Origin of the sequence: Agromyces luteolus, from assembly GCF_009729855.1 — a bacterium.
Lineage (GTDB): Bacteria > Actinomycetota > Actinomycetes > Actinomycetales > Microbacteriaceae > Agromyces > Agromyces luteolus.
The window spans coordinates 57,672-113,960 of record NZ_WODA01000007.1 but is presented as its reverse complement, the minus strand read 5'-3'; the positions used below and the strand labels follow the sequence as shown (position 1 = coordinate 113,960).

The window sequence follows — 56,289 nt, the reverse complement described above, 5'->3', positions numbered from 1 at the left end:
AGCGGGTCGCCGAGGCGGAGCGTCGAGAGGCGGGTCTTCAGCCGCTCGACGACCTCGTCGTGGATCGACTCCTGCACGAGCAGGCGGCTGCCCGCGCAGCACACGTGGCCCTGGTTGAAGAAGATGCCGTTGACGATGCCCTCGATCGCCTGGTCGATGGGCGCGTCGTCGAACACGATGTTCGCGGCCTTGCCGCCGAGCTCGAGCGTGACCTTCTTGTGCGTGCCCGCGACCTGCTTCGCGATCGCCCGGCCGACGGCGGTCGAGCCCGTGAAGGCGACCTTGTCGACGTCGTCGTGGCCGACGAGGGCCGCACCGGTGTCGCCCGCGCCCGTGATGATGTTCACCACGCCGGGCGGAAGGTCGGCCTGCTGCACGATCTCGGCGAACAGGAGCGCCGTGAGCGGGGTGGTCTCGGCCGGCTTCAGCACGACCGTGTTGCCCGCGGCGAGCGCGGGGGCGATCTTCCACGCGAGCATCAGCAGCGGGAAGTTCCACGGGATCACCTGCGCGGCGACGCCGAGCGCCTTCGGGTTCGCGCCGAGGCCGGCGTAGTCGAGCTTGTCGGCCCAGCCCGCGTAGTAGAAGAACCAGGCCGCGACGAGCGGCACGTCGACGTCGCGCGACTCCTTGATCGGCTTGCCGTTGTCGAGCGACTCGGCGACGGCGAGCTCGCGGGCGCGCTCCTGGATGAGGCGGGCGATGCGGAAGAGGTACTTGCCGCGGTCGCGGCCCGACATGCGCGACCAGACGCGGTCGTGGGCGCGCCGGGCGGCGGCGACGGCGTCGTCGACGTCGGCCTGGTTCGCGTTCGCGATCGTCGCGATCTTCTCCTCGCTGGCCGGCGAGATCGACTGGAACGGGGTGCCGCGGCCGTCGACGAACTCGCCGTCGATGAAGAGGCCGTAGCTGTCGCGGAGCGAGAGGATCGCCCGCGACTCGGGGGCGGGTGCGTATTCGAGAAAGCTCATGATGTGCGGTGCTCTCGTCCTAGTCGATCGTCACGTAGTCGGGGCCGGAGTAGTGGCCGGTCGCCATCTTCTGGCGCTGCAGCAGCACGTCGTTCAGCAGGCTGGAGGCGCCGAACCGGAACAGGTGCGGCTGGAGCCACTCCTCGCCGACGGTCTCGGCGACCGTCACGAGGTACTTGATGGCGTCCTTCGAGGCGCGGATGCCGCCCGCGGGCTTCACGCCGATGCGCTGACCGGTCATCAGGTGCCAGTCCCGCACGACCTCGAGCATGAGGAGCGTGACGGGCAGCGTCGCCGCGGGCTGGACCTTGCCGGTCGAGGTCTTGATGAAGTCGCCGCCGGCGAGGATCGAGAGCCAGGACGCCCGGCGGACGTTGTCGTAGGTGACGAGTTCGCCGGTCTCGAGGATCACCTTGAGGCTCGCGCTCGTGCCGTCGGGGCGACGGCACGCCTCCTTCACGGCGGCGATCTGGTCGAAGACCAGGCCGTAGCGGCCCGCGAGGAAGGCGCCGCGGTCGATGACCATGTCGATCTCGTCGGCGCCGTTCGCGACGGCCTCGGCGGTGTCGGCGAGCTTGATCTCGAGCGAGGAGCGACCGGAGGGGAACGCGGTCGCCACCGCGGCGACCGAGATGAGGCCGTCGTCGGGGTCGCCGTGCACCGGGCCCAGGGCGTCGACCGCGTACGGGACCATGTCGCCGTAGACGCAGACGGCCGCGACGCGGGGGGTCGTGGCATCCGCCGGGTCGGGGTTCATCGCCTTGGCGACGAGCGAGCGCACCTTGCCCGGAGTGTCGGCGCCCTCGAGGGTCGTGAGGTCGATGAGCGAGATGATGCGGTCGAGCGCCCACTTCTTGGAGGACGTCTTGATGGAGCGCGTGCCGAGGCCGGCTGCGCGCTGCTCGAGCCCGACGGCGTCGACGCCCGCGATGCCGTGGAGGTACCTGCGGAGCGTGGCGTCGTCGGGCTCGCCGCCGAGCACGGCGAGCGCGCGCTCGCGCGCGGTGACGAGGGAGGTGCCGGACATGGTGGGTGACCTGTCTTTCGTGGTTCGGCCGGATCAGCCGTCGAGGAGGTGGAGCGCCGTGGCCTCGTCGGTGACGAGGACGGAGCAGAGGCCGGATCGCACGACCGCGTCGGCGACGGCGTGCTTGCTGCGCCCCGCGATCACGGCGATCCGGAGACGTCCGTCGCGGACGTCGTCGAGCGTCAGGCCGACGGTCCGCGCATCGAGCGCGGGGTCGACGATGTTGCCCTCGGAGTCGATGTAGCGGCCGACGACATCGCCCACGGCGCCCTTCTGGACGAGCAGGTCGACGTCGGCCTCGGTGAGGTAGCCGCTCTCGATGTGGACCGAGGTGTGGTCGGCGGGACCCGCGCTGAACAGGTACGCGTCGGCGGACCTGGCCAGTTCGATCACGCCCGCGACGACGCGGTCGGACTCGATCGCCTCCTTCGTCGCGAGGTGCTCGAGGATCGCGGGACTGGGGAGCAGGGTGGCGCTGCCGCCGCCCTTCTGGGCGATGGCGACCGCGGTCGCCGCGGCGGTGCCGGCGCGGCGGTTGAGGCTCACGCCCCCGTTGATCTGGACGACGTTGACGCCGGTCGCCCAGCCGTTGCGGAGGTGCTGGGAGATCTCGAAGAGCGTGCGGCCCCAGCTCACGCCGAGCGTGCGGGGCACGGGCCGGAGCGCCGTGAGGTAGTCGGCCGCGGCCTGGGCGGTGCGAGCCTGCAGTTCGTCGGGCGAGGAGACGCCGGCCGACGAGACGACGATCGCGTCCTCGAGCCCGCGTTCCTCGCGCAGCCGCCGCTCGATGGGCAGTCGCCTGGCGCGCGGGTGCAGGATCTCGATGCGGATGAAGCCCTGCTGCTTGGCCTGCGCGAGCAGCCGCCCCACCTTCCATCGGGTGAGTCGCAGCGCCTGGCCGATCTCGTCCTGCGTCTTGTTCTCCTCGTAGTAGAGCTCGGCCGCGCGGATCGAGAGGAGTTCGTCGGTCTCGTCCATTCGTCTCCTTCCGCCTTCTCCAGCGTAGGCAGGCGATCGCGCATCGGCAACACTCGCGTGCAAGTCTGCTCATATGAGCAGGCGGCGGGCGGTTCCTGCGCCCGCACGCACGGTTCGGCCGACCCGTTCAGCGCGCGGGTTCGTCTTCGAGGAAGCCGGCGCGGGCGACGACCAGCCCGGCCACGAGCGCGGGAACCGACGTCGCGAGGAGCAGCACCATCGGCGGGGTCCACGACCCCGTCGCCTCGTGCAGGAGGCCGACGGCGATGGGCCCGAGCGCGACCACCACGTAGCCGACGGACTGCACGAAGCCGCTGAGCGCGACCGAGCCGGCATGCGTGCGCGTCCGCAGGTTGACCAGCACGAGCGAGAGCGGGAAGAGCAGCGGCCCGATGCCCGCCAGCGCGACCCAGAGCCACGTGGGGCCCCCGGGGGCGACGAGCAGGCCCGCCCAGCCGGCCGCGATCGTCGCACCCGCGACCGCGACCATCGCCCGCACCCTCCCGGGCCGCGTGGCGAGCGCCGGAACGACGAGCGAGACCGGCAGGCCCATCGCGGCGTAGAGCGCGAGCAGGACGCCGGCGGCGGCCGCACCGGTCCCCGCGGTGTCCGCGAGCATCGACGGCAGCCAGGCGAAGACGGCGTAGGCGTTGAAGCCCGCGACCGAGAAGACCGTGGCGAGCGCCCACGCCAGCGGCGACCGGAACGCGCGGCGGAGCAGCCCGGGCTCGGCCTCCTCGGGCAGGTCCTGCGGAACTGCGCGGCGCGGGTGGACGAGCAGCGCGACCCACGGGACGAGCGCTGCGAGCGCCACGGCCGCCCAGAGCTCGAGCGAGGCGCGCCACCCCGCCGCCTCGGACACCGGGACCGCGACGAGCGGCGGGACGAACGTGCTCACCGACAGCGCGGTGACGTAGAGCGCGGTCACGAGCCCGATGCGATCCGGGAAGTACCGCTTGACGAGCGGCGGCAGCAGGACGTTGCCGACCCCGACCGCGGCGAACGTCAGTGCGCTCGCGGCGAAGAGCCACCACGCCGAGCCCACGAGCCCGCGTGCGGCGCTGCCGACGACGAGCGCGACGAGCGCGCCGACCAGCACGGGCTCGAGGCCCGCACGACGCGTGAGCACGGGCGTCGCGATCCCGAACACCGCGTAGCAGAGCGGCGGGAGCATGCCCAGGATGCCGACGAGCGCCGTCGAGACCGGGATGTCGCGCCCGACGAGGTCGAGGATCGGCGAGAGCGATGCGACCGCGGTGCGCAGGTTGAACGCGACGAGGAGGATCCCGAGGAGCGCGAGGGTGCGACCGTGCCAGAGCGGCCTGGTCGACTCGGGACTCACCAGCCGAGTCTAGGCTGGTCGCGTGGCCGACCTCTCGCGCTATCTGCCGCTCAGCCGGCGCCCCGACGTCGACGAGTCCGGCGTGACCGCCGACCGGCGCGCCGAGACCGCCGAGGTGCTGCGAGCGCTCGCCACCTTGGTCCGCGCCGGCGGCGACGGGCTCTGGAGTGCATCGACCGAGCGTCCCGGCTGGCACGTCGCCGAGGTCGCCGCCGAGCTCGCGGACGGATTCGACCGGACCCGCACCCGCCGGGCGATCGACGCGGCCGGGCGACTCGTCAGGGGCGGCGAGGCGCGCCGACTCGACGAGCTCCCGCGGCTCGACGGCCCGTCGGCCGCCGCCGACGCGTTCGACGCCCGCGCCGCGCACATCCTCGGGCGGGAGCGCGCGACGGGGGTGGTCGAGCTCGACGACGTCGTGGTCGCCGCGCTCCTCATCGGCGGCGCCGCGGGCGCGGTCGTGCCGCTCTCCGCTCGGGCGTCCGGGGCCGTCGCGCTCCGCAGGGCCGCGGCCGCCCCGACCGAGATCCGCGCCGTGATCGCGGGACACACGCTCCGGGCGACGGATGCCGGGTGGGAGTTCGGCCACGGCAGTCCGCTGGTCGACACCGCGCACGGGCTGCTCCGGTTCCTGACCGGCATCGGCACCGTCGCCCCGCACCCCCCGTCGGACGACGACGGGACACCGGCGCCGAGGTCCTGACCGTCCGCCTGCGCCCGCCCGCGGACGCCGTCGGCCTCAGCCGATGAGCTCGCGCGCCCGGTCCACGTCGCGCCCCATCTGCACGATCAGCGCGTCGATGCCGTCGAACTTCTCCATGCCGCGGATGCGATGGGCGAACTCGACGCCGACCACGTGGTCGTACAGGTCGAGGTCGCGGTCGAGCACGTACGCCTCGACCTGCTTCTTCGGCACGCCCTCGAAGGTCGGGTTGTCGCCGACCGAGATGGCGGCCGGGTAGCGGACCCCGCCGTCGATCAGCCAGCCCGCGTAGACGCCGTCGCCGGGGATGAACCCCTCGGAGTCGAGCGCGAGGTTCGCCGTCGGGTACCCGAGCTCGCGACCGCGCTTGAAGCCGTGCACGACGATGCCGCTGACCGTCGGCACGTGGCCGAGCAGCTCGGCGGCGTGCTCCACGTCGCCCGCCTCGAGGAGTTCGCGGATCCACGTCGACGACACTCGTCGGCCGCCCTCGGGCACGACGTCCTCGACGACCACGACCTCGAACCCGTGCTCCGCGCCCTGCCGGCGGAGCATCGCGACATCGCCCTCGTTGCCGGCGCCGTACCGGAAGTCGTGCCCGACGAGCAGCACCCTCGCGTCGAGCGCCTCGACGAGGAAGCGGCGCACGAACGCGTCGGCCGAGTTGGCCGCGAGCGCGCCGTCGTAGTGCAGCAGCACCGTCGCGTCGAGGCCGGTGGTCGCGAGCAGCTCGAGCTTCTGGCGCGTGCTCACGAGCTGCGGCGGGCACCGGTCGGGCGCGTGGAAGGCGGCCGGGTGGCGATCGAACGTGATCGCGACGGCCTCGAGGTGCCGCGACTCCGCGATCTCGCGCAGCTTCGCGATCACGGCGCGATGCCCCTGGTGGACGCCGTCGAACTTGCCGATCGTCACGGCGGACGGGCCGTAGTGGGCGGGGACGGACTCGATCCCCGCGAACGTCCTCACGCGCGCCCCTCGGCGTCGACGGACGTGCGCGCGGCCGCGCCGCGGGCGTCGGCCGCGGCATCCTGCACCGGATGGCGCGCGAGCCACCACATGCCGAGCGGCGGCAGCACGAGCGGGACGAACAGGTACCCGCGACCGAACCACGACCACACGGTGTCGTGCGGGAAGAGGTCGGGGCGCAGCACGCTGAGCAGGCCCACCACGATCACGCCCGTGAACTCGAAGACGATCGTCGCCCACGCGATGCGGTACCAGGCCCGCCCGGGCATCACGAGCGCGACCGTCGCGAGGACGTAGACGACCGCGGCGACCGCGGAGAGCGAGTACGCGAGCGGCGCCTCGTCGAACCTCTCGACGATCTGGACCAGCGAACGCCCCGTCGCCGCGAGCGCGAGCACGCCGTAGACGGCGACGAGCACGCGGCCGATGCCGCTGAGCCGCCCGCGGCGACGAGCGCCGGCAGGGGCGGTGGATGTCTCGTTCATGTCGTTCGATTCTCCCAGACCGAGCCTCACGCCTGCTGCACCGTCCAGATCTGGAGCATGCGGTAGACCATGACGGCCACGGCGAGCGCCGCGACGCCGCAGACGACGGTCGCCCAGCGACCGCGGTCGATGAGCGCCCAGAGCGCCGCCGCGGGCGGCAGCAGCACGGCGCTGACGAGGTAGACCCAGAACTCGAGCAGGCTCCCGGTCGGCGGATTCCCGACGGCGGGCGCGACGAGCGCGACGACGACCTGGCCGACGAGCAGCAGCTCGACGAGCGCGAGCGAGCCGAGCACGAGGTCGTTCGGCACGCGACCCGCGAGGCCGAGCACGATGCACAGGAGCCCCGCGACGACCGCGACGGCGACCTGGGCGTACGCGAACCACTCGATCATGCGCCGTCCTCGGCGGGGAACCCGGTGACGACCTTGAGCTGGGGGCCGCGGCGCTCCGCGATCGCGACGAGCACGTCGCCGGGGCCGATGACGGCGATCGGCGCGCCGCCCGCGAGCTCCCGAGCCTCGTCCGGCGCGTCGATGCGCTTGCCGTGCCGGAGGTCGCGCACGGCGTCGGCGCCGACCTCGACCGCCGGGAGCACGCGTCGGGCGGCCTCGGCCGGGGAGAGGCGCGCGGCGTCGACGTCGATGCCATCGAGCGCACCCGCCTCGGCGACGTCGAAGCGGCCGATGCGCGTGCGCCGGAGCGCGGTGAGGTGACCGCCGACGCCGAGCGCGGCACCGAGGTCGCGCGCGAGCGCGCGCACGTAGGTGCCGGACGAGCACTCGACGCGCACGTCGAGGTCGAGCCGTCCGTCGCCCTCGCGCACCTCGAGGAGCTCGAACGCCGACACGGTCACGGTGCGCGCCGCGAGCTCCACCGCTTCGCCGTCGCGAACCCGCTGGTAGGCGCGCCTGCCGTCGACCTTGACGGCGCTGACGGCGCTCGGCACCTGGTCGATCGTGCCGGTGAGCTCGGTCATCCCGGCGTCGACGGCGTCGCGCGAGATCGCCCGGACGGCGTCGGCGGATGCCGCGGGCAGGGCCTCGCCCTCGGCGTCGTCGGTCGTCGTCGCCCAGCCCAGGCGCACGGTCGCGAGGTACTCCTTGTCGAGGCCGACGAGGTGGTGGAGGAGCCTCGTCGAGGTCTCGATGCCGAGGAGGAGCAGCCCCGTGGCCATCGGGTCGAGCGTGCCCGCGTGCCCGACCTTGCGGGTGCCGGCGAGGCGCCGCACGCGGGCGACGACGTCATGGCTGGTCATCCCCTGCGGCTTGTCGACGAGGAGGATGCCGCTGTTCACGCCGTACAGGCTAACAGCGCCCACCACCCCGGCCCGCTCGCCGGCCCGCCCGCCCTACGCTGGACCGGTGAGGATCGGCATCATCGGCGCGGGCGCGCTCGGCGGCACGTTCGCCGCGCTGCTCGCGCGCGCGGGGCACGACGTGGAGGTGACGGCTCGCGGTGCGGGCCTCGAGGCGATCCGCGAGGGCGGCATCCGGCTCTCGGGCGGGTACGGCGAGGCCCACGTGCGCCCGGCGGCGGGCGAGCGCCTCACCGAGCGGCCCGAGCTCGTGCTCGTCTGCACGAAGGCGCAGGATGCCGCGGCGGCGATCACCGCGAACGGCGCGGCGATCGACGGGGTGCCGGTGGTCGTCGTGCAGAACGGCCTCGACGGCGTCGCGACGGCGGAGCGCCTCCTGCCCCGCTCGTCGTGCATGGGCATGCTCTCGATCATCGCCGCGAACTACACCGAACCCGGCGCGGTCCGGGTGACGACGACCGCGGCGAGCTACCTCGGCCGGGGCGACGGCGCCCCCGACGACGAGGTGCGGCGGGTCGCGGCGCTGCTCTCCGGGGCCGTGCCGATCGTCGCGGTGTCGAACTTCCGGGGCGCGCAGTGGACGAAGCTCGTCGTCAACATGCTGAACGCGGTCCCCGCGATCGTGGGCCGGAGCGTGCAGGAGGTCGTCGACGACCGGGCGCTCCGGCGCGTGGTCGCCGCGTCGATGCGCGAGTGCGTGCGCGTGGGCGTCGCCCGCGGCATCCGCTTCGGGTCGCTGCAGGGGCTCGGCGACCGGCGCCTGCGCGCGTTCGCCCGGCTCCCGCTCGGGCTCGCGCAGGTGCTGCCGTGGTCGATGCGCGTGCGCATGGGCTCGGTGCCGAACCTCGGTTCGACCCAGCAGAGCCTGCGCCGCGGGCAGCCGACCGAGGTGGACTTCCTGAACGGGGCGGTCGTCCGCGAGGCGCAGGCGGCCGGGATCGACGCGCCCGTGAACCGCGCGCTCACGGCGCTCGTGCACGAGGTGGAGCAGTCGGGCGCGCCGCTGCCGGCCGAGCGGGTCGTCGCGGTCCTCGACGCGGTCGGCGCGGACTGAGCGGAAGCGGCCCTCGTCGCGGCTAGGGTTCCCCTGCATCCGACCGGAACGACCGGCCGGAGCGACCGACGAAGCGAGCCGACGTGGAACCCGACGACACCGCCGCCCGCCCCCGCGAGACCGGAGCGGAGACCCCCGAGCCGGATGCCGGCGACGAGGCCGTCAGCCGGTCCCGTCCGCTCCGCTGGTGGCTGTGCCTGCTCATCGGCGCCGCGGCCGCGGCCGTGGGCCTGCTCCCCTGGCTCGTCGGGGGGATGCGGCTGCCGCTGCAGAACCTCTGGGCGACGGATGCGCCGCCCGAGGAGTACCCGCTCGTGCTCCTGCCCTTCAGCCAGTACCACCTCTCGCTCATCGCCGCGCTGCTCATCGTCGGCGCCGCGATCGCGGGCATCGCCGCGCGCGCGACGAGGCGGCTCCGCCGCCGCTCCGGCGTCGCGTGGACGCTGATCGGACTGCTGTCGGTGCAGGTCTCGGCGATCGTGCACACCGCCGTGGTCGTCAGCGAGGGCCTCGAGGACCGGTTCGAGTCCGACCTGTACCTCGCGGCGCTCGTGGCCGTCGCAGTGCTCGCGAACCTCATCGGCGTGGCCGTGATGCTCCTCGTCGCGTCGGCGCCGCGGGCGGGCGCCGTCATCGGGCTCGCCGTCGCCGCGGTGCTGTCGTCGTCGTGGCTCGGCGGGCTGCTCCTGCCCGACCCGGCGCTCGCCGGGCCGACCGCCGAACCCGTGCTGTTCGTTCTGCGGTGGCTGCCCGCGGTGCTCGTCGGCGCCGCCATCGCCTGGGGCGGGATCGGCACCGTCGGGCGCGTCATCGCTGCCGTCGTCGCGCTCGCGTTGCTCTGGATCGGACCGGCGCTCATCACCGCGGTCTCGAGCGCCGCCGGGAGCCGGGTGCTGGCGCGTCGCCCCGACGAGATGATCGACTACGCCGTGGGCGTGTTCCGGTCGGCGTCGACGCTGCCCGAGATCGTCGTTCCGCCGCTCGTCGTGGCGGTCGCGGTCGCCGCGATCGGGCTCGTCGGCCGGCTCGTCGTGCGGCGGAGCCGAGCGTCGACCGACCACCCCGATCGGTCAGCGTCCTCGGCCGGCGAGTCGCCGTCCGTGTCGGAGAGCGCCGAGGCATCCGCACCGCCCCCATCGACGGCGGACTGACCGGCGCCACCGGTCAATCGGAGTCGGCTCCTGCGCCGCCGGCGTCGGCCCACGCCTCGTCCGCCGGGCCGTCCTCGTCGCCGGCTCCGCCCGCGGCACCGCGGCGCGGATGCGCCGGGTCGGCGAGGTCGATCACGATCGAGGCCACCGCTCGCGGATCGCTCGATGCGTAGGCGATGCGGTCCGCGGCATCCGTCGGCGCCCCGTCGACCGCGAGGTCGACGTCCCACTCGTCGCGGAGGCGCTCGCGCAGCAGGAACCGCCCGTCGAGCACGAGGATCGCGTCGGCGGGGCCGGTGCGCCACTTCGGCTCGACCCACGAGTCGCGCGCGAGGTCGAAGCCGCGCGTGACGAACGCCGTCGAACCGGCCATCCGGAACGGCTCGATGAGCGTGCGCTGCAGCAGCGACTCGTCGATCCCGTAGCGCCAGTACCGCTCGGGCGTGTCCGGCCCGTACTCGGCCTGCGCCTCGCGCGAGCGGTGGAAGTCCTCGACGCTCGCCCGGAACACCGCGCGATCGCGCTCGCGCAGCACGTCGGCGAGGTCGTCCGCGAGCGCGGTCTTGCCGCTCCGGAGCGGCCCGTCGATCGCGACGATGACCCGCCCGCGACCCGTGCGGGCGAGGAACTCGTCGGCGACCTCGCGGAGGAACGCCACCCGGGGCGTGGTGACCAGGCGCATGATCCGAGCGTACGTCGCCCGGCTCCGCCGCGTCGACCGACCGGCCGCCGTACGCTGGACGGATGCCGACCCTCGCGACGCACGCGGACCCCGCGCCCTCGCGCTCGATCGCCGAGGCCGTGAACCGCTGGTTCGCCGGAGCGGCCCGCCCCCTGCCGTGGCGGGCCGCCGACGTCTCGCCCTGGGCCGTGCTCGTCAGCGAGTTCATGCTGCAGCAGACCCAGGTCGCGCGCGTGCAGCCGCGCTGGGAGGAGTGGATGCGGCGCTGGCCGACGCCCGCGGACCTCGCCGCCGCCCCGCCCTCGGAGGCGGTGCGGATGTGGGACCGGCTCGGGTATCCGCGTCGCGCGCTGTGGCTGCACCGCGCGGCCACCGAGATCGTCGAACGTCACGGCGGCGCCGTGCCCCGCGACCTCGACGCGCTCCTCGCGCTGCAGGGCGTCGGACCGTACACGGCGCGCGCGATCGCCGCCTTCGCCTTCGGCGAGCGGCACCCCGTCGTCGACACGAACACGCGGCGCGTCATCGCCCGCGCCGTGGGCGGCGTCGCCGAGGCGGGCCCGCCGGCGACGGCGCGCGACCTCGACGCGATGTCGTCGCTCCTGCCGGACGACGCGGCCGCGGCGCGGGCGTTCAACGCCGGCGCCATGGAACTCGGCGCCACGGTGTGCACCGCCCGGTCGCCTCGCTGCGACGACTGCCCGATCGCGACGCACTGCGCCTGGCGCGCCGCCGGGTACCCCGAGTACGACGGCCCGCGTCGCGCACGGCAGGCCCGGTTCGAGGGCAGCGACCGCGAGGCACGCGGGCTCGTCATGCGCGAGCTCCGCGCCGCGCACCGCCCGGTGGCCCCTCGCGAACTCGCCGACGTGGTCGCCGAGCCGGGTCGGCTCGCGCGTGCCGTCGACGGACTCGTGGCCGACGGCCTCGCGGTGCGGGTCGAGGGCGGCCTCGCGCTGCCGGAGGCGTGACCGCGCCCGCGACCGCGGCGGGCACGGACGACGCCGTGCGAGTCGACGCCGTCACCCCTCGCCGAGCCCCATGAGCTGGAACGCCTCGACCGGCGCCCGGCGGCCCTTCACCTCGAGCGCGCCGAGGGGACGCAGGACCGCAGCGCCGCCGAGCCGCCGTGCGGTCTCCGCGCCGATCGCGACCCCGCCGACCGGGGCCGACCCCTCCAGCCGGGAGGCGACGTTCACGGCGTCCCCGATCACGGTGTACGTGCGCCCGCCACCCGTGCCGAGGACGCCGACGTTGGCGACGCCCGAGTTGACGCCGACGCGGAACCGCGGCCAGTTCGGATGCTCGGACTGCACCGCGTCGGCCGCCTGCTGGAGCGCGAGGGCCGCGCCCGCGGCACGCCGGGCGTGCGAGGACCCGGTCCCGGCGTCCTCGAACACGACCATGACCGCGTCCCCGATCAGGCGGTCCACGCGCCCGCCGAACCGTTCGACGAGCGGCGGGATCACGTCGGTGAAGTACGCGTTGAGCGTCGCGCCGACCTCGGCCGGGTCGTGCGCCTCCGAGAAGCTCGTGAAGCCGGCCAGGTCGGCGAAGAGCACCGACACGTCGCGCTCGCCCGCGGCGGTGTCCCGCGTGTAGAGGCCCGCCCAGCGCTCCTCGCGCCACGAGCGCTGCGCGGCGACCACGATCACGACGAAGGCGGCGAGCATGAGCACGTGCCACTCCCACCACGACAGGTGCCAGTTGCGGCCGAAGACGACCGCGATCTCGGCCTCGGCGAGGAGGGTGAACGCGGCGGCGAACGCGAGCGGCAGCGGCGAGGCGGCGTGCCGCGGGATCCTGAGGTACCTGACGACCGCGACGGCGTAGCAGGCGAGGCCGACGACCGCGAGCACGACGAACGGGGTCGTCATCCGCTCGGGCGGCGGTGCGGCGAGCGGGCCGGCCTCGAGCAGCGACGCGAGCGCCCAGAGCAGCATCGCGGCGACGAGCGCGGCCACGAGCCACGGCGCGAGGCGAAGCACCCGCGCCCCGTGCGCCCCGTCGAGGTCGGCGCTCGACCAGGCCGCGAACGCCGCGGCGACGGTGAGGCCGACGGGCGTCGCGAGCGCGAACCCCGTGTTGCTCCCCGCGAGGAGCACGCCGGGCGTCGCGAGCGCATGCAGGGCGAGGAACCCGGCGGCGGCCAGGAACGAGAGCGAGACCAGCACGAGCCGCGCGTCGTGGCGCAGCCGCGCCGCCGCGGCGACGGCCCAGGCGAGGGCCGCGTTGATCGCACCGGCCGCGAGCACGAGCCAGAAGTGCGCCGGCTGGTGCTCCCATTCGAGGTCGAGCGCGGGCCGGGCGATGAGGAGGGCGAGTCCCGCGAGCGGGATCGCGAGGATCACGATCGTCCATGCGAGGCGCCCGGCGGTCGGCGGCGGTGCCGTCGGTCCCGTGCCGGGCGCGAGCGGGCTCACGTCCCGGACGCCTCCGCGATCGGCGCCGCCGCCGCAGGCGGTTCGACGGCGCCCGTCTCGACCTCGGCGATGCGGCGGTGGACCGACGACACGACGACCGACCCCTCGCCGACCGCCGACGCCACCCGCTTGACCGCGCCGCGGCGCGCGTCGCCCACGGCGAACACGCCCGGCACGCTCGTCTCGTGCGGGAACGGCTCGCGCTCGAGCGGCCAGTTCGCGCGCTCGCCCTCGGCGACGACCTCGGGTCCCGTGAGCACGTACCCCCAGCGGTCGCGCAGGATCTCCGGCGGCAACCACTCGGTGCGCGGCGCCGCGCCGATCAGCACGAAGAGGCCGCCGCATTCCTCGTCGCGCTCCTCGCCCGTGTCGCGGTCGCGCACGCGGATGCGCTCGAGCATGCCGTCGCCGCCACCGCCGACGACCTCGGCGCGCGTGCGCACGGCGACGCCCTGCGCGTCGAGCTGGTCGATGAGGTATTGCGACATGCTGGCGGCGAGTCCCGTGCCGCGCACGAGCACCGTGACGGATGCCGCGTACCGCGCCAGGTGGAGCGCGGCCTGGCCTGCCGAGTTGCCGCCGCCGATGATCGTGACGTGGCGTCCCGCCATGCCCTGCGCCTCGATCGCCGAGGCCCCGTAGAAGACCCCGGCGCCCTCGTACGGCTTCAGCTCGTCGACCTCGAGGCGGCGGTACGAGACCCCGGTCGCGAGCACGATCGACGAGCAGCGGATGCAGTCCTCGGGGGCGACGCGCACCCGGAACCCGTCGCCGTCGCGCTCGATCCCGACCGCTTCGCGCGCGTGCGCGAAGCGCGCGCCGAACACCCACGCCTGCTGGTAGGCCCGCTGCGCGAGCTCCGATCCCGAGATGCCCCGCGAGAAGCCCAGGTAGTTCCGGATGAGCGAGCTCGAGCCCGCCTGGCCGCCGATCGACTCGCGCTCGACGACGAGGACGTCGAGCCCCTCGGAGGCCGCGTAGACCGCCGCGGCCAGCCCGCCGGGCCCGGCTCCGACCACGACCACGTCGGCCTCCCCGTCGAGGGTCGTGGTGAGCCCGTAGGCGGCCGCGAGCTCGGCGTTGCCCGGGTCGCGCAGCACGCTCCCGTCGATGAGCAGCACGAGGGGCACGTCGGGCACCTCGTCCTCGATGCCGACCGCCGCGAGCCGCTCGCGCGCGGCATCCGAGGCCGGCTCCAGCCATTCGTGCGGAATGCCGCCGCGGGCGAGCAGGCTCCGCAGCTCGTGCGTGCGCGGCGCCCCCGCACGGCCGATCACGGCCACCTCCCGCGGCCGCAGGCCGATCGACCGCTCCCACTCGAGCAGGAACTCGGTGATGGTGCGGTGGAAGTACTCGTCGGGCGAGTGCCACGGCCGGATGACGTAGTACTCCAGCTCGGCGGCCGCCATCAGCGAGAGGATCTCCTCGCGCACGGCCGCGTCGCCCCACTGGCCCCACTCGATGAGCCGGCCGCGGCGGACGTCGGGGAACCGGCGTCGGGCGTGCGCGAAGACGGACCGCCCGTCGAGGTCGCCCGCGCGGTCGGCGAGGACCAGCGCCAGCAGGCCGCCCTCGTCGGCGAGGGCGTCGATGCGCGCGGCGGCCTCGTGCTCGTCGTGGGTCGGAACGACCTCGTAGTCGACGCGGTAACGGCGCTCGAGCTCGGTGACCACGGAGGTGCGCGCGCCGGGATCCCGTGCGACCACGAGGATGACCGGTCGTGCTGCGCTCATGCGCTCTCCTCCCGCCGGGACGCCACGAGCGTGCTCCGGGGTCGATGCCCGGTCGCCGGCGACGCCCGCAGTGTACCGCCGGGCGAGTGCCGGACGACAGGGTCCGGGGTCCCTCCCGTCCGGGGCACAGGCAGCACGACGGATGCCCCGGGGCGTCGACCCCGGGGCATCCGTCGTGCTGTGCTGCGCTCGTGACGAGCCGTCAGCCGACCGTCGCGGTCGACTCCGTGCGCGCCCGGTCGGCGGCGTCGATCTCGCGGAGGTCGAGCCCGCGGGTCTCGCGGGCCGCCGCGACCGCGACGAGCGTGATCGCGCACGCGATCGCGACGTAGATCGCGATCGGCACGCTCGAGCCGTACTGCCCGAGCAGGGCGGTGGCGATGATCGGCGCGAGCGAGCCGGCGAAGATCGAGGTGACCTGGTAGCCGAGCGAGACGCCCGAGTAGCGCATGCGCGTCGGGAACATCTCGGCCATGATCGCCGGCTGGGCGGCGTACATGAGCGCGTGGAACACGAGGCCGAGGGCGATGGCCGCCCAGATGACGATCGGGTTCCCGGTGTCCATGAGCGGGAAGGCGAAGAAGGCCCATGTCGCGCCGAGGACCGCGCCGGCCGCGTACACGGGCTTCCGGCCGAAGCGGTCGGAGAGGTTGCCCGCGATCGGGATCGCCGCGAAGTGCACGACGTGCGCGGCGACCAGGATGAGCAGCGTGTTCGCGGTGCCCTCCTGCACGACCTGGGTGAGGTAGACGATCGAGAAGGTCACCACGACGTAGTAGAGGATGTTCTCGGCGACGCGGAGGCCCATCGCCGTGACGACGCCGCGGGGGTAGCGCCTGATGACCTCGAGCACGCCGTAGCTCGTCGCCTTGGCGGCCTCGCGCTCGGCCTGCATCTCGAGGAAGATCGGCGCGTCGGTGACCTTGGTGCGGATGTACCAGCCGATGAGCACGATGACCGCGGAGAGCCAGAACGCGACGCGCCAGCCCCAGCCGAGGAACGCCTCGTCGGAGAGCGTGGAGCTCAGCACGAAGAGCACGAGGGTCGCGAGCAGGTTGCCGACCGGCACGGCGGCCTGGGGCCAGCTGGCCCAGAAGCCGCGGCGCTCCGACGGGCTGTGCTCGGCGACGAGGAGGACCGCCCCGCCCCACTCGCCGCCGAGCGCGAAGCCCTGCAGGAAGCGGAGGAGCACCAGCAGCGCCGGCGCGGCGAGGCCGATCTGCGCGTACGTCGGCAGGCAGCCGATGAGGAAGGTCGCGACGCCGATCAGGATGATGCTGAACTGCAGCAGCCTCTTGCGGCCGTACTTGTCGCCGAGGTGCCCGAAGACGATGCCGCCGAGGGGCCGGGCGATGAAGCCGACGGCGTAGGTGAGGAAGGCGGCGATGATGCCGGCGTACGGGTCGTCGGAGGGCGGGAAGAAGACCGTGCCGAACACGAGGGTGGCGGCCGAGGCGTAGAGGAAGAACTCGTACCACTCGACGACGGTTCCGGCCATCGACGCGGTGACGACGCGGCGGAGGCCCGACGTCTCGCGCTTCGCTGCGGCGTCCCGTGCTGGTGCCTGGGTCATTCGATGCTCCTTTGCATGGAACGGGTAGGGGGCGACGCAGTTCACGTCACCGGACGAGTTTCGCGTGCGCGCCTGTGCAGTCCAATGGCGAACATCGCACCGGCACTGTGCGAAACTGCACAGATGCCTGCCGCACCGCTGCGCCGGACGCCGAGCGCCGACGACCTCATCATCCTGCTCGCCGTCGCCCGCGAGGGCCGGTACACCGGCGCGGGGAACCGGCTCGGCCTGAACCACACGACGATCGCCCGTCGCATCGACGCGCTCGAGCAGGCGCTCGGGGGGCGGGTGCTCGTCCGGGGCGCCGCCGGATGGGTGCTGACGCCGCTCGGCGAGCACGCGCTCGCCGCCGCGGAGGACGTCGAGCAGGCGCTGCGACGCCTCTCCCCCGCCGAGCCGACCCTGGCCGGCGTCGTGCGCCTGTCGGCGACGGACGGCTTCAGCGGATTCATCGCCTCGCCCGCGATGGCGGCGCTCCGCGCGCGGCATCCGGATGTCTCGCTCGAGATCGTGGCCGCGACGAGGCGCGCCGCCCAGCAGCGCGTCGGCGTCGACCTCGAGGTCGTCGTCGGCCGGCCCCACGTGCACCGCGCCGAGGCGATCCACCTGGGCGACTACGTGCTCGGCCTCTACGCGAGCCGCGGCCTGCTCGCCAGGCGCGGGCTGCCCGCCTCCGTCGAGGCCCTCGCCGGGGAGCCCCTCGTCTACTTCATCGAGTCGATGCTGCAGGTGGACGCGCTCGACGCGGCGCGCCGCTCGACCCGCGGGATGATCGACGCGGTGTCGAGCACCAACGTCTACGTCCACGTCGACGCGACGCGCGCCGGCGCCGGCTTCGGACTGCTCCCCGCGTTCCTGGCGGACCCGCACGACGACCTCGTCCGGCTCTTCCCGGAGGAGATCGAGGAGCGCCTCCCCTATTGGCTCGTGTGCCGCCCCGAGGCGCTGCGGCAGCCGACGGCGGTCGCGTTCATCGCCGCGCTCCGCGCACGGATGGCCGAGGCGCGCGACGCGCTGCTCGGCCGTCCGCCGGAGGTCGGGTAGGCGGACGGGCGGATGCCGGGCCCCGGCGTCAGCGCGCCGCGGACTCCTCGTCGACTTGGTCCTCGTCCTCGTCGGCCTCGAGGTCGCGCGGCGTGAGGTACGGGTCGGCGTCGCCGGCGTACTGCGCGCCCGCCGCGAGCGCCGAGGTCTCGGCGTCGCGCTCGCGCGCCTCGCGGAGCAGGTCCTCGATGTGCTGCGCGTTCTCGGGGATCGCGTCGGCGATGAACTCGAGCGTCGGGGTGAGCCGGGCGGTGATGTTCCGTCCGACCTCGCTCCGCAGCATCCCCGTCGCGGCCTTGAGCGCGAGCGCCGAGTCGCGGCGCTCCTCGTCGGTGCCGTAGACGGTGTAGAAGATGCTCGCGTGCTGGAGGTCGCCGGTGACGCGGACGTCGGTGATCGTGACGAACCCGAGGCGCGGGTCGCGGAGGCCCTTGTCGAGGCGACGCGCGACGATCTCCTTGATGCGGTCGGCCAGCTTCCTGGCCCGCTGCGGATCGGCCATGATGGCCTGCCTTTCCGTTCCGCCCCGGATGCCGCGGCTGCGGCGTCGCCCGGAGCGGTCCCTTCGGTTCTGGTGGAGGGGTCGGGGCCCCGCTCATCGTGTCGACGAACGGGGCCCCGCACCGAGGGCCTAGGCCCGCGGCTTCTCGCGCATCTCGACGGTCTCGATCTCGTCGCCGACCTGGATGTCGTTGTACTTGCCGAGGCCGATGCCCGCCTCGAAGTCCGTGCGGACCTCGGTGACGTCGTCCTTGAACCGGCGGAGCGACTCGATCGCGAGGTTGTCGCCGACCACGACGCCGTCGCGGATGACGCGTGCCTTGGCGTTGCGCGTGATCGTTCCCGACCGCACGATGACACCGGCGATGTTGCCGAACTTCGAGGAGCGGAACACCTCGCGGATCTCGGCCACACCCGACTGCACCTCTTCGAACTCGGGCTTGAGCATGCCCTTGAGCGAGTTCTCGATGTCGTCGATCGCGTTGTAGATGACGTTGTAGAAGCGCACGTCGACGCCCTCGCGGGCGGCGCGCTCGCGCGCCTTCACGTCGGGGCGGACGTTGAACCCGATCACGATCGCGTTGTCGATCGTGGCGAGGTCGATGTCGCTCTCGGTGACGGCGCCCACACCGCGGTGCAGGATGCGGAGCTGGACCGAGTCGTCGACCTCGATCTTCATCAGCGACTCCTCGAGCGCCTCGACGGCACCCGACACGTCGCCCTTGATGATGAGGTTGAGCGCCTCGACCTTGCCCTCCTCCAGCGCACGCGTGAAGTCCTCGAGCGAGATGCGCTTGCGGGCCTTGGCCAGCTGGGCGTTCCGCTCGGCGGCCTCGCGCTTCTCGGCGATCTGGCGGGCGGTGCGGTCCTCCTCGGTGACGAGGAAGGTGTCGCCGGCGCGCGGGACGCTCGAGAGACCCTGCACCTGGACCGGCCGCGACGGCGTCGCGGCGGCCACGGGCTCGCCGTTCTCGTCGCTCATCGCGCGGACGCGGCCGTACGCCGTGCCCGCGACGATCGCATCGCCGACCTTGAGGGTGCCCGACTGGATGAGCACGGTCGCCACGGCGCCGCGGCCCTTGTCGAGCTTGGCCTCGATGGCCACGCCTCGGGCGTCCTTGTCGGGGTTCGCGCGCAGGTCGAGCCCGGCGTCGGCGGTCAGGAGCACCGCGTCGAGCAGCTCCTGGATGCCGATGTTCTCGCGCGCCGACACGTCGACGAACAGGACGTCGCCGCCGTACTCCTCGGCCACGAGCCCGAACTCGGTGAGCTGCTGGCGCACCTTGGCGGGGTTGGCGTCGGGCTTGTCGATCTTGTTCACCGCGACCACGATCGGCACGTTCGCCGACTGGGCGTGGTTCAGCGCCTCGACCGTCTGCGGCATGATGCCGTCGTCGGCCGCGACCACGAGGATCGCGATGTCGGTCACCTGGGCACCACGGGCACGCATGGCGGTGAACGCCTCGTGACCCGGGGTGTCGATGAAGGTGATCGCGCGGTCCAGCCCATCGTGCTCGGTGTGCACCTGGTACGCACCGATGTGCTGGGTGATGCCGCCGGCCTCGCCCGCGACGACGTTCGCGTTGCGGATGGCGTCGAGCAGTCGCGTCTTGCCGTGGTCGACGTGGCCCATGACGGTCACGACGGGCGGTCGCGCCTGCAGGTCCTCGTCGGACTCCTCGGCCTCCTCGGCGTCGAGGTCGATGTCGAAGCCCTCGAGGAGCTCCTTGTCCTCGTCCTCCGGGGAGACGACCTGGATCTTGTAGCCGAGCTCGGCGCCGAGCACCTCGAAGGTGGCCTCGTCGAGCGACTCGGTCGCCGTCGCCATCTCACCGAGGTGGAACAGCACGGTCACGAGCGAACCGGGGTTCGCGTCGATCTTGTCGGCGAAGTCGGAGATCGAGGCGCCGCGGCGCAGGCGGATGACGGTGTTGCCGTCGCCGCGCGGGACGCTCACGCCGCCCAGCGACGGGGCCTCCCGCATCTCGAATTCCTGCCGCTTCGTCCGCTTGGACTTGCGGGCCTTGCTCTTGCCGCCGCCGCGACCGAACGCACCGGCCGTGCCGCCGCCGGGGCCGCGACCGCGACCGCCGCCGCCACCGGGACGCGGACCGCCGAAGCCGCCGCCGGGCGCACCGCCCGGACGGAAGCCGCCGCCGGCGCCGCCGCCGGGCCGCTGGCCGCCGCCACCGCCGCCGGGGCGCTGGAAGCCGCCGGGACGACCGCCGCCGCCGCCACCGCCCGGACGCGGGGCGCCGGGGCGCGGCGAACCGGGACGCGGGGGCTGCGGCCGCGGGATGTTGCCCGGGGTCGGGCGCTGGCCCATGCCCTGCGAGCTGGAGAACGGGTTGTTGCCCGGGCGCGGCTGGCTCGGGCGCTGGCCCATGCCCTGCGAGCTCGAGTACGGGTTGTTGCCGGGGCGCGGCGCTCCGGGGCGGGGACCGCCCGGTCGCGGTGCGCTCTGGCCGGGCTTCGGCGCGCCGGGGCGCGCCACGTCGGCCGCCGGCTTCGGGGCACCGGGCTTCGGCGCGGCGCCGGGGCGCGGCGCGGTCGGCGCCGCGGGCTCGGCGGATGCCGCGGGCGCGGCCTGCTTCTCGGCGGCCGCGGCCGCGGCCTTCTTCTCGGCCTCGGCCTGGCGCTCGGCGACGCTCATGGGAGCGTCGGTGGACGGCGCGGCCGCGGGCTTCGGCGCCGGCTTGGGGCCGGGCTTCGCAGCGGCGGCCGGCTTGGGCGCCGGTGCCGGCTTGCTCGCCGCGCCGGCGCCCTCGAGGGCGGCCCGGAGGCGACGTGCGACGGGGGGTTCGATCGAGGACGACGGGCCCTTGACGTATTCGCCCATCTCCTTCAGCTTCTCGAGCGCGACCTTGCTGTCGACGCCGAGTTCGCTGGCGATCTCGTGTACGCGTGGTTTGGCAGCCACTTCTCTCCTGTTCCGGGTCCGACCCCGGGACAGGGGCGGACCATCAATGGCGGACGGGTCTCATTTCGAGCCGCTCATGAGTTGTCCATTAGCCGTTCAGCCTGTTCTCTACATCGGATGTGTCCAGCTCGCCGCTCACGCGAAGCGCGCGCCCGAAGGCGCGCCGTCGCTGGGCGAGTCGGAAGCACTCGAGCGTCGGATGCAGCCATGCGCCGCGCCCGGGGAGCACCGCCGACGTGTCGGCGAGGACTCTGGTGTGCTGGGCGACGACCCTCAGAAGCGAGGACCGCGGGGCGCGCGAACGGCATCCGATGCACGTTCTGACCGGATCCATCCTACACCTCCACGCTGGGCGTCCCCCGACCACCGACGCGGTGGGCGGCGAGCCTCACGCCTGGTCGAGGATCGAGTCGGGCTGGATGTCGATCTTCGCGCCGGTGAGCTTGGCGGCGAGGCGGGCGTTCTGGCCCTCCTTGCCGATGGCGAGCGAGAGCTGGTAGTCGGGCACGAGCGCCCGGACGGCGCGGGTGCCCTCGTCGATCACGTACGAGCTCGTCACCTTCGCGGGCGACAGCGCCGAGGCGACGAACGTGGAGAGGTCCTCGTTCCAGTCGACGATGTCGATCTTCTCGCTCCCGAGTTCGGCCGTGACCGCGCGCACCCGCTGCCCGAGCTCGCCGATGCAGGCGCCCTTGGCGTTCACGCCCGGCTGGTTGGCGCGGACGGCGATCTTCGTGCGGTGGCCGGCCTCGCGGGCGAGCGAGACGATCTCGACGACCCCGGAGGCGATCTCGGGCACCTCGAGCGCGAAGAGCTTGCGGACGAGCGCGGGGTGCGTGCGCGAGACCGTGATCGACGGCCCCTTCGCACCCTTCGCGACGCTCGTCACGTAGACGCGGATGCGCTGGCCGTGCGGGTACTCCTCGCCGGGCACCTGCTCCTCGGGCGGCAGGATCGCCTCGACGGTGCCGAGGTCGATGTGCACCATGCGCGGGTTCGGGCCCTGCTGGATGACGCCCGCGACGATGTCGCCCTCGCGACCGCGGAACTCGCCGAGCACGGCGTCGTCGGCGATGTCGCGCAGGCGCTGGTTGATGACCTGCTTCGCGGCGAAGGCGGCGATGCGGCCGAAGTCGCTCGGGGAGTCCTCGGCCTCGCCGACGACGTTCCCCTCCTCGTCGTACTCCGGGACGAAGACCGACACGTGCCCGGTCTTGCGATCGAGGTGGGCGCGGGCGCCCTTGGGGTTCGCGTGGCCGTGCTGGCCGGGGTTGGTGTGCTTGAGGTAGGCCATCAGGATCGCCTGCTCGATGATCTGCACCAGTTCGTCGAACGGGATCTCCTTCTCGCGCTCCATCATGCGGAGCACGCTGAGGTCGATGTCCATTACGGCCTCCTCTATTCAGCTCTCGGTCCGCCTCCCCCTCTCGGGCGGAACACTCAAGCGTAGCGGATGCCGGGGGCTCCGTCGGCGCTCCGGCGAGGTCCGCCCGCGCCCGACCACGCCGATTCGTCCGGGTTCCCGAGGAACGCTCGCCTCGCCTGCCATGCTTGGCGGATGGACGCGCTCAACGACCTCGTGCTCGCCGCGGGCGACACGCTCTGGACCTGGATCGTGCTGCCCGTCGTGGTGCTGCTCGGCCTCTACTTCACGGTGCGCTCCGGCGTCGTGCAGTTCCGCCTCATCCCCGAGATGTTCCGGACCCTCACCGACAAGACCCCGCGCGACGAGTCCGGCGAGCCGCAGTCCGTGTCCGCCTTCCAGGCGTTCACGATCTCCGCGGCCTCCCGCGTCGGCGTCGGCAACATCGCCGGAGTCGGCACGGCGATCGCGATCGGCGGGCCCGGGGCGATCTTCTGGATGTGGCTCATGGCCTTCATCGGCGGCGCGTCCGCGTTCGTGGAGTCGAGCCTCGGACAGCTCTTCAAGGTCCGCGACAAGGACGGCTTCCGCGGTGGACCCGCGTACTACATCGAGCGGGGGCTCAAGGCGCGCTGGGCCGGCATCCTCTTCGCCGTGATCCTCATCGTCTGCTTCCCGTTCGCGTTCTCGTCGCTGCAGGCGAACACCATCAGCGCGTCGCTGACGGGCGCGGTCGCGCCCGACGGCGGCGGCGAGTGGATCGCCTGGGTCGCCGGGGCCGTGCTCGCGGTGCTCACCGGGCTCGTCGTCTTCGGCGGCGTGCGCCGCATCGCGCACGTCACGCAGGCGGTCGTGCCGCTCATGGCGCTGCTGTACCTGCTCGTCGGCCTCATCATCGTGGCGATGAACATCACGCGCCTGCCCGAGGTGTTCGCCTCGATCTTCACGGAGGCCTTCGGCTTCAACGAGGTCGTCGGCGCGACGCTCGGCACGATCATCCTCACCGGCGTCAAGCGCGGCATGTTCTCCAACGAGGCGGGCCTCGGCTCGGCGCCGAACGCGGGCGCGAGCGCGGCGGTCACGCACCCGGTCAAGCAGGGTCTCGTCCAGACCCTCGGCGTCTACTTCGACACGTTCCTCGTGTGCACGATCACCGCGTTCATCATCCTCGTGTCGAACCCCGACCTGGCGTCCGCCGAGCGCGGCATCGGCCTCACGCAGGATGCGATGGTCGCCAACCTCGGCCCGTGGGCGAGCATCCTGCTCACGATCGTCGTGTTCCTGCTCGCGTTCAGCTCGATCCTCGGCAACTACTACTACGGCGAGTCGAACATCGAGTTCATCTCGCCGAAGCCCTGGCTGCTCACGACCTACCGGTCGCTCGTCGTCGTGGCGATCTTCGTCGGCTCGGTCGCCGCCTCCGATCTCGTCTGGAACACCGCCGACGGGGTGATGGGGCTCATGGCGATCGTGAACCTCATCGCGATCGCGCTCCTCTCGGGCATCGCGTTCCGGCTCCTGCACGACTACACGAGCCAGCGTCGGCACGGCCGCGACCCGGTCTTCACGCGCGACCTGCTCCCGGACGTCTCGGGCATCGAGTGCTGGGTCGACGAGCGCTCGGTCACCGGCCCGATCGACGTGTCGACGGCGTCGCACCAGGCGGAGAAGCACCGCGACCACCTGCACCACGACGACTGAGCCGGACCGCACCGGGCCGCGGAGCGGTCACTCGGGCGTCGGCGGCGAGTTCACCCACACGAGCTCGGCGTCGGCGTCGCCGAGGTTCGCGACGCGGTGGGGCGTGCTGGTCGGGAACACGATGCTGTCGCCCGGGCCGAGGTCGTAGGCCTCGTCCTCGAGTTCCACGCGGACCGCGCCGGCGATGACGAGGATCACCTCCTCCGCGTCGCCGTGACGGTACTGCCGGGGGCCGGTCGAGCCGCCGGGCTCGATCGTGACCGCGTACATCTCCACGTGGCCGTGCGGCGGCTCGGTGAGGAACCACTTCACCATGCCGTCGCTCGCTGAGAACCGGCGGCGCCGGTCGGCTCGGACGACCCGGCCCGCGGGCACGGGCCCGGGCGCCACGAGGTCGCCGAGGGAGACGCCGAGCGCGTCGGCGAGTCGCCGGAGCGTGGCGACGCTCGCGTTCGCGCGACCGGTCTCGAGCTGGCTCAGGAAGCCCGACGTGACGCCGGCCTGCGCGCCGAGCGCGCGCTGCGACATCCGCCTGGCCCGGCGGTACCGGCGGACCTGCTCGCCGACGCCCTCATCGCCCACGTCGATCGCTCCCCTCGCCCGATCGGGTGTTGACGCCGCGCATGGATTGCTGCTCAATAACACTACGCAACATGTTAAGCAGCACTCCTCCCCACTTCACCGGATCGCGAGGCTCTCATCATGGCAGGACGAATGGGCACCACCCCCACCACGGCGCGCATCGGGCGGATCCTCCGCGCCCACGCCGAATCCGAGCGCACGGGCGTGCCCGTCGACGACGTGCTCGGCCGTGCCGGCGAGGATCCGCCCGGCTCGGGCGGCATCTCGCGCCGCGCGCTGCTCCGCTCGGGCGCCGCACTCGGCGCCGGAGCCGCACTGGCGATGGCCGGGCCCGCGCACGCGGCGAGCGCCGCGAAGCCGACCGCACCGCGCGTCGCCGTCGTCGGCGCGGGCCTCGCCGGGCTCCGCGCGGCCCACTGGCTGTGGCGCGTCAAGGGCATCGCCTCGACGGTGTACGAGGCGGACACCCGGGCCGGCGGCCGCTGCTGGTCGCTCCGCGACCACTTCTCGAACGGCTTCGTCGTCGAGCACGGCGGAGCGCTCATCAACACCGACCACAACGCGACCCGCAACCTCGCCTCCAACCTCGGCCTGAGCCTCGACGTCGTGGCCGGCGGCAGCTACCAGGGCTGGGAGGACAGGTACTGGATCGACGGCGTCGACTACCCGTACGACGACGCGAACGAGGACTGGGGCGCGGTCCACCAGGCGTTCAAGTCCGACCTCGCGGCCGCGCCGTACTGCCAGACCTACGACTCGCAGACCGCGGCGGGCGTCGCGCTCGACCGCATGACCGTCGACGAGTGGCTGGAGCAGAAGGTCCCCGGCGGGCTCGCGAGCCCGTTCGCCAAGCTCATGCAGTCGAACGTGATGGCCGAGTACGGCCTCGAACCCCACGAGCAGTCCGCGCTGAACCTCGTGTACCTGCTCGGCTGGAACTCGCAGAACAGCCTCTCGCCCGTGAACGGCGCGGACGAGAAGTACACCGTGCGCGGCGGCAACGACCTGCTGGTCTCGCGCATGATCGACCAGCTCCCGGCCGGCACGGTGCAGTACGGCCGCCGTCTCGTCGCCGTCGCGCAGCTCGCGGACGGCACCGTGCGGCTGAGCTTCCGCTCGGGCAACTCCACCGTCGACGTCGTCGCCGACCGCGCGATCCTCGCGCTGCCGTTCACGACGCTGAAGGACTGCGACCTCTCGCAGTCGGGCTTCTCGGCGCTGAAGCGCCGCGCGATCGCCGAGGTCGGCCTCGGCGCGAACTCGAAGATCCACGTCGAGCTCTCGCGTCGGCCGTGGGTCGAGCAGGGCTACGGCGGCGCGACGTACACGAACAAGGGGGGCTTCCAGTGCGGCTGGGACGACACGGCCGACCAGCCGCTGCCCGCGGGCGTGTTCAACTTCTTCCCGTCCGGCGACCAGGTCAAGGCGTGGAAGGGCGATCCCTTCGGCGTCGCCCCCGCCGCGCAGGTGAACGCGTACCTCGCGCAGCTCGAGCCGATCTTCCCCGGGGTGACCGCGGCGTACACGGGTCGTTCCTATCGCGACTTCTGGTGGGCGCACCCGTGGTCGAAGGGCGCGTACACGTGCCAGCGCCCCGGACAGTACACCGAGCTCTTCGGCGTCGCCGCGGTGCCCGAGGGCAACGTGCACTTCGCGGGCGAGCACACGAGCGTCTACTACTTCGGCTTCCTGAACGGCGCGGTCGAGTCGGGCGAGCGGGCGGCCAAGGCGGTCGCGCTGTCGTGACGGGCGAGGGGCGGGTGACGGATGCCGCGGCATCCGTCACCCGCCCCTGACCGGGCCGCTCAGCCCTTCCAGACCTGCACGACCGACGGGCGCGGCGCCGCGACCTTGTCGCCCGAGTGCGACGCGACGTAGTCGGGGAAGTAGGACGTCTGCGCGCCGACCGCACCGTTCTCGCCGGGGTGCTGGACCGCGACGAACACCAGGCCCTCGCGGTCGTGGATCACCGGGCCGCACGTCTCGGCCTCGCGCGGGACCGACAGGAACTGCTGGACGTTGCCGCGCTGGTCGCCCTCGAGCGGCACCCGGAAGAGTCCGTCGTTGTAGCCGATGGTGCTCGGCGCGCCGTCGGTCGAGATCCAGAGGTTGCCCTCGGAGTCGAACGCGACGTTGTCGGGGCACGAGATCGGCGACACGAGCTCCTTCGGGAAGCCGGCGAAGTACGTGTAGTCGGTCACGGCCGGGTCGCCGCAGAGCAGCAGGATGCTCCAGCCGAAGGTCTCGCCGGCCTGCCCCGACGTCTCGGTGAGCTCGACGACGTGGCCGTAGCGGTTGCCGGTGATCGGGTTGACCTCGTCGAGCGTGGCCACGGTGCGACGGCTGTTGTTGGTCAGCGCGAGGTACACCTTGCCGGTGTGCGGGTTCGGCTCGACGTCCTCCGGACGGTCCATCTTCGTGGCGCCCATGAGGTCGGCGGCGAGGCGGGTGTAGACGAGGACCTGCTCGGTCGTCATGCCCGGGACGACGCTCTCACCCCCGCGCGTGAGCGCGATCCACTCGCCGGTGCCGTCGAAGGCCCCGTCGGAGGGCATCGCGCCGGTTCCGGTGATCTCCGCCGCGGGCGAGTTGCCCGAGAAGCGCGCGACGAACAGGTCGCCCTCGCTGAGGAGCCGCATGTTCTTCCTGCGCGCGCCCGTCGAGGTCGCCGCGGTGTAGCGCCCCTTGGAGACGAACTTGTACAGGTAGTCGTTGCGCTCGTCGTCGCCCATGTAGGCCACGACCCGGCCGTCCTCGGCGATGGTGACGTTCGCGCCCTCGTGCTTGAAGCGGCCCATCGCGGTGTGCTTCTTCGGCGTCGACGTCGGGTCGCTCGGGTCGATCTCGACGATGTACCCGAAGCGGTTCGGCTCGTTGACGTAGCCCGGGCTGTGCGCGTCGAACCGCTCGTCGTACTGCTCCCAGCCGGTCTCGGTCGACGTGGTCGAGCCGGCGCTGTAGCGCTGCTGCTCGGCGGTGTCGGCCGCCCACGCGAAGTAGCCGTTGAAGTTCTCCTCACCCGAGAGCACCGTGCCCCAGGGCGTCGTGCCGCCGGCGCAGTTGCCGAGGGTGCCCTTCACCCAGCGCCCCTCGGGGTCGGCGGCGGTCTTCACGAGGTCGGAGCCGGCTGCCGGACCGGTGAGCTCGAAGGTGGACTCGACGGTGACGCGGCGGCTGCGCTCGCCGTCGACGACGTACTCCCACGGGTCGCCCACACGACGACGCTTCACCTCGACGACGGCCATGCCCATCGCCGCCTTGTAGATCTCGCCGCGGCGGCGGCGCTCCTCCGGGTCCGTCGTCGCGGTGAACATGAGGTCGGGGTTCACGTACTCGTGGTTGGTGACGAGCACGCCCGTCTTGCCGCTCGGGTCGGCGATGATGTCGAGGTAGTCGTTGTTGTAGCCGAACTGCCCGGCCTGCGCCTGCGCGGTCTGGTGGTCGAAGTCGAACGCGGGCACGGACGAGAACAGCGGGTCGCCCCACCGGATGATCGGCTGCCAGCGGTAGCCCACCGGGACGGTGAACGCGTCGACGGTCCGGTCGACGGGCGCGATCGGGGTGAACGCGAGTCCGGCGGTCCCCGGCTTCGCGGCGAACGCGGGAGCGGCGCCGCCGCCGGCGGCACCGCCGACCACGAGGCCGACGGCCCCTGCGACGCCGAGCCCGAGCACCGAGCGGCGGGAGATCGCCTGCGACGCGATGTCGCGGAAGTGGGCGTTGGACGACGTGTTGCACTCGGGGCCGAGGCACGCGTCGGCGCACTTCAGGCGGCAGGTCACCGGCGACCGCTTGCCGATCGCGTGGGAGACCGGCGTGAGACGGAGTTCGGGAATGGTCATGGAAGCTCCTCGTTCAGTGCGCGGACGCCCGCGCGTCGACCCGGACGGACGCGCCGAGCCTGTCGCGCCAGGATGACCGGCCGACGACATGGCGGCGACCGCGGGGTGAACGGCGGACGGACGCCGCTGGAATCGGCTCCCGGGGACGATTCGCGCGGGCGGATACCACTCCCGATCCGCCGGGCGCAACCACGGGCGCCGACCTGCCGCCCAGGGCGCGGCCGTCGCTACGCTGTGCGGATGATGACCGATACCGGCAAGGCCGCGGCCAGCGCGGCGCAGAACTCCCGTGCCTTCGAGATCGCCGCGCGCGTCGGCTTCGTCGTGCTCGGGATCGTGCACATCGTGATCGGCGGCCTCGCGATCTCGGTCGCGCAGGGCGCCGGCGGCGAGGCGGACCAGAGCGGGGCGATGCAGCAACTGGCGAGCCTGCCCTTCGGCGTGGTGCTGCTCTGGGTCATCGCGCTCGGCCTCTTCGCGCTCGCGATCTGGCAGGTCACCGAGGCGTTCCTCGAGCGCGATCCCGACACGAAGAAGAAGTGGGGTCACCGCGTCAAGTACGTCGGCACGGCGATCGCCTACGTCTCGATCGGCGTCACGTCGCTCGTGTACGCGCTCGGCGGGCGTTCCGACTCCGACCAGTCGTCGCAGTCGCTGAGCGCGCAGCTCCTCGCCGCGCCGGGCGGGGTCGTCCTGCTCGTCCTGGTCGGGCTGGTCATCCTCGGTGTGGGCATCGCGTTCGTCTACCGCGGCGCGACGCAGCGCTTCGCGAAGCACCTGTCGCTGCCGGGCGACCCGGTGCGGAAGGGCGTCCTCACGCTCGGCACGGTCGGCTACGTCGCGAAGGGGATCGCCGTCGGCGTCGTCGGCGTGCTCTGGATCGTCGCCTCGCTGACGAACGACCCGGAGAAGGCCGGCGGGCTCGACGCCGCATTGAAGAGCCTCGCCGACCTGCCCTTCGGGACGGTCCTGCTCTGGCTCGTCGGGGCCGGGCTCATCGTGTACGGCGCCTACTGCTTCGCCCGCGCCAAGTACGCGCGCATGTGAGACGGGCGCGCTGAGCGCGAGGGCCGGTGCGGAGCATCCGCGCCGGCCCTCGCCGCGTCAGTCGGGACTCAGCGCCCCAGCGCCTCGCGCACGCCGTCGATCGGCACGCTCGTGCGCGCGCCCGTCGCGCGGTCCCAGACCTCGACGACGCCGTCGGCGACGCCGCGCCCGGCGATCACGATGGTCGGCACGCCGATGAGCTCGGCGTCGGCGAACTTCACGCCCGGCGAGAGCTTGGGCCGGTCGTCGAAGAGCACGTCGAGGCCGGCGGCCTCGAGGTCGGCGACGACCCGCTCGGCCGCGTCGAACGCCGCCTGGTCCTTCCCGGTCGCGAGCACGTGGACGTCGAACGGCGCGACCGCCGCGGGCCACACCAGCCCCTTGTCGTCGTTGTGCAGCTCGGCGATGATCGCGAGGATCCGCGTCACGCCGATGCCGTAGGAGCCCATGGTCACGGTCGCGAGCTTGCCGTTCTCGTCGAGCACCTTGAGGCCGAGCGCCTCGGCGTACTTGCGGCCGAGCTGGAACACGTGGCCGATCTCCATGCCGCGCGCGAGCTCCACGGGCCCCGAGCCGTCCGGTGCCGGGTCGCCCTCGCGCACGTTCGCCGCCTCGATCGTCCCGTCGGCGACGAAGTCGCGTCCCGCGACGAGCCCGAACACGTGCTTCTCGTCGAGATTGGCGCCCGTGATCCACTCGGTGCCGTCGACGACGCGGGGGTCGACGAGGTAGCGGATGCCGGTCGACGACTCGGCGCCGAGCACGGCGCCCCCGGGCGACCACGGGCCGATGTAGCCCTTGACGAGGCCCGGGTTCCTCGCGAAGTCCTGCTCGGTCGCCGCCTCGACCTCGGCCGGTGCGAACGCGACCTCGACGCGCTTGGCGTCGACCTCGCGGTCCCCGGGGATGCCGACGACGACGATCTCCCGCGAGTGGTCGGGGTGCGTGAGCGCGAGCACGACGTTCTTCAGGGTGTCGGCGGCGGTCCAGTCGCGACCGTCGGGTCGCGGGTACTCGAGGTTCGCGAGGTCGACGAGGGTCGCGATCGTGGGCGTGTTCGGCGAGTCGAGCACCTCCGCCGCCGGGAGCCCGTCGAACGGGATCGGCTCGGGCGGGGTCGTGGTGAACGCCTCGACGTTGGCCGCGTAGCCGCCCGCCGAGCGGACGAACGTGTCCTCGCCGACGGGGGTCGGGTGCAGGAACTCCTCGCTCTTGGAGCCGCCCATGGCGCCGGCATCCGCCTTCACGATCACGTAGTCGAGGCCGAGCCTCGTGAAGATGCGCTCGTAGGCGTCGCGCTGCGCCTGGTAGGAGGCGTCGAGGCCCTCGTCGCTCACGTCGAACGAGTAGGCGTCCTTCATGGTGAACTCGCGCCCCCGCAGGAGGCCCGCTCGCGGCCGCGCCTCGTCGCGGTACTTGTCCTGGATCTGGTAGATCGTGAGCGGCAGCTCCTTGTACGACGAGTACAGGTCCTTCACCAGCAGCGTGAAGACCTCCTCGTGCGTCGGAGCGAGGAGGTAGTCGGCCTCCTTGCGGTCCTTCAGCCGGAACAGCGCGTCGCCGTACTCGGTCCAGCGGCCGGTCTGCTCGTAGGGCTCGCGCGGCAGCAGCGCCGGGAAGTGCACCTCGTGCGCGCCGGCGGCCTCCATCTCCTCGCGCACGACGCGCTCGATCTTCGCCTTGACGCGGAGGCCGAGCGGCAGCCACGCGAAGACGCCCGGCGCCTGGCGCCGGATGTAGCCGGCGCGGACGAGCAGCTTGTGGCTCGCCACCTCGGCGTCGGCGGGGTCCTCTCGGAGCGTGCGGAGGAAGAAGTTCGTCAGGCGTGTGGGCACCCGACGATTCTATGCAGGGTGCGGACGCGGAACCGGCGGGGCGCCTGACGCGCCCCGCCGGTCGGATCGGATCTCAGTCCGCGCGACGCGCCGCGACGCGGGCGACGATGATCGCCGCCGCACCGGCGAGGAGCGCCCACACGGCGATCCACAGGGCGGGCGCCGTGTCGGTGCCCGTGGACGCGAGCGAAGCGCCCACGCCACCGGAGGTGGAGGCCGCGGCGACGGTCACGGGCGTGCCGCCGTCGCTCGCCGGCGAGGAGCCGGGCCCGGGCTCGGGCTCCTCCGGGCCACCGGGCTCGCCGAAGATCGGCGCACCGCCGACCTTCCCGAACGCGAAGATGAACGTGTTCGGCGTTCCGCCCTTCGGGTCGCTCGAGGTCTGTCCGAACGAGTACGCCTCGGCACCGACGGCGGCGAGCGCGGCGATCGCCTCGGCCTCGGTCGCTGCCGCGCCGTAGAAGATGACGAAGCTCAGGCTTCCGCCGATCCCCAACGGCCCGAAGGCGAAGTCGAACAGCGCGCCGTGGTCGTCCGGGCCGGAGTCGACCGCGTCGCCCTCGAACAGGATCGACGCGGGTCCGGACAGCGGATTCGGGCTCGCGAACCCGTCGTCGCTCGTGTAGAACAGCGCGCTCGCACTGCCGCCGTCGATCGTGACGAACTCGTCGAACGCGGTGGGCTCGATGTCCCAGTCCATGACTCGGCGGTACTGCACCGTCGCGATCGCCTCGCCCGAGAGGTTCTCGATCGTGACGTTCACCTGGTACAGGTTCGGGGTGGCCGTCGACGGCACGTACTCGTGCGTCACCCGGAACACCGGTGCGTCGCTGTCGTCCACGACGACCACGACCGACTTGGCCGTCGACCCCGTGTACTCGAACGACTCGAGGACGAGGTTCGTCCCACCCGGGCCCTCCGAGGCGAGGTTCGCGCCACCCCAGACCCCGCTGGCCGGATCGCCGACGCCCCAGCCCTCGCACAGGCAACCGGGCGAGGTCGAGTCGCTTCCGGTCGGCAGGTACGCGAGCCCGGCATCGCCGGGGCCGGCGGGCGAACCCGTGGCGTCGTCGGTGTTCAGCTCGCCCGTGGGGTTGACCGCGAGCAGGATCGTGCCGTTCGTGATGCAGACGGCCGGGTAGCACGGGTCGCCCGGCGCGGGGACCGCGGCCGCTTCGAGCGCGGCCGCGCTCTCCGCCCCGGACTCCGCTGCGAAGAGCGTCACGAGCGGTTCGTCGACCTCCTCGGCGAGCGTCTCCTCGACGGAGGCGTCCTCCTCGGCGACGACGACCTCGACCGGCGCGGCCGGTTCGGCGGGCGCGGGCGCCGGCTCGGCCGGAGCGGGCTCCGCCGGCGCGGGCTCGGCCGGAGCGGGCTCGGCCGGAGCGGGCTCGACCGGAGCGGGCTCGGCCTCAGGCGTGACGGCCTCCGGCTCGGCCGGCACGGTGCCGCCCGACTCGGGAGCCGTCGACTCGGCGGTCGTCGCCTCGGCTGCGGGCTCGGTCGGGGCCGCCTCATCCGCGTACGCGGTGAGCGGAGCGAACGACAACGCGAGCGTCGTCGCGATCACGGCGCACCCGAGTCCCAGACGGGACCTCGGCCGCACACTCTCGATGGGCATGGCTGTACTCCGTTCGTAGGGCCGTCCTCGACGGCGCTCGATCAGTCCACGCATCCGGAGTGTGCTGCGCGTCCCCCGGCGCGCAGGCGTCACGTTACGCCCTCGACGGAGCGGCCGACTACGGGAATCCCCTGAACTGGGGTCAGTCGCCCTCGACGTCCCGTTCGTCCTCCATGGCGAAGGCCTCGAGGTCCTCCGCCGCCGCGTCGGCCGCATCCGCCTCGGGCTTCGCCGCCTCGTCGGTGCCCTCGTGCAGGGTCCCCATGCCGTCCGGGTAGCCGGCCTCGTCGGGATACTCGTAACCGTCGCCGCTCATCGTGCCCCGCCCTTCAGGAGCGCCTCCCCCGGCGCTCGTGGCGGCCACACTACCCCCGGCGGCGACCCGCCGACAGGGCGCGAGGCATCCGCCCGCCTAGGGGGTGACGACCGTCGGCGCGCCGACCGGCGCGTCGGCGCCCATCTCGCCCGCGATGCGGTTGGCCTCGGCGATGAGCGTCTCGACGATCTCGGCCTCGGGGACGGTCTTGATGACCTCGCCCTTGACGAAGATCTGGCCCTTGCCGTTGCCGGAAGCCACACCGAGGTCGGCCTCGCGCGCCTCGCCGGGGCCGTTCACGACGCAGCCCATGACGGCGACGCGCAGCGGCACGCTCATGCCCTCGAGCCCGTCGGTGACGTCGTTCGCGAGCTTGTAGACATCCACCTGGGCGCGGCCGCACGACGGGCACGAGACGATCTCGAGCTTGCGCTCGCGGAGGTTCAGCGACTGCAGGATCTGCAGGCCGACCTTGACCTCCTCGACCGGCGGGGCCGACAGCGAGACGCGGATGGTGTCGCCGATGCCCTCGGACAACAGGATGCCGAACGCCGTCGCCGACTTGATCGTGCCCTGGAACGCGGGGCCGGCCTCGGTGACGCCCAGGTGGAGCGGCCAGTCCCCCTGCTCGGCGAGCAGGCGGTACGCCTTCACCATCACGATCGGGTCGTTGTGCTTGACCGAGATCTTGAAGTCGTGGAAGTCGTGCTCCTCGAAGAGGCTCGCCTCCCAGACCGCCGACTCGACGAGCGCCTCGGGCGTCGCCTTGCCGTACTTCTCGAGGAGGCGCGGGTCGAGCGAGCCCGCGTTCACGCCGATGCGGATGGAGACATCCGCCGCCTTCGCGCGACGCGCGATCTCGGCGACCTGATCGTCGAACTTGCGGATGTTGCCCGGGTTCACCCGCACGGCCGCGCAGCCCGCGTCGATCGCCGCGTAGACGTAGTTCGGCTGGAAGTGGATGTCGGCGATGACCGGTATCTGGCTCTTCTTCGCGATGATCGGCAGCGCCTCGGCGTCGTCGCGGCTCGGCACCGCGACACGCACGATGTCGCAGCCCGAGGCGGTGAGCTCGGCGATCTGCTGCAGGGTCGCGTTGATGTTCGGCGTGGGCGTCGTCGTCATCGACTGCACGCTGACCGGCGCGTCGCCGCCGACGAGCACCTTGCCGACCTTGATCTGACGCGACTTCCGACGCGGCGCGAGGACTTCGGGGACCTTCGGCATTCCGAGATTCACTGCAGGCACGACTCCGAGTCTACGGCCGGGCCGCTGGGCGGGGCCTCCATCGAACGGATGTCTCAGGCTGCGTCCCCGCCCTCCCCGAGGACCTGCGCGACGAGCTCGGCGACGAAGCGCTCGGGCTCCTCGAGGAGCGGCGAATGCCCGCTCGCCGCGAAGACCGCCTCGCGGCACGTTCCGCCCCGCTCGGCGTAGGCCTCGAGCACCGCGCGGGTCTGGGCGACCATCGGCTGGGCGGGCGCGACGTCCGCGCCGGGCCAGCCGGGGATCACGCCGAGCGCGCCGAGGTGGTTGAGGTCGAAGAGCGACGTGTCGGACACGATCACGTCGTTGGCGCCGCGGATCCACAGGATCGGCGGCTTGGCCTCCAGGTCGACGATGCCGCTCACGTCGAACACCGTCGGCGCCATGGTGTTGAGTACGCCGCGCGTACCCGGCGCGAAGCCCGGCCAGTTCTCCGACGGCTGCGCGTCGCCCGGGTAGTTGTCCTCGCCGATCGCGGTGGTCAGCATCGACTCGACCCAGCGGTCGTCGTGCTCGGAGGCGAACCCGGGCGTCACGTACGTGCCGAGGTACACCGAGCGCGGCGACGACGGTGCGTCGGCGGTCCGGTCGCCGCCCTGCAGCCGCGCGATGAAGTCGGGGTTCGCTCCCCCGCCGCCCGAGCCCGCCGCATCCGGCGTGAGCAGCCGGCCCTCGGCATCCGTCGCCCCGAAGCCGTACGGCGACACGGGGTTCACGAGCGTGACGGATGCCACGGGCAGCTCGTGCTCGATGAGCGCCTGCATCACGACCCCGCCGCCCATGCTCCAGCCGACGAGGTGCACCTCGTCGAGCCCGAGGGCGTCGACCACCGCCGCGACGTCCTCGGCGTAGTCGCCGAGGCCGCGGGTCGCGTCGACCGGGCGGACCTCGCTGCCGCCGAAGCCGCGCAGGTCGACGGCGAGCGCGCGGACGTCCGCCGGCAGGGCGAGCATCGTCGGCTGCCAGAACAGCGACGACGACACGTTGCCGTGCACGAACAGCACGGTCGCGCGCGGGTGCCCGGCGTCCGCGGCGGGACGCTCGAGCACCTGCGCGGTGTAGCGCGGCGTCGCGAGCTCGTGCGCGACGATGCCGGGGAGGATGTGGTCGACCATGACGGGGTCCTTTCGCGGAGGGGGTCTCGATACGGCCCTGGCGGGCCTACTCGACCGACGGGAGCGGTCGGCGGGCCTACTCGACCACCAGGGCGGCGACGCCGGAGGTGTCGAGTGGCGGTTCGGTGGCGGCGACGACCTCGTCGACGCTCACGCCGGGCGCGAGTTCGACGAGCTTCAGCCCGTCGGGGGTCACGTCGATGACGGCGAGGTCGGTGATGATCCGGTCGACGACGCCCTTGCCGGTCAGGGGCAGCGAGCACGAGTCGACGATCTTCGGCGATCCGTCCTTGGCGACGTGCTCCATCAGCACGATCCGCTTCCGCGCGCCGTGCACGAGGTCCATCGCCCCGCCCGGGCCCTTGACCATCTTCCCGGGGATCATCCAGTTCGCCAGGTCCCCGTCCTTCGACACCTGCATCGCACCGAGGATGGCCGCGTCGACCTTGCCGCCGCGGATCATGCCGAAGCTCGTCGCCGAGTCGAAGTACGCCGCACCGGGGAGCACCGTCACGGTCTCCTTGCCGGCGTTGATGAGGTCGGGATCGACCTGGTCCTCGGTCGGGTACGGGCCGACGCCGAGGATGCCGTTCTCCGACTGCAGCACCACGGTCACGCCGTCGGGCACGTAGTTCGGCACGAGCGTCGGCAGGCCGATGCCGAGGTTCACGTACGAGCCGTCGGCGAGCTCCTTCGCCGCGCGCGCGGCCATCTCGAGGCGGGTGAGCGCCATGGTCAGTTCCCCTCTGCTGTCTCGCCGGTCTGGCGCACGGTGCGGCGTTCGATCCGCTTCTCGACGTCGCGACCCACCTCGACGATGCGGTCGACGAAGATGCCGGGCAGGTGCACGGCGTCGGCGTCGATCTCGCCGGGCTCGACGAGCTCCTCCACCTCGGCGATGCAGATCCGGCCGGCCATCGCGCACAGCGGCGAGAAGTTCCGGGCCGACTTGTCGAAGACGAGGTTGCCGTGCCGGTCGCCCTTCAGCGCGTGCACGAGCGCGAAATCGGTCGTGATGGCCTCCTCGAGCACGAACTCGTGCTCCTCGCCGCGCATCGTGAACGTCTGCACGGGCTTCGCCCTCGACGCGATCGCGACCGACCCGTCGGCGGCGTACTTCTGCGGCAGGCCGCCCTCGGCGACCTGCGTGCCGACGCCGGTCTGCGTGAAGAACCCCGCGATGCCGGCACCGCCTGCACGCAGCTTCTCGGCGAGCGTGCCCTGCGGGGTCAGCTCCAGCTCGAGCTCGCCCGAGAGGTACTGCCGCTCGAACTCCTTGTTCTCGCCCACGTACGACGAGGTCATCTTCCGGATCAGGCCCGCACCGAGCAGCACCCCGAGCCCCCAGTCATCGACGCCGCAGTTGTTCGAGACGACCGACAGGCCGCCCACCTGGCGCTCCAGCAGCGCCTGGATCAGCACCATGGGGATCCCGCAGAGCCCGAACCCGCCCACGGCGAGCGACGCGCCGTCCGGGATGTCGGCCACCGCCTCCGCGGCCGATCCGACGGTCTTGTCCAATGTCATCGTGTGACCTCCTTGTCAGTGACGGCGTTCGCGTCAGCGATGTCCGACGGATGCCGCGGCATCGGCTTCGGCGAGCCTCGGCGCGACCACCGCGGCGACCTGCGCCGCACCGGCATCCGTCATGACGATCGTGTAGTGGTTGAGCCCCGCGACCTCGGTGACGCGGAGCGCCGGCATTCGTTCTGCGAACGCCGCCACCCGCTGGCGAGCGTACAGGGCTTCGGGCTGGTCGAGGAGTCCGCGCTCGGCGCGGAGGAAGTCGACCGGTGCCGGAAGCGCGAGGAGGTCGTCGACGTAGCCGTCGCCGCCGTCGAGCTCGAGCACGTTCTGGCCGACGGCAGCCGCGACCGACGACGAGCGGAGCTCGGGCGCCGTGCCCACGAGGTCGTAGGCGACGTAGTCGGCGACGCGCTCGTCCCACGCGGGACCGATGGCCGGATGGGCCTTCCAGAACTCGTCGTACGCGGCGCCGTCGGCGAAGCGCATCTCGAGCCGGGCGATCGCGGGCCCGAGCACGGCCGCGGCGACCTCCTCGGGCGGCAGGCCCTCCGGATGCGGGATGGGCAGCCCGCCGTCGACGAGCGCGACGCCCGCGACCCGGTCGGGGTGCGCGGCGGCGAGGCGCACCGTCACGAACGCGCCCATCGAGTGGCCGACGACGAACGCGCGGTCGATGCCGAGCGCGTCGAGCAGGCGCACCTGGTCGTCGGCGTGGTCGCGCAGCGACCACGGGCCCGGCAGGTCCGCGGACCGGCCACGGCCCCGGAGGTCGGGAGCGACGATCCGGCGACCGGGCAGCGCGTCGGCGACGTGGTGCCACGCCCGGTGGCTCGCGGTGATGCCGTGGACGGCGAGCACCGGCGTGCCCGCGGCATCCGCTCGCCACTGCCCGCCGGCGAGCTCGCCGCCGCGGACCGGTGCCGAGCAGGGCACCGGGACGGAGGACCCCGCGCCGGTCATCGGGCGCTCCATCCGCCGTCCATCGTGTAACTGGCCCCCGTGACCATGCGGGCGTCGTCGCTCGCCAGCCAGCCGACGAGGCTCGCCACCTCGGCGGGCTCGACGAGCCGCTTGATCGCGGACTCGGTCAGCATGACCTTCTCCACGACGTCCTCCTCGGGGATCCCGTGGACCTTCGCCTGGTCGGCGACCTGCTTCTCGACGAGGGGCGTGCGCACGTAGCCGGGGTTCACGCAGTTCGAGGTGACGCCGTGGGGGCCGCCCTCGAGCGCCGTGACCTTCGAGAGCCCCTCGAGCCCGTGCTTCGCGGCGACGTAGGCCGACTTGAACGGGGAGGCACGCAGCCCGTGCACGCTCGAGAGGTTGATCACGCGGCCCCAGCCGCGCTCGTACATGCCGGGAAGGGCGGCGCGGACGAGCAGGAACGGCGCCTCGAGCATGATCCGCAGGATCAGCGAGAACCGCTCGGGCTCGAACTGCTCGATCGGGCGCACGTGCTGGATGCCCGCGTTGTTGACCAGGATGTCGACGTCCAGGGCGAGGTCGGCGAGCGCCGCGGTGTCGCCCAGGTCGACCTGCCACGCCTCGCCCCCGATGCGCTCGGCCACGGCAGCGGCCGCCTCGCCGTCGAGGTCGGCGATCGTCACGTGCGCACCCGCCTCGGCGAACGCCTCCGCGCATGCCAGGCCGATCCCGCTCGCTCCTCCGGTGACGATCGCGCGCCGTCCGGCCAGCGCGGTCGATCCCGACAGTCCGGTCATGAGTCCTCCCCTTCGCTGCGGCGGTCGCCCCTCCCGAGGGCGCCGCCGATGAATCGCATCATCTCGTCGAGCACGTGCTCGGGGACCGCGTCGGTGCCCGACGCCGTCGGGTCGGCGTCGTCGCCGGCCCCGCCCGCGCCGTTGCCCCAGAGCACCCAGCGCATGCCGATCATCTCGCCGATGCCCATGAGCGCCCACGCGGCCACGGTCGGGTCGATGTCCGAGATCTCGCCGCCCTGCTGCGCCTGCCGCAGCCCGTCGATGTAGCCCTCGACGATGCGCGTGTAGTGCAGGCGCAGCGCTCCGGGCGAGACGAACTCCGCCTCGCGGACCACCCGGTACAGCGCCGGATGCTCGGCCGTGAACCGGAAGAAGGCGGCGAAGCCCTCGCGCTCGGCCTCGAGGCGGGTGGTCGCGCCGCGCGCGCCCTCGCTCATCGCCTGGCGCACGCGGTGGTTCAGGTCCTCCACGAGCTCGTCGAACACGTCGAGCTTCGAGTCGAAGTACAGGTAGAACGTGCCCTGCCCGACGCCCGCGCGCTCGGTGATGCGCGAGACGGACGACTCGGTGTACCCGTGCTCGGCGAAGACGTGCTCGGCCGCCTCGAGGATCCGACGCCGCGTCTGCTCGCCGCGCGCGGTGCGCGGTGCGGCGCTCACGCGTCCACCCCCTCGGCGGCGTCGGCCTCGGCCGCCCGGAGGCGCGCCGCTCGCTCGGCGAGCACGCGCCGGAGCGTCTTCGCCGCCGTCGAGCGCGGGATCTCGTCGATGAAGCGGATGTCGCGCGGGACCTTGTAGCCCGCGAGCGACGCCCTGGCGAACTCGGCGAGCTCGTCGGCATCCGTGATCGCACCCGGCCGGAGCACGACCCAGGCCGAGCCGACCTCGCCCCACCGCTCGTCGGGCACGCCGACGACCGCGACGTCGGCGACCGCCGGGTGCGCGATGAGCACCGACTCGACCTCGGCGGGCGAGACGCCCTCGCCGCCCGAGATGTACACGTCGGTCAGCCGGTCGACGATCGTGAAGTAGCCGTCCTCGTCGCGGCGCACGAGGTCGCCGGTGTGCAGCCGGCCGTCGCGGAGGGCCGCGGCCGTGGCATCCGGGTCGCGGAAGTAGCCGGCGAACACGCCCGGCCCCGAGACCAGCAGTTCGCCCTCGGCGGCACCCTCCAGGAGCTCGCCGGTCGCCGGATCGGCGACCTCGACGTCGACGTGGGCGTACGGCAGGCCCGCCGACCCGACGCGCTCGCGCGCCTCGCGGTCGGGCAGGCACAGCACGTTCGGGGACGCCTCGGTGAGGCCGTAGCCCTGCGCGAGGGCGACGCCCCGGGCGTGCCAGGTGCGCAGGAGCGCGGGCGGCATCGGCGCGCCGCCGACGACGGCGTGGCCGAGGCGCGAGAGGTCGGTGTGCGCGAAGTCGGGATGCTGCGCGAGGAACAGGTAGTTCGCCGGCACGCCCATCATGGTCGTGATGGCGCGCTCGGCGAGGAGTCGCAGCACGCGGCCCGGGTCGAACGTCCGCTCGAGCACGACGGTGGCGCCGGACCACCAGGCGAGCAGCGGCTGGATGTTCCATCCGCCGACGTGGAACTGGGGCATGACGGCGAGCACGACGTCGTGCTCGCCGATCGCGATGGTCTTCGAGAGCGACAGGTTCGTCCAGAAGCAGTTCGCATGCGTGAGCATCGCGCCCTTGGGGCGGGACGTGGTGCCCGAGGTGAACACGATGAGCAGCGTGTCGTCGTCGCGCACGTCGGTCCGAGTGGCCGGCGCCTCGCCGCGAGCGCCGGGGTGCGGCACCCGCTGCTCCACGCCGTGGGCGCCGAGCGCCGCGACCGGGATCCGCCGCGCGACCAGGCCGAGCGTCGCCCGCGAGAGCGTCTGGAACTCGTCCTCGACGAGGAGGAGCACCGGGTCGGCGATCTCGAGCTGCTCGGACAGCTCGCGCGGCGACAGCCGCCACGACAGCGGCACGAGCACGAGCCCCGCCTTCGCGCACGCGAAGAACAGCACGACGTGGTCGGCGCTGTTGCCCGTGATCGTCGCGACGCGGTCGCCGATCGCGTAGCCCGCGGCGCGGAACGCGGCGGCCAGCCGATCGGCGCGCTCGTCGAGCTCGCGGTAGGTGATCGCGACCCCGCGGTCGTCGATCGCGATCGCGTCAGGCGCCGTCCGGGCCCGGTCGGAGGTCCAGCGGCCCAGCGTGCAGGCTCCCTCAGGCATCGACCGCCTCCTCCGGCTCGACCGGGTGCTGCTTCCGGCCGGTGGCGATGCGGGCGGGCAGCCCGGCGATGCCCCCCGGGAGGAACAGCACCACGAGGACGAACAGCGTCCCCAGGATGAAGAGCGGCTCGGACAGCGGGACCCGGAGGATGTCGGGCAGGGCGGCGATCGCGTCCGACCCGGCGAGCGCCGTGAGGCGCTGGTCGAGCAGCGTGTAGACGATACCGCCCACCATCGCGCCCCATCGAGCGCCCGCGCCGCCGAGCACGACGATCACGAGGAGCGTCAGGGTGAAGTCGGCCGTCGCGATGCGCGGTGCCGCGCCGGACTGCAGGAGGAGGTAGCCCATGCCCGCGACCGAGGCGAGCACCGAGGCCGCGATGAACACCAGCAGCTTCACGTTGTAGGGCCGGATGCCGATGACGCGCACGCGCAGCTCGTTCTCGCGGATCGCCTCGGCGACATGGCCGGCGCGGCTCTTCTCGACCCACAGCACGATGAGGTACACGAGGACCAGGATGCCGAGCGCGAGCCAGTAGAGGTTGCGCGTGTCGACCACGCCGACGAACTCCGGCGGGACGTGCGCGGTGTCGAGGGCGAGGCCCTCGTCGCCGCCGGTCGCGCTGCCCGGGTTCCGGCGGATCAGCACCGACCCGGCCTGCGCGAACGCGAGCGTCACCATCGCGAACGAGATCCCCGTGACCCGGAGGGCGAGCGCCCCGACGGTCGCGGCGAGCACGAAGCCGAGCACCAGCGTAGCGGCGATCGCGACGGTGAAGACCAGCGCGCTCGGCCATTCCGCCGGTCCGAACGCCTCGAGCGTCATCGCGAGCCCGTAGGCGCCCGCGGCGAAGAACAGCGCGTGGCCGAACGAGAGGAGGCCGGCGAGGCCGAACATGATGCGGTAGGTGAGCGCGAGCGCGGCGATCAGCAGCGCGAACGCGAGCAGCTGCAGCGTGCCCGGCGTGTAGGTCGGCCCGGGCAGGACGCCCGGGATGTCGATCGCGAGCAGCGGCAGTATCGCGAGCGCCACGACGAGCAGGACGCCGCCGATGACGAGGCGGAGCGACTTGGCGGTCATGAGACGGTTCATGCGGCCTTCCCCATGAGTCCACGCGGGCGGATGAGCAGGACGGCGGCGAGGAGCACGACGACCACGAGGTCGCCGGTGCCGCCGAGGTAGAAGTTCGCGAACTGCTGCAGCACCGCCACGAGCACCGAGGCGATCGCGGCGCCCGTGAGCGAGCCGAGGCCGCCGATGACGGTCACGATGAACGCGAAGATGAGCAGCACCGACCCGAGGTGCGCCGAGACGTACCCGTAGTAGACGGATGCCAGGACTCCGCCGAGCCCGGCGGCGGCGCCGCCGATCGCGAAGACGAGCGTGAACGAGCGGCGCACGTCGATGCCGAGCGCGGTGACCATGTGCCGGTTCTCGACGCCGGCGCGGATGATGAGGCCGTACCGGGTCCTCTTCAGGAAGAGCACGATTCCGCCGAGCACGAGTACCGCGCAGGCGATGAGCAGGAACCGGTCGTTCGGGATCCGCGCCCCGAGGAGGTCGGTGGTCTGCGTGAGCCACGCCGGCCGGTCGGTGTAGATCGGGTCGGTGCCCCAGATGCCCTCGAACAGGGCGACCGCGGCGAGCGAGATGCCGACCGTGACGAGCGCCTGCTCGATGTGCCGCTCGTAGAGGCGGCGGATGATGAGCACCTCGGTGAGCACCGCGACCGTCGCCCCCACCAGGATGCCGACGAGCGCGGAGATCGCGAGCCCGGTCCAGGTGCCGTCGGAGATCCGGCGGCCGGCCTCCCAGCCGAGGAAGGCGGCGATCGTGAGGAACGCGCCGTGCGCGAAGTTCAGCACGCCCATGAGGCCGTAGATGAGCGAGAGCCCGCTCGCGACCAGGAAGTAGAGGGCGCCGAGGCCGAGGCCCGTGACGACCAGCAGGATCAGGGTGTCCATCAGGCGGCCTCCCGTTCGTCGTGCACGCCGAGGAATCGCTGGACGCGGTCGTGGTCGTCGAGGAGTTCCTCGGCCGAGCCGGTGAACACGACGCGGCCGCTGCTCAGCACGACCACGCGCTCGGCGAGCCGGCGGACGACGAGCAGGTTCTGCTCGACGAGGAGGATGGGGGCGGTGCGCGCGGCCTCCGCGAGCGCGTCGGCGACCTCGTCGACGATGCGCGGCGCGAGTCCCTTGGTCGGCTCGTCGACGAGCAGCAGCCGGTTCTCGTTGACCAGCGCGCGAGCGAGCGAGACCATCTGCTGCTGCCCGCCGGAGAGCGTGCCGGCGCGCTGCTCTCGCCGGGCCTCGAGGTCGGGGAAGAGGGATGCCACGAGCTCGCGCCGCGGCGACCGGTCGCGCTCGGCGAGCCGCAGGTTCTCGGCCACGGTGAGCGAGCCGAAGACCTCGCGGTCCTCGGGCACGTAGGCCACGCCGCGCTGCACGATGCGGTGCGTGGGCATCCGGTCGATGCGCTCGCCCGCGAGCCGCACCTCGCCGGTGCGGTCGATGAGGCCGAGGATCGACTTGATCGTCGAGGTCTTGCCGACGCCGTTCCGGCCGAGGAGCGCGGTGACGCCGGTCGCGGGGACGTCGAACGAGACGTCCTCGACGACCTGCTGCCCGGCGATCCGGCCGTACAGGTTGCGGACGCTCAGGATGGGTTCGCCGGCGACGGGCCCGCTCATGCGGCGGTCCCGAGGTAGGCGGACTGGACGGTGGGGTTCGCCATGACGGCCTCCGGGGAGTCGACGGCGAGCAGTTCGCCGTGGTGCATGACGGCGACCCGGTCGGCGAGACCGAGGACGACGTCCATGTGGTGCTCGACCATGAGCACGGTGCGCCCGCCGCGATGGAGCCCGCGGATGACCTCGGTGAGCGCGGGGACGTCGGCCGAGCCGACGCCCGCCATGGGCTCGTCGAGGAGGATCACGCGGGGCTCCATCGCGATGAGCATCGCGATCTCGACCTTCCGCTTCTCGCCGTGCGAGAGCCCCGAGGCTCCGGCACCGGCCCGTTGCGCCATGCCGACCTCCTCGAGGGCGGCGAGGGCTCGCCGGGTCGCGGCATCCGTGCGCCGCGGGGTGCGGAACACGGATGCCGCGCGGCCCTCGCGCGCCTGGGCGGCGAGCCGCACGTTCTCGAGCACGTCGAGCGCCGGGAAGAGGCTCGACGTCTGGAACGTGCGGCCGAGGCCGGCCGCGGCGCGGCGGTGCACGGGCTGGGCGGTCACGTCGGCGCCCGCGAGGCGCACGGCGCCCTCGGTGGGCCGGAGGACGCCGGAGACGATGTTGAAGAGCGTCGTCTTGCCGGCGCCGTTCGGGCCGATGACGCCGAGCATCTCGCCCTCGGGCACGGTGAGCGAGACGTCCTTGAGGAGGAGCGCCCCGCCGATGCGCAGGGTGACGTGCTCGAGTTCGAGCGCCGAGTGGTCGGTCATGATCGCGTGTGCGTTCCGTTCCTGGTCGGTTCGGGTCGGATGGTCGGGGTCAGCCGGCGACCGGCGGCGCCACGGTCTCGGCGTCGACGGTCTCGATGAGCTCGGGGGCCCATCCGTCGGCGCCCTCGACGAGCTTGACCTGGTACATCGGCTGGATGAGCGCGTGGTCCTCGGCGCGGACGGTGATCTCGCCCTTGACCGACTCGAAGGTCCAGCCCTCGAGCGCGTCGATCATCGCGTCGACGTCGTCGCCGCCCTCGCGGACGGCCTGCACGATCATCTGGGCGGCCACGAAGCCGTCGACCGAGAAGAGGTCGGGCACCGCTCCGGCCTCCTCGAGGCGGGTGATCATCTCCTCCTCGATGTCGGTGCCCGCGGCGCCGCCGAAGTAGTGGTTGAGGAACGAGATGTCCGCCGACGCGTCGCCGTAGGCCTGGTAGGTCGCGACGTCGCCGAGGCCGGTCACGACCGGGGCGGCGTCGAAGACGCCCTGCTGCTGCAGCGCGGTCCACATGGCGCCCGAGGAGGCGCCGGCCCACGCGACGAAGATCAGGTCGGGCTGCGCGTCGACGAGCTGCTGGGCGAACGGGGTGAACTCGGTCGCGTCCTCGGCGACGAGCACGCCCTGGACCTCGGCGCCCTGGCCGCCGAGCACGGCCTCGACGCCGGCGAGGTTGCCCTGGCCGAACGCGGTGTCCTGCGCGAAGACGACGACCTTCTTGCCGTCCGGGTCGCCGATGAAGGTTCCCGCAGTGGCGACGTCCTGGTAGGTCTGGCGGCCCGAGCGGAAGGTGTAGCCGTTCACGCCCGTGATGGCGTCGGCGGCCGCGGGGCCGGAGATGTAGAGGATCTCGTTCTGCTCGGCCTGCTCCGCGAGCGAGGTCGCGATGCCCGAGACGACCGTGCCGGCGAGCACCTTGGTGCCCTGGCCGATGAGGTCCTTCGCCTTGGCGACCGCGGTGTCGGGGTTGCCCTGGTCGTCCTCCCACGTGATGTCGAGCTCCTGGCCGTCGACCTCGCCCGTGCCGTCGGTGGCGTAGTCGAGGCCGGCCTCGAAGCCGGCGGTGTAGGCCTCGCCGTACGCGGCGAGCGGTCCGGTCTGGGACGTGATCATGCCGATCGCGACGGGAGCGGCGTCCGCCCCGTCGGCGTCGCCTCCTCCGGAGGCGGTCGGTGCGCAACCGGCCAGGGTGAGCGCCGCGACGGCGACGAGCGCCGGCGCGAGGTACTTCGGTGTAACTCGCATGCTGTGAGCCTCTCTGGGTGACGACGATGTCCTGAAACCTGACAGGTGGTTCAGGTCTCAGGAACGTACACTAGAGTCGATCGCGCACGACGCGCAACCCGGATCGGTGCGCCCACCCCGTGCACCCCCATCGAGACGAAGGAGTCCCACCGTCATGAGCTTCCCCGACGTCGTCATCGTCGCCGGCGCCCGCACGCCGTTCGGCCGCATCGCCGGCAACCTCGGCAGTCGAACCGCCGTCGAGCTCGGCACCGTCGCCATCCGCGGCGCCCTCGAGAAGGCCGGGGTCTCCCCCGACGACGTCGACGCCGTGATCATGGGCCAGGTGCTGCAGGCCGGCGCCGGGCAGAACCCCGCCAAGCAGTCGGCGGTCGCCGCCGGCATCCCGTGGCGCGTCCCCGCGATCACGCTCAACAAGGTCTGCCTGTCGGGCCTCGTGGCGATCGCCGACGCGGCGCGCCTGATCCGTCTGGGCGAAGCCGAGGTCGTCGTCGCCGGCGGCCAGGAGTCCATGACCAACGCGCCGCACGTCCTGCCCGGAAGCCGCAAGGGACACCTCTACGGCAGCGTCGAACTGCTCGACGTCACCGCGCACGACGGGCTCACCGACGCGTTCGACCACGAGTCGATGGGCGCGTCGACCGAGCGATTCAACGAGCGGTACGGCCTCGGCCGGCCCGAGCAGGACGAGATCGCGGCGGCCTCGCACGTGCGCGCCGGGAATGCGCAGGCCGAGGGCCTGTTCGACGACGAGATCGTCCCCGTCGAGATCCCGCAGCGCAAGGGCGACCCCGTCGTCGTCGCGACCGACGAGGGCGTGCGCCCCGACTCGACGCCCGAGACCCTCGCGAAGCTCCGTCCGGCCTTCGCCGAGGGCGGCGCGATCACCGCGGGCAACTCCTCGCCGATCTCCGACGGCGCCGCGGCCGTCGTCGTCGCGAGCCGTGCCTGGGCCGAGGAGCGCGGCCTGCCGTGGCTCGCGCTGGTCGGGGCATCCGGCCAGGTCGCCGGTCCCGACAACTCGCTGCACTCGCAGCCCTCGAACGCGATCGCCGCGGCCCTCGACCGCGAGGGCTGGACGGCGGGAGACCTCGACGTCGTCGAGATCAACGAGGCGTTCGCGGCGGTGTCGCTGCAGTCGATGAAGGACCTCTCGCTCGACCCCGAGAAGGTCAACATCCACGGCGGCGCGATCGCGCTCGGCCACCCCATCGGCGCCTCCGGCGCCCGCCTCGCGCTGCACGCCGCCCGAGAGCTCGCGCAGCGAGGCGGCGGCAAGGCGGCCGTGGCGCTGTGCGGCGGCGGCGGCCAGGGCGAGGCCCTGCTGCTCTCGCGCTGACCCGACGACGACGGGCCCGTGCTGCGGCGGCCCGTGCTGTGGTGGAATTGGCCCCACGGCACGGGCCCGTCCACGAGGAGGCGCAGATGAGCGACGCGACGACGGATGCCGCCGGGCGCGAAGCGCACCGACCGACGCGCCTCGACCATCGCCTGCGCCGCATGACCGGCCGCGACCCGGACGAGCCGCACCGCTCGGCCACGCCGCTCGAGCTCTTCTTCGACCTCGTCTTCGTCGCCGCCTTCAGTGCGGCCGGGAGCCAGACCGCGCACCTGCTCGAGCTCGGCCACTTCGCGGCGGCCACCGCGGGCTTCGTGTTCGCGATCTTCGCGATCGCGTGGGCGTGGATCAACTTCACGTGGCTCGCGTCGGCCTACGACAACGACGACGTCTTCTTCCGCGTCGCGACGATGGTCGTGATGATCGGCGTCATCGTGCTCGCGCTCGGGCTGCCCGAGGCGTTCCACTCGATCGACGAGGGCGGCGAACTCGAGAACGGCGTCGTCGTGATCGGCTACGTGATCATGCGCGTCGCCGTCGTCGCGCTCTGGATCCGGGCCGCCCGGCACGATCCGCCGCGCCGCCGCGCCGCCCTCGCCTACGTCGTCCTCGTCTCGACCGCGCAGGTCGGCTGGATCCTGCTGCTCGTCGCGAATCCCCCGCTATCGACCGTGTTCATCGCCTGGATCGCGCTCGTCCTCTACGAGATGGCGGGCCCGATCATCGCCGAACGGGTCGGCGGCCGAACGCCGTGGCATCCGCACCACGTCGCCGAGCGGTACGGCCTGCTCGTCATCATCACGCTCGGCGAGATCGTGCTCGGCACCATCCTCGCCATCAGCGCCGTCGTCGAGGAGCAGGGATGGGACGTCGAAGCGGTGCTCGTCACCATCGGCGGCACCATGCTCGCGTTCGGGCTCTGGTGGGTGTACTTCGTCATGCCGTCGGGAGCCGTGCTCGCGCGGCACCGCGAGCGCGGGTTCGTCTGGGGCTACGGGCACCTGGCGATCTTCGGCTCGCTCGCCGCGACCGGCGCGGGCCTGCACGTCGCCGCGTACGTCATCGAGGGCACCGCGCACATCGACGACACGACCGCGCTGCTCACCGTCGTGGTCCCGGTGGGCGTGTTCTCCACCGCCCTCTTCACGATCTACTCGGCGCTGCTCCGCGAGTTCGACCCGTTCCACATCCTGCTCTACGTCGGCAGCATCCTACCGCTCGTCGCCGCGGTCATGGCGGTCGCGGCGGGCGCGAGCATGGGCATCGGCATCGTGATCACGTCGCTCTCGCCCCTCGTCGTGATCATCGGCTACGAGACCATCGGGCACCGGCACCAGGCCGCGGCGCTCGAGCGCTCGCTGCGGTGACGACGCGCGCGGACCTCGGTCGCCTCAGAGCACGCTGATGGGCTTGACGATGTCGGCGTAGATGAGCAGCGCGCTCATGCCCCCGAGCACGATCACCATCGCGAACGTGAGCGGCATCAGCTTCGCGAGGTCGACGGGGCCCGGATCGGGCCGGCTCCGGAGCTTGGCCCAGCCACGACGGATGGCCTCCCACAGCGCACCGGCGATGTGCCCGCCGTCGAGCGGCAGCAGCGGGATGAGGTTGAAGACGAACAGCGCGACGTTGAGCGAGGCGAGGATGCCGACGAGGCCCGCGGCACGCGAGGCGATCGGCACCTCGTCGAGGCTCGCGATCTCCCCGGCGACCCGGCCCACGCCGACGACCGAGATGGGGCCGTTCGGATCCCGCTCCTCCGGTCCGAACGCGGCGTTGGCGACATCCACCAGCCGCTGCGGGAGGTTCACGATGATGCCCGCGACGGCCTGCACGTTCTCGCCGACCATCGGCAGCACGGCCGTGGCGGGCTGGCGCACGGTCTCCGTCGCGGGACCGATGCCGACGAAGCCGACCTCGTCGGTGAGCGGCTCGCCGTCGGCTCCGGTCACGACCTGCCCGCGATCGTCGACGAGGTAGCGCTCGCTCAGCATCGGCGTGACGGCCAGCGTCACCTCCTCGCCGCCGCGCAGCACGACGACCGAGATCTCATCGCCCGGGTGCTCCCGGATGATCGCCGTGGACTCGGTCCAGGACTCGATGGGCTCGCCCTCGATCGCCACGATCGTGTCGCCGGGCTGGATGCCCGCCTCGGCGCCGGGGGCGGCGGGGTCGCCCGCCTCGCACGTCTGGCGCTCGCTCGTCGCGGGCAGCGCGCACTCCGACACCGACCCGATCGTGGTCGAGGGCTGCGCGACGCCGAACCCCATGAGGAGCACGCCGAAGAGCACGACCGCGAGCACGAGGTTCATGAACGGCCCGCCGAACATGACGATGATCCGCTTCCAGACCGGCAGCCGGTAGAACGCGCGGTGCTCGTCGCCGGGAGTGATCGACTCGGCGCTCGAATCTCGCGCGTCCTGCACGAGCGTGCGGAAGAAGCCCGTGCTGTCCTCCTTGGCGTGGCCGTCCCTGCCGGGCGGGAACATCCCGATCATCGCGATGTAGCCGCCGAGCGGGATCGCCTTGACCCCGTACTCCGTCTCGCCCTTCCGGCGCGACCAGATCGTGGGGCCGAAGCCGACCATGTACTGCGTCACCTTGACGCCGAAGAGCTTGGCGGGCACGAGGTGCCCGATCTCGTGCAGGCCGATCGAGACGGCGAGGCCGACGACGATGATGGCGACGCCGATCACGAACAGGAGCACGGATTCCACCCCGTCATCGTAGGGGCCATCCCTTGGTGCGCGCTGTCCGCCGACTGTGAGCGGATGCCGCGGAGCGGCGTCCGCGCGGGCGGCCGGGCTACGCGCGCGCGATGCGGAGGTCGGCCGCGCGCCGCGCGGCCCGCTCCGCCTCGGCGAGCGAGTCGACCGTGAGCACGCCCGACGGCGATTCGTGCGCGTCGACGACCGCCTTCACGGTGTCGACGATCTCGGTGAACCCGATGCGGCCCGCGTGGAACGCCGCGACGGCCTGCTCGTTCGCGGCGTTGAACACGGCGGGGTACTCGCCGCCGGCCCGGCCCACCTGCTTGGCGAGCCTCACCGCCGGGAAGGCGCTCTCGTCGAGCGGTTCGAAGCTCCACTGCTGCGCGCTCGTCCAGTCGAGCGGCTTCCCGGCCGCGGCGACGCGGTTCGGCCAGTCGAGGCCGAGCGAGATGGGGAGGCGCATGTCGGGCGGCGACGCCTGCGCGATCGTCGAGCCGTCGACGAACTCGACCATGGAGTGCACGATCGACTGCGGGTGCACGACGACGTCGATGCGGTCGTAGTCGACGGCGAAGAGCAGGTGCGCCTCGATGACCTCGAGGCCCTTGTTCACGAGGGTCGCGGAGTTCGTGGTGACCACGAGCCCCATGTCCCAGGTGGGGTGCGCGAGGGCCTCCGCCGGCGTGACGTCGGCGAGCTCCTCGCGACGCCGGCCGCGGAACGGCCCGCCCGACGCGGTGAGCACGAGCCGGCGGACCTCGTCGTGCGTGCCGGAGCGCAGCGCCTGCGCGATGGCCGAATGCTCGGAGTCCACCGGCACGATCTGCCCCGGTGCGGCGAGCCGCGTCACCAGGTCGCCGCCGACGATGAGCGACTCCTTGTTCGCGAGCGCCAGGGTCATGCCGCGCTCGAGCGTGGCGAGCGTCGGCCCGAGCCCGACCGAGCCCGTGATGCCGTTCAGCACGACGTCGGCGTCGACGCTCCGCACGAGCTGCACGGCCTCGTCGATGCCGACCGCGGTGTGCTCGACGCCGAACTCCTCCGCCTGCCGCTCGAGTTCGGCGCGGTTCGACCCGACGGCGAGGCCGACCACGTCGAAGCGGCGCGGGTTCGCACGGATGACGTCGAGCGCCTGCGTGCCGATGGAACCGGTGGACCCGAGGATGATGACGCTGCGCACACGGACACTCTAGGCCGCGCGCCCTGAGCGGCGGGGCAGCAGGGCGACGGATGCCGCGAGGCGGCCCGGCACGGCGACGTCCACGATGCGCACGTCCTCCCAGCCCGACCCGAGCTCGGGCACGCTCCGCACGATGCGCGCGTCGCCGTGGTCGTCGCCGGGGAGCGACAGGGCGATCCGCGAGGGCTCGAGGACCTCGAGGTGTCCGACGGCCCGGAGCAGCGCCGACTTGCGCGCCCACAGCTGCGCCCGCACGAGCGCACGCGCCGACGGGTCCACCTCGTCGAGGCGGGCCCGCTCCATCGGGTGCAGTGCCGCGGCGTCGAGGGCGGGTGCGGGCTCCGGCGTCGCGGCTTCCACGCCGACCCCGAGCGGATGCCTCGTGCCGGCCGCCGCGACGACCACGCCGGCCCCAGTGGCCGCGTCCGCGAACCACGGACCGCCCGAGGCGGTCGTCGGGTACCGCACGACGGGGCTGCCGTGCCGAACGCCGCACACGGGGCATGCGTGCACCAGCTCGACGTCGTCGGCCGGCACGCCCGACGAGCCGGCGAGGTGCGCGCGCAGCACCGACTCGACCCCGGCGCCGCGGCGGGCGCCTCCCGCGACCATCACGCGCACGCCGGTGTCGTCGATCTCGACGACGTCGGCGGATGCGATGTCCATGCGCCCATGATCTCGCACTCGGTGGCATCCGCCGACGGCTCGGTGATATTCCGGGGCCCGCATACGCCCTGACGTAGCGTCGGAGGGTGAGTGAGATCGAGGCCGACGCCGTCCCCGCCCCGCCGTCGAAGCCCGGCCCGGTGTACGGGCTCGTCCGCGGCGTCCTCCGCCCGCTCGTGCGCATGATCTACCGGCCGATGATCACCGGCGCCGAGCACGTGCCGCCGACCGGCCCCGTGATCCTCGCCTCGAACCACCTGTCGTTCGTCGACAGCATCGTCATCCCGCTCGCCGCTCCGCGCCCGGTGCAGTTCCTCGCGAAGTCGCACTACTTCACCGGCACCGGATTCCGGGGGTGGTTGTCGCGCACGTTCTTCACGGCCATCGGCGCGGTGAGCGTCGAACGCGGCGCCGGCGCCCAGGCGCAGGCGGCGCTCGACCAGGGCCGCCGGATCCTCGACTCGGGCAGCGCGTTCGCGCTCTACCCCGAGGGCACGCGGTCCCTCGACGGCCGCCTCTACCGCGGCCGCACCGGCATCGCGTGGCTCGCCCTGACGACCGGCGCGGTCGTCGTGCCGGTGGGCCTCGTCGGCACGCAGGAGATCCAGCCCGTCGGTTCGTCGCTGCCGCGCGTGCGCCCGGTCACCGTGCGGTTCGGCGAGCCGCTCGACCTCGGCCGGCACGGCGCGGCGACGTCGGGTCGCGCTCGGCGCGCCGCGACCGACGAGATCATGGCGGCGATCCACGCCCTCACGGGGCAGGAACTCGCGAACGCCTACAACGAGGCCCCGCCGCAGGGCACGCTCGCGAAGATCGCCGACCGCGTCGCCCCGCGCGAACGCGTGTAGCCGGCCCACGGGAATCGGTGGACGTTCCCAGCGACCGGGCGGCCGGCACGGGTATCGTCGGCCGGATGAGGACGAGCTCCCGCGCGTGGATCGCCGCGATCGCGGCATCCGCTGCCCTGCTGCTGGCCGGGTGCGTGGCGGACACCGGGATCGAGCGCGACCCGACCTCCGCCGACCGGCGGATCCCCTCGACCGATCGGTTCGATCCGGGGTTCATCGTGAGCGACGACTCCTTCTACGACTCGGCTGCGATGACCGTGCGCGACGTCCAGGCCTTCCTCGAGTCGCGCGACTGCCGGCCCGTCGACGACGTGCCGTGCCTCGCGGAGTACACCGAGGACGTCGAGGCCGTGCCCGCCGCCGGGCCGCGGCACTGCACCGCCGTCGCGGGCGGCGAGGCCGTGCCCGCGAGTCGGATCATCGGCGAGGCCGCCGCCGCCTGCGGCGTGAGCCCGCGGACCCTCCTCGTGCTCCTCCAGAAGGAGCAGTCGCTGCTCACGCGGCCGAGCGCGCGCGGCTACGAGCGCGCGACCGGCTACGGCTGCCCCGACACCGCCGACTGCGACGCCCGGTACTTCGGCTTCTTCAACCAGGTCTACCGGGCCGCGTGGCAGTTCCGGCAGTACACGGTCGAACCCGTCCGGACCTTCCGGATCGGATCCGTCGACGTCGGCTTCCACCCGGATGCCGCGTGCGGCGCCTCCACGGTCCGCATCCGCAACCAGGCCACGGCGAACCTCTACAACTACACGCCGTACCAGCCGAACGACGCCGTCCTGGCCGACCCGACGGCCGGGGACGACTGCTCGGCGTACGGCAACCTGAACTTCTGGCGCATCTGGAACCGGTGGTTCGGCGACCCCCACGACGAACGGCTCCCCCCGTACTTCCCGCCGTGCTCGCGACTCGTCGGCGGGTACCCGTGCCCGGCGCCCGCGCCGCCCGGGTCGGCGCTCGCGCCCACCCAGTCGCTCCCCTGACCGGCGCCGTTCGACCGCCTCGCGCGGGTCGCCGGCGTCAGCCGCCTCGGACGAGCGTCGCCGGCTCGTGCCGGACGGGGAAGGCGACGGATGCCGCGATGAAGCACTTCTCGGACGCCTCGTGGTGCAGCGACTCGGCGAGCTCGCGCATCGACGGATCGGCGACCGTGACGCGCGGGCGCAGGACCGCCTCCTCGAGCCGCCCGCCGCCGCGCCCGTCCTCGCGCATGGTCGCGGTCGCGGCATCCTCGTACCCGACGACCACGACCCCGTGGTTCACGGCGACGTGCAGGTACGACAGCATGTGGCACTGGCTGAGCGCGGCGAGCACGAGCTCCTCCGGATTCCAGCGGTCGCGATCGCCGTGGAAGGCCCGGTCGCTCGAGCCCGCGATCTCGTGGAGCTTGCCGGTGGCGCGCACGACGTGCTGCCGGCCGTACGACCGGTACGAGCTCGTTCCCTCGCCGCGGTCGCCCTGCCATTCGAGTTCGATCGCGTAGTGGTGCTCCCCGAGCATGTCGCTCCCTCCCGTGCGGCGTGAGCGGAACGCTCCACCGTCGTCGATCCTGCACCCGGCCGCCGACCTCGCGCGGCGGCCCCGGGGTTAAGCTGGTCCGATCATGACTGACACCTGGATCCCCGTCGAATCCGTGCCCGCCGAATCGGTCGAATCGGCCGCCGTGCCGCAGCAGCGACGGATCGTCACCGCCGTCCCCGGCCCCCGCTCGCAGGAGCTCCAGGCGCGCCGCACCGCCGTCGTCTCCGCGGGCGTCTCGAGCGTGCTCCCCGTCTACATCGAGCGAGCGCACGGTGCCGTCCTCGAAGACGTCGACGGCAACCGGTTCCTCGACTTCGGCGCCGGCATCGGCGTGACCACGGTCGGCCACACGCCCGCCCGCGTCGTCGAGGCCGCCACCGCGCAGTCGCGCGACGTGCTGCACACGCTCTTCACCATCACGCCGTACGAGGAGTACGTCCGCGTGGCCGAGCTGCTCGCCGCGCACACGCCCGGCGACTTCGCCAAGAAGTCCGTGCTCGTGAACTCCGGTGCCGAGGCGGTCGAGAACGGGGTGAAGATCGCGCGCAAGCACACCGGTCGGCGCGCGGTCGCCGTGCTCGACCACGCGTACCACGGCCGCACGAACCTCACGATGGCCATGAACCACAAGGCCATGCCGTACGGCACCGGGTTCGGCCCGTTCGCGGGCGACGTGTACCACGCCCCGAGCTCCTACCCCTACCGCGACGGCCTGTCCGGCGCGGAGGCGGCGGCCCGCACGATCGGCTACCTCGACAAGGTCGTGGGCGCGTCCGACCTCGCGTGCCTCGTGGTCGAGCCCATCCAGGGCGAGGGCGGCTTCATGGTCTACGCCGACGGCTACCTCCCGGCGCTGCAGGAGTGGTGCACCGCGAACGGCGTCGTCATGATCGCCGACGAGATCCAGTCCGGGATGGCGCGCACCGGCGCGTACTACGCGTCCGAGCACTTCGGCTGGACCCCCGACCTCGTCCTGACCGCGAAGGGCATCGCGGCCGGCTTCCCGCTGGCCGCCGTCACCGGGCGGGCCGAGATCATGGACGCCTCGCACCCCGGCGGCCTGGGCGGCACGTTCGGCGGGAACCCCGTCGCGTGCGCGGCCGCGATCGCGGTCTTCGACACCATCGAGGAGGAGGGCCTCCTCGCCGAGGCGCGCCGCATCGAGGCGACCCTCACCGCCGGACTCGAGCGCCTGCGCGAGAGGTACGACGTCATCGGCGACATCCGCGGCCGCGGCGCGATGATCGCGATCGAGCTCGTCGAGTCCGGGACCGCGGAGATCGCGAAGACCCCGAACGCGGCGGCCGTGTCGGCGATCGTCGCCTACGCCGCGCAGCAGGGCGTCCTGTTCCTGAGCGCCGGCACGTGGGGCAACGTGCTGCGGTTCCTCCCGAGCCTGCGGATGACCGACGAGCTCATCGAGGATGCGCTCGGCGTGCTCGACGACGCCTTCGCGTCCCTCGCCTGACCCGTGGGCGAGACCTTCGCGGCCTCGGCCGCCGCACAGCTGGCCGTCGTCGAACGCGGCGGCTTCGTGGAGTCGCGCCACGTCGGCTCCGCCGTCGTCCTCGGGCCCGACGGCGAGGTCGTGCGCGAGCTCGGCGACTCGACCGCTCCGGTCCTCCCCCGCTCCAGCATGAAGCCGTTCCAGGCGCTCGCCGTGATGACCTCGGGCGTGACGCTCCGCGGTGAGGACGCCGCGATCGCGACGGCGAGCCACAGCGGGACCCAGCAGCACGTCGCACTCGTGCGCGGGCTGCTCGCGCGCGTCGGGCTGCCCGCTTCGGCACTGCGCTGCCCGCCCGAGTTCCCGACCGATCGCGCGTCCCGCGACGAGCTCGTCCGCGGCGGCATGCGCCCCGAGTCCATCACGATGAACTGCTCGGGCAAGCACGCGGCGATGCTCCTCGCGTGCCACGCGAACGGCTGGCCGATCGAGGACTACCTCGACCTCGACCATCCGCTGCAGAAGCGCATCCTCGACGTGTTCGAGCGCCTCACCGGCGAGCGGCCGGCGGCGACCGTCATCGACGGCTGCGGCGCACCGGTCCACGCGGTCGGTCTCACCGCGCTCGCACGCGGCGTCCAGAAGATCGCCTCGTCGTCGACCTCGTCGCCCTTCGCGCTCTTCCGGGAGGGCGCCGCGCTCGCCGAGGGCGTGCGCGCGAACGGCTGGGCCGTCGCCGGACCCGGACGACCCGACTCCGTCGCGATCGATCGGCTCGGCGTGTTCTCGAAGTTCGGGGCCGAGGGCGTCCAGGTCATGACCGCCGCCGACGGCACCACGGTCGCGCTCAAGATGCTC

General features: G+C 72.9%; 52 protein-coding genes (2 of these 52 running past the window's edge). 14 read left to right on the top strand and 38 right to left on the bottom strand.

The features are described from left to right. The 4 genes from GLX25_RS05345 to GLX25_RS05330 all read right to left on the bottom strand — a co-directional run. A protein-coding gene (locus GLX25_RS05345; protein ID WP_155841278.1) for an aldehyde dehydrogenase family protein crosses the window boundary here: on the bottom strand, positions 1-971 show its 5' portion. Its footprint begins 595 nt before the window's first position; the window shows 971 of its 1,566 coding nt (coding positions 1-971); the start codon lies at positions 969-971; its stop codon lies beyond the left edge, outside the window. Between the two features lie 19 nt (positions 972-990). Beyond that, a complete protein-coding gene (gene deoC, locus GLX25_RS05340) occupies positions 991-1,998 on the bottom strand; it encodes a deoxyribose-phosphate aldolase (RefSeq protein ID WP_155841277.1) in 1,008 nt (335 codons plus the stop codon). A gap of 33 nt (positions 1,999-2,031) precedes the next feature. After that, a complete protein-coding gene (locus tag GLX25_RS05335) occupies positions 2,032-2,976 on the bottom strand; it encodes a sugar-binding transcriptional regulator (RefSeq protein ID WP_155841276.1) in 945 nt (314 codons plus the stop codon). A 127-nt stretch (positions 2,977-3,103) separates the two neighbouring features. Next, positions 3,104-4,318, bottom strand: coding sequence for an MFS transporter (locus tag GLX25_RS05330; protein ID WP_166548472.1), 1,215 nt, complete (start codon positions 4,316-4,318; stop codon positions 3,104-3,106). 22 nt (positions 4,319-4,340) lie between these two features. On the opposite strand from GLX25_RS05330, the gene GLX25_RS05325 reads away from it, so the two are divergent. Continuing rightward, positions 4,341-5,021, top strand: a complete 681-nt coding sequence (locus GLX25_RS05325) for a hypothetical protein (RefSeq protein WP_155841274.1) — start codon at positions 4,341-4,343, stop codon at positions 5,019-5,021. Between the two features lie 36 nt (positions 5,022-5,057). Here the strand turns inward: GLX25_RS05325 and GLX25_RS05320 are convergent, their stop codons facing one another. Genes GLX25_RS05320 through truB form a run of 4 tightly spaced genes read right to left on the bottom strand, consistent with a single transcriptional unit; the run spans position 5,058 to position 7,769 of the window. Further along, positions 5,058-5,987, bottom strand: a complete 930-nt coding sequence (locus GLX25_RS05320) for a bifunctional riboflavin kinase/FAD synthetase (RefSeq protein ID WP_166548471.1) — start codon at positions 5,985-5,987, stop codon at positions 5,058-5,060. Continuing rightward, positions 5,984-6,472, bottom strand: a complete 489-nt coding sequence (locus tag GLX25_RS18780; protein ID WP_166548470.1) for a hypothetical protein — start codon at positions 6,470-6,472, stop codon at positions 5,984-5,986. Before GLX25_RS18780 ends, GLX25_RS05320 begins: the two co-directional genes overlap by 4 nt. A gap of 26 nt (positions 6,473-6,498) precedes the next feature. Further along, positions 6,499-6,867, bottom strand: a complete 369-nt coding sequence (locus GLX25_RS05315; RefSeq protein WP_155841272.1) for a hypothetical protein — start codon at positions 6,865-6,867, stop codon at positions 6,499-6,501. Further along, positions 6,864-7,769 (bottom strand): tRNA pseudouridine(55) synthase TruB, encoded by a 906-nt coding sequence (gene truB / locus GLX25_RS05310; RefSeq protein ID WP_420837640.1) that lies wholly within the window; start codon positions 7,767-7,769, stop codon positions 6,864-6,866. Before truB ends, GLX25_RS05315 begins: the two co-directional genes overlap by 4 nt. Before the next feature lie 67 nt (positions 7,770-7,836). On the opposite strand from truB, the gene GLX25_RS05305 reads away from it, so the two are divergent. Next, a complete protein-coding gene (locus GLX25_RS05305) occupies positions 7,837-8,844 on the top strand; it encodes a ketopantoate reductase family protein (protein WP_166548469.1) in 1,008 nt (335 codons plus the stop codon). A gap of 83 nt (positions 8,845-8,927) precedes the next feature. Further along, complete coding sequence (locus GLX25_RS05300; RefSeq protein ID WP_155841270.1) at positions 8,928-9,995, top strand: hypothetical protein; 1,068 nt, start codon at positions 8,928-8,930, stop codon at positions 9,993-9,995. A gap of 13 nt (positions 9,996-10,008) precedes the next feature. Here GLX25_RS05300 and GLX25_RS05295 read toward each other — a convergent pair whose 3' ends face one another. Beyond that, entirely contained in the window at positions 10,009-10,677 is a 669-nt protein-coding gene (locus GLX25_RS05295) for a nucleoside/nucleotide kinase family protein (protein WP_155841269.1), read from the bottom strand. Positions 10,678-10,739: 62 nt separating this feature from the next. Between GLX25_RS05295 and GLX25_RS05290 the strand changes: the two genes are divergently transcribed. Further along, on the top strand, positions 10,740-11,648 hold the full coding sequence (locus GLX25_RS05290) for an HhH-GPD family protein (protein WP_155841268.1): 909 nt from the start codon (positions 10,740-10,742) through the stop codon (positions 11,646-11,648). 51 nt (positions 11,649-11,699) lie between these two features. Here the strand turns inward: GLX25_RS05290 and GLX25_RS19325 are convergent, their stop codons facing one another. The 3 genes from GLX25_RS19325 to GLX25_RS05275 form a co-directional block, all read right to left on the bottom strand. After that, positions 11,700-13,100 carry an adenylate/guanylate cyclase domain-containing protein gene (locus GLX25_RS19325; protein WP_155841267.1) on the bottom strand — a complete coding sequence of 467 codons (1,401 nt, stop codon included), beginning with the start codon at positions 13,098-13,100 and terminating at the stop codon, positions 11,700-11,702. Next, on the bottom strand, positions 13,097-14,833 hold the full coding sequence (locus tag GLX25_RS19120; RefSeq protein ID WP_155841266.1) for an NAD(P)/FAD-dependent oxidoreductase: 1,737 nt from the start codon (positions 14,831-14,833) through the stop codon (positions 13,097-13,099). Before GLX25_RS19120 ends, GLX25_RS19325 begins: the two co-directional genes overlap by 4 nt. 202 nt (positions 14,834-15,035) lie before the next feature. Next, entirely contained in the window at positions 15,036-16,406 is a 1,371-nt protein-coding gene (locus tag GLX25_RS05275; RefSeq protein WP_155841265.1) for an MFS transporter, read from the bottom strand. Between the two features lie 123 nt (positions 16,407-16,529). Here GLX25_RS05275 and GLX25_RS05270 point away from each other — a divergent pair, with 123 nt between their 5' ends. Further along, positions 16,530-17,450: a LysR family transcriptional regulator gene (locus tag GLX25_RS05270; protein ID WP_155841264.1), complete on the top strand. Its 921-nt coding sequence runs from the start codon at positions 16,530-16,532 to the stop codon at positions 17,448-17,450. A gap of 28 nt (positions 17,451-17,478) precedes the next feature. Here GLX25_RS05270 and rbfA read toward each other — a convergent pair whose 3' ends face one another. The 4 genes from rbfA to nusA form a co-directional block, all read right to left on the bottom strand. Then, positions 17,479-17,952: a 30S ribosome-binding factor RbfA gene (gene rbfA / locus GLX25_RS05265; protein WP_155841263.1), complete on the bottom strand. Its 474-nt coding sequence runs from the start codon at positions 17,950-17,952 to the stop codon at positions 17,479-17,481. A 129-nt stretch (positions 17,953-18,081) separates the two neighbouring features. Further along, entirely contained in the window at positions 18,082-20,871 is a 2,790-nt protein-coding gene (infB, locus tag GLX25_RS05260) for a translation initiation factor IF-2 (RefSeq protein WP_166548467.1), read from the bottom strand. Between the two features lie 88 nt (positions 20,872-20,959). Then, positions 20,960-21,205: a YlxR family protein gene (locus GLX25_RS05255; RefSeq protein ID WP_154345069.1), complete on the bottom strand. Its 246-nt coding sequence runs from the start codon at positions 21,203-21,205 to the stop codon at positions 20,960-20,962. A gap of 54 nt (positions 21,206-21,259) precedes the next feature. Beyond that, entirely contained in the window at positions 21,260-22,258 is a 999-nt protein-coding gene (gene nusA / locus GLX25_RS05250; RefSeq protein WP_155841261.1) for a transcription termination factor NusA, read from the bottom strand. A gap of 171 nt (positions 22,259-22,429) precedes the next feature. Here nusA and GLX25_RS05245 point away from each other — a divergent pair, with 171 nt between their 5' ends. Then, on the top strand, positions 22,430-23,935 hold the full coding sequence (locus GLX25_RS05245; protein WP_155841260.1) for an alanine/glycine:cation symporter family protein: 1,506 nt from the start codon (positions 22,430-22,432) through the stop codon (positions 23,933-23,935). 27 nt (positions 23,936-23,962) lie between these two features. Here the strand turns inward: GLX25_RS05245 and GLX25_RS05240 are convergent, their stop codons facing one another. Further along, a complete protein-coding gene (locus GLX25_RS05240) occupies positions 23,963-24,517 on the bottom strand; it encodes a helix-turn-helix domain-containing protein (protein ID WP_155841259.1) in 555 nt (184 codons plus the stop codon). A gap of 120 nt (positions 24,518-24,637) precedes the next feature. On the opposite strand from GLX25_RS05240, the gene GLX25_RS05235 reads away from it, so the two are divergent. After that, positions 24,638-26,263 (top strand): flavin monoamine oxidase family protein, encoded by a 1,626-nt coding sequence (locus GLX25_RS05235; RefSeq protein WP_155841258.1) that lies wholly within the window; start codon positions 24,638-24,640, stop codon positions 26,261-26,263. A gap of 59 nt (positions 26,264-26,322) precedes the next feature. Here GLX25_RS05235 and GLX25_RS05230 read toward each other — a convergent pair whose 3' ends face one another. Beyond that, on the bottom strand, positions 26,323-28,359 hold the full coding sequence (locus tag GLX25_RS05230; RefSeq protein ID WP_155841257.1) for a PhoX family protein: 2,037 nt from the start codon (positions 28,357-28,359) through the stop codon (positions 26,323-26,325). 240 nt (positions 28,360-28,599) lie between these two features. Here GLX25_RS05230 and GLX25_RS05225 point away from each other — a divergent pair, with 240 nt between their 5' ends. Then, positions 28,600-29,406: a DUF1206 domain-containing protein gene (locus GLX25_RS05225; protein ID WP_309299151.1), complete on the top strand. Its 807-nt coding sequence runs from the start codon at positions 28,600-28,602 to the stop codon at positions 29,404-29,406. Positions 29,407-29,474: 68 nt separating this feature from the next. Here GLX25_RS05225 and GLX25_RS05220 read toward each other — a convergent pair whose 3' ends face one another. The 16 genes from GLX25_RS05220 to GLX25_RS05145 form a co-directional block, all read right to left on the bottom strand. Further along, a complete protein-coding gene (locus tag GLX25_RS05220; protein ID WP_271192560.1) occupies positions 29,475-31,241 on the bottom strand; it encodes a proline--tRNA ligase in 1,767 nt (588 codons plus the stop codon). 73 nt (positions 31,242-31,314) lie between these two features. After that, a complete protein-coding gene (locus GLX25_RS05215; protein WP_155841256.1) occupies positions 31,315-32,862 on the bottom strand; it encodes a hypothetical protein in 1,548 nt (515 codons plus the stop codon). Positions 32,863-33,004: 142 nt separating this feature from the next. Further along, positions 33,005-33,178 carry a hypothetical protein gene (locus GLX25_RS05210; protein ID WP_155841255.1) on the bottom strand — a complete coding sequence of 58 codons (174 nt, stop codon included), beginning with the start codon at positions 33,176-33,178 and terminating at the stop codon, positions 33,005-33,007. A 96-nt stretch (positions 33,179-33,274) separates the two neighbouring features. Beyond that, entirely contained in the window at positions 33,275-34,405 is a 1,131-nt protein-coding gene (gene ispG, locus GLX25_RS05205) for a flavodoxin-dependent (E)-4-hydroxy-3-methylbut-2-enyl-diphosphate synthase (RefSeq protein WP_155841367.1), read from the bottom strand. A gap of 74 nt (positions 34,406-34,479) precedes the next feature. After that, the gene (locus tag GLX25_RS05200; RefSeq protein ID WP_155841254.1) at positions 34,480-35,559 is read right to left on the bottom strand and encodes an alpha/beta fold hydrolase; all 1,080 of its coding nucleotides are present in this window, start codon (positions 35,557-35,559) and stop codon (positions 34,480-34,482) included. A 76-nt stretch (positions 35,560-35,635) separates the two neighbouring features. Next, a complete protein-coding gene (locus GLX25_RS05195; RefSeq protein ID WP_205719832.1) occupies positions 35,636-36,292 on the bottom strand; it encodes a CoA transferase subunit B in 657 nt (218 codons plus the stop codon). A 2-nt stretch (positions 36,293-36,294) separates the two neighbouring features. Continuing rightward, a complete protein-coding gene (locus tag GLX25_RS05190; protein ID WP_155841253.1) occupies positions 36,295-37,086 on the bottom strand; it encodes a CoA transferase subunit A in 792 nt (263 codons plus the stop codon). A 33-nt stretch (positions 37,087-37,119) separates the two neighbouring features. After that, entirely contained in the window at positions 37,120-38,046 is a 927-nt protein-coding gene (locus GLX25_RS05185) for an alpha/beta hydrolase (RefSeq protein ID WP_240898166.1), read from the bottom strand. Continuing rightward, on the bottom strand, positions 38,043-38,807 hold the full coding sequence (locus GLX25_RS05180; RefSeq protein ID WP_155841251.1) for a 3-hydroxybutyrate dehydrogenase: 765 nt from the start codon (positions 38,805-38,807) through the stop codon (positions 38,043-38,045). The genes GLX25_RS05185 and GLX25_RS05180 overlap by 4 nt, the downstream gene beginning before the upstream one ends. Further along, positions 38,804-39,466: a TetR/AcrR family transcriptional regulator gene (locus GLX25_RS05175; RefSeq protein WP_166548466.1), complete on the bottom strand. Its 663-nt coding sequence runs from the start codon at positions 39,464-39,466 to the stop codon at positions 38,804-38,806. The genes GLX25_RS05180 and GLX25_RS05175 overlap by 4 nt, the downstream gene beginning before the upstream one ends. Beyond that, a complete protein-coding gene (locus GLX25_RS05170) occupies positions 39,463-41,031 on the bottom strand; it encodes an AMP-binding protein (RefSeq protein ID WP_155841250.1) in 1,569 nt (522 codons plus the stop codon). The genes GLX25_RS05175 and GLX25_RS05170 overlap by 4 nt, the downstream gene beginning before the upstream one ends. Beyond that, on the bottom strand, positions 41,024-42,124 hold the full coding sequence (locus tag GLX25_RS05165; protein ID WP_155841249.1) for a branched-chain amino acid ABC transporter permease: 1,101 nt from the start codon (positions 42,122-42,124) through the stop codon (positions 41,024-41,026). Before GLX25_RS05165 ends, GLX25_RS05170 begins: the two co-directional genes overlap by 8 nt. Further along, a complete protein-coding gene (locus GLX25_RS05160; RefSeq protein ID WP_155841248.1) occupies positions 42,121-42,996 on the bottom strand; it encodes a branched-chain amino acid ABC transporter permease in 876 nt (291 codons plus the stop codon). Before GLX25_RS05160 ends, GLX25_RS05165 begins: the two co-directional genes overlap by 4 nt. Beyond that, positions 42,996-43,724 (bottom strand): ABC transporter ATP-binding protein, encoded by a 729-nt coding sequence (locus GLX25_RS05155; protein ID WP_155841247.1) that lies wholly within the window; start codon positions 43,722-43,724, stop codon positions 42,996-42,998. Before GLX25_RS05155 ends, GLX25_RS05160 begins: the two co-directional genes overlap by 1 nt. Next, entirely contained in the window at positions 43,721-44,476 is a 756-nt protein-coding gene (locus tag GLX25_RS05150; RefSeq protein ID WP_155841246.1) for an ABC transporter ATP-binding protein, read from the bottom strand. Before GLX25_RS05150 ends, GLX25_RS05155 begins: the two co-directional genes overlap by 4 nt. A gap of 49 nt (positions 44,477-44,525) precedes the next feature. Beyond that, positions 44,526-45,722: a substrate-binding domain-containing protein gene (locus GLX25_RS05145; RefSeq protein WP_155841245.1), complete on the bottom strand. Its 1,197-nt coding sequence runs from the start codon at positions 45,720-45,722 to the stop codon at positions 44,526-44,528. A gap of 154 nt (positions 45,723-45,876) precedes the next feature. On the opposite strand from GLX25_RS05145, the gene GLX25_RS05140 reads away from it, so the two are divergent. Together GLX25_RS05140 and GLX25_RS05135 are read left to right on the top strand one after the other, a co-directional pair. Beyond that, the gene (locus GLX25_RS05140) at positions 45,877-47,061 is read left to right on the top strand and encodes an acetyl-CoA C-acetyltransferase (protein ID WP_155841244.1); all 1,185 of its coding nucleotides are present in this window, start codon (positions 45,877-45,879) and stop codon (positions 47,059-47,061) included. 86 nt (positions 47,062-47,147) lie between these two features. Beyond that, positions 47,148-48,428, top strand: coding sequence for a low temperature requirement protein A (locus GLX25_RS05135; protein ID WP_240898165.1), 1,281 nt, complete (start codon positions 47,148-47,150; stop codon positions 48,426-48,428). 24 nt (positions 48,429-48,452) lie between these two features. Here the strand turns inward: GLX25_RS05135 and GLX25_RS05130 are convergent, their stop codons facing one another. The 3 genes from GLX25_RS05130 to GLX25_RS05120 form a co-directional block, all read right to left on the bottom strand. Beyond that, positions 48,453-49,778 carry a M50 family metallopeptidase gene (locus tag GLX25_RS05130; protein WP_166548465.1) on the bottom strand — a complete coding sequence of 442 codons (1,326 nt, stop codon included), beginning with the start codon at positions 49,776-49,778 and terminating at the stop codon, positions 48,453-48,455. A gap of 88 nt (positions 49,779-49,866) precedes the next feature. Then, positions 49,867-50,952, bottom strand: a complete 1,086-nt coding sequence (gene dxr, locus GLX25_RS05125) for a 1-deoxy-D-xylulose-5-phosphate reductoisomerase (RefSeq protein WP_166548464.1) — start codon at positions 50,950-50,952, stop codon at positions 49,867-49,869. Positions 50,953-50,961: 9 nt separating this feature from the next. After that, entirely contained in the window at positions 50,962-51,618 is a 657-nt protein-coding gene (locus tag GLX25_RS05120; protein ID WP_155841243.1) for a 4'-phosphopantetheinyl transferase family protein, read from the bottom strand. Between the two features lie 86 nt (positions 51,619-51,704). On the opposite strand from GLX25_RS05120, the gene GLX25_RS05115 reads away from it, so the two are divergent. Together GLX25_RS05115 and GLX25_RS05110 are read left to right on the top strand one after the other, a co-directional pair. Next, the gene (locus GLX25_RS05115; RefSeq protein ID WP_420837639.1) at positions 51,705-52,466 is read left to right on the top strand and encodes a lysophospholipid acyltransferase family protein; all 762 of its coding nucleotides are present in this window, start codon (positions 51,705-51,707) and stop codon (positions 52,464-52,466) included. Between the two features lie 65 nt (positions 52,467-52,531). Next, on the top strand, positions 52,532-53,446 hold the full coding sequence (locus tag GLX25_RS05110) for a hypothetical protein (RefSeq protein ID WP_155841242.1): 915 nt from the start codon (positions 52,532-52,534) through the stop codon (positions 53,444-53,446). Positions 53,447-53,483: 37 nt separating this feature from the next. Here GLX25_RS05110 and GLX25_RS05105 read toward each other — a convergent pair whose 3' ends face one another. Continuing rightward, positions 53,484-53,963, bottom strand: a complete 480-nt coding sequence (locus GLX25_RS05105) for an OsmC family protein (protein ID WP_155841241.1) — start codon at positions 53,961-53,963, stop codon at positions 53,484-53,486. 103 nt (positions 53,964-54,066) lie between these two features. Between GLX25_RS05105 and gabT the strand changes: the two genes are divergently transcribed. Together gabT and GLX25_RS05095 are read left to right on the top strand one after the other, a co-directional pair. After that, a complete protein-coding gene (gene gabT / locus GLX25_RS05100; protein ID WP_155841240.1) occupies positions 54,067-55,452 on the top strand; it encodes a 4-aminobutyrate--2-oxoglutarate transaminase in 1,386 nt (461 codons plus the stop codon). Between the two features lie 3 nt (positions 55,453-55,455). Then, positions 55,456-56,289, top strand: the 5' portion of a protein-coding gene (locus GLX25_RS05095) for an asparaginase (protein ID WP_166548463.1). The gene runs 156 nt beyond the window's last position; only the first 834 of its 990 coding nucleotides appear in the window; its start codon is at positions 55,456-55,458; its stop codon lies beyond the right edge, outside the window.

What these genes read in the sequence shown, in the direction of transcription:
- GLX25_RS18780 (WP_166548470.1), bottom strand. Translation starts at nt 6,472, where the DNA reads ATGAACGAGACATCCACCGCCCCTGCCGGCGCTCGTCGCCGCGGGCGG.
- GLX25_RS05270 (WP_155841264.1), top strand. Translation starts at nt 16,530, where the DNA reads ATGCCTGCCGCACCGCTGCGCCGGACGCCGAGCGCCGACGACCTCATC.
- nusA (WP_155841261.1), bottom strand. Translation starts at nt 22,258, where the DNA reads ATGGACATCGACCTCAGCGTGCTCCGCATGATGGAGCGCGAGAAGGAG.
- GLX25_RS05235 (WP_155841258.1), top strand. Translation starts at nt 24,638, where the DNA reads ATGGCAGGACGAATGGGCACCACCCCCACCACGGCGCGCATCGGGCGG.
- GLX25_RS05225 (WP_309299151.1), top strand. Translation starts at nt 28,600, where the DNA reads ATGATGACCGATACCGGCAAGGCCGCGGCCAGCGCGGCGCAGAACTCC.
- GLX25_RS05120 (WP_155841243.1), bottom strand. Translation starts at nt 51,618, where the DNA reads ATGGACATCGCATCCGCCGACGTCGTCGAGATCGACGACACCGGCGTG.
- GLX25_RS05315 (WP_155841272.1), bottom strand. Translation starts at nt 6,867, where the DNA reads ATGATCGAGTGGTTCGCGTACGCCCAGGTCGCCGTCGCGGTCGTCGCG.
- GLX25_RS05190 (WP_155841253.1), bottom strand. Translation starts at nt 37,086, where the DNA reads ATGACATTGGACAAGACCGTCGGATCGGCCGCGGAGGCGGTGGCCGAC.
- GLX25_RS05165 (WP_155841249.1), bottom strand. Translation starts at nt 42,124, where the DNA reads ATGAACCGTCTCATGACCGCCAAGTCGCTCCGCCTCGTCATCGGCGGC.
- GLX25_RS05275 (WP_155841265.1), bottom strand. Translation starts at nt 16,406, where the DNA reads ATGACCCAGGCACCAGCACGGGACGCCGCAGCGAAGCGCGAGACGTCG.
- rbfA (WP_155841263.1), bottom strand. Translation starts at nt 17,952, where the DNA reads ATGGCCGATCCGCAGCGGGCCAGGAAGCTGGCCGACCGCATCAAGGAG.
- GLX25_RS05110 (WP_155841242.1), top strand. Translation starts at nt 52,532, where the DNA reads ATGAGGACGAGCTCCCGCGCGTGGATCGCCGCGATCGCGGCATCCGCT.
- deoC (WP_155841277.1), bottom strand. Translation starts at nt 1,998, where the DNA reads ATGTCCGGCACCTCCCTCGTCACCGCGCGCGAGCGCGCGCTCGCCGTG.
- GLX25_RS05140 (WP_155841244.1), top strand. Translation starts at nt 45,877, where the DNA reads ATGAGCTTCCCCGACGTCGTCATCGTCGCCGGCGCCCGCACGCCGTTC.
- GLX25_RS05255 (WP_154345069.1), bottom strand. Translation starts at nt 21,205, where the DNA reads ATGGATCCGGTCAGAACGTGCATCGGATGCCGTTCGCGCGCCCCGCGG.
- GLX25_RS05160 (WP_155841248.1), bottom strand. Translation starts at nt 42,996, where the DNA reads ATGGACACCCTGATCCTGCTGGTCGTCACGGGCCTCGGCCTCGGCGCC.
- GLX25_RS05195 (WP_205719832.1), bottom strand. Translation starts at nt 36,292, where the DNA reads ATGGCGCTCACCCGCCTCGAGATGGCCGCGCGCGCGGCGAAGGAGCTC.
- GLX25_RS05245 (WP_155841260.1), top strand. Translation starts at nt 22,430, where the DNA reads ATGGACGCGCTCAACGACCTCGTGCTCGCCGCGGGCGACACGCTCTGG.
- GLX25_RS05185 (WP_240898166.1), bottom strand. Translation starts at nt 38,046, where the DNA reads ATGACCGGCGCGGGGTCCTCCGTCCCGGTGCCCTGCTCGGCACCGGTC.
- GLX25_RS19120 (WP_155841266.1), bottom strand. Translation starts at nt 14,833, where the DNA reads ATGAGCGCAGCACGACCGGTCATCCTCGTGGTCGCACGGGATCCCGGC.
- GLX25_RS05180 (WP_155841251.1), bottom strand. Translation starts at nt 38,807, where the DNA reads ATGACCGGACTGTCGGGATCGACCGCGCTGGCCGGACGGCGCGCGATC.
- GLX25_RS05230 (WP_155841257.1), bottom strand. Translation starts at nt 28,359, where the DNA reads ATGACCATTCCCGAACTCCGTCTCACGCCGGTCTCCCACGCGATCGGC.
- GLX25_RS05135 (WP_240898165.1), top strand. Translation starts at nt 47,148, where the DNA reads ATGAGCGACGCGACGACGGATGCCGCCGGGCGCGAAGCGCACCGACCG.
- GLX25_RS05215 (WP_155841256.1), bottom strand. Translation starts at nt 32,862, where the DNA reads ATGCCCATCGAGAGTGTGCGGCCGAGGTCCCGTCTGGGACTCGGGTGC.
- ispG (WP_155841367.1), bottom strand. Translation starts at nt 34,405, where the DNA reads ATGCCGAAGGTCCCCGAAGTCCTCGCGCCGCGTCGGAAGTCGCGTCAG.
- GLX25_RS05155 (WP_155841247.1), bottom strand. Translation starts at nt 43,724, where the DNA reads ATGAGCGGGCCCGTCGCCGGCGAACCCATCCTGAGCGTCCGCAACCTG.
- GLX25_RS05170 (WP_155841250.1), bottom strand. Translation starts at nt 41,031, where the DNA reads ATGCCTGAGGGAGCCTGCACGCTGGGCCGCTGGACCTCCGACCGGGCC.
- GLX25_RS05105 (WP_155841241.1), bottom strand. Translation starts at nt 53,963, where the DNA reads ATGCTCGGGGAGCACCACTACGCGATCGAACTCGAATGGCAGGGCGAC.
- GLX25_RS05200 (WP_155841254.1), bottom strand. Translation starts at nt 35,559, where the DNA reads ATGGTCGACCACATCCTCCCCGGCATCGTCGCGCACGAGCTCGCGACG.
- GLX25_RS05335 (WP_155841276.1), bottom strand. Translation starts at nt 2,976, where the DNA reads ATGGACGAGACCGACGAACTCCTCTCGATCCGCGCGGCCGAGCTCTAC.
- gabT (WP_155841240.1), top strand. Translation starts at nt 54,067, where the DNA reads ATGACTGACACCTGGATCCCCGTCGAATCCGTGCCCGCCGAATCGGTC.
- GLX25_RS05290 (WP_155841268.1), top strand. Translation starts at nt 10,740, where the DNA reads ATGCCGACCCTCGCGACGCACGCGGACCCCGCGCCCTCGCGCTCGATC.
- GLX25_RS05150 (WP_155841246.1), bottom strand. Translation starts at nt 44,476, where the DNA reads ATGACCGACCACTCGGCGCTCGAACTCGAGCACGTCACCCTGCGCATC.
- GLX25_RS05145 (WP_155841245.1), bottom strand. Translation starts at nt 45,722, where the DNA reads ATGCGAGTTACACCGAAGTACCTCGCGCCGGCGCTCGTCGCCGTCGCG.
- GLX25_RS05295 (WP_155841269.1), bottom strand. Translation starts at nt 10,677, where the DNA reads ATGCGCCTGGTCACCACGCCCCGGGTGGCGTTCCTCCGCGAGGTCGCC.
- GLX25_RS05210 (WP_155841255.1), bottom strand. Translation starts at nt 33,178, where the DNA reads ATGAGCGGCGACGGTTACGAGTATCCCGACGAGGCCGGCTACCCGGAC.